The sequence below is a fragment of the Nitrobacter sp. 62-23 genome (genome assembly GCF_001897285.1).
Classification (GTDB): Bacteria; Pseudomonadota; Alphaproteobacteria; order Rhizobiales; family Xanthobacteraceae; genus Nitrobacter.
Genome location: NZ_MKSM01000111.1, coordinates 278 through 56,757 on the forward strand (window position 1 = coordinate 278; position 56,480 = coordinate 56,757).

Sequence of the window (56,480 nt, forward strand, 5' to 3'; positions counted from 1 at the left end):
GATCCTTGAGAGCAGCGAGATTCGGCTTGCCGTTGAGCGGCGCGGGAGCGCCCTTCCGGCTGGCTATCGCCGCCGCCTCGGCCGCGCTCTTCAGATCCTGCTCCATCTTGGCGATCAAGCCCTGCAGACTGTCGACCTGATGCGACAGTTCGACTGCGCGCGCGCCTTCCGCGGCCATATCCTTTTCGAAGCTGCTTTGCTGCCGCTGCCGTTCGTCCACCAGCGTCGACAACCGGGTTTGTTCGGCCTTGAGCTTGTCGCGATCGGCTGCCATCCGGTCGCGTTCGGCGGCGATGGATTTGCGCAGGCTGACGAGTTCATCGAGATCCGCCACGAGCCTTTCAGCGCGCCCGCGCATCTCCGGCACCACGGAGCCTAGCAATATCGCAGTCCGCAGGGATTGCAGCGCATCCTCCGGCCGCACCAGCAGAGCCGGCGGCGCGCGGCGGCCGACACGCTGCAGGGCAGCGAGCACTTCCACGATCTCCGAACGCCGCGAATCGAGCGAACCGCGGATTTCCTGCTCGCGTGCGTCGAGCGGCAGCAGGCGCGCTTCGGCCTCTGTAATCTTGGTTTCGATATCCCGAACCGCGGCGGCAGTCTCGATCAACTGTTGATTGAGCTTGGCGCGGTTCTGGCCGATCGCCGCGATGTCGACCTTCAGCCGCTCCTGGAGTTCGGCGGTGCTCTTCTGCTGTGCCCGCACCGCCTCCAACTCCTGCTCGCGCTGCTTGATATCGTCGGCAGACGGGACGGCGGCGGAGGGCGCGGGCGTTCCCGCTGCCTGCGCCCTCGCAGCGGATAGAGCCGCGGACGAAACGCCGGCGAGCAGACAGGCCGCAAGGACCAGCACGGCAGACGGTTGTCCGTCGCGCGCGGCCACTTGTCTTGAAACGATGCCTCGTGTCACGTGGGTCAATCGCATGTCAGGCAATCGGCGCTCGTCTGCTTGCACCATGTCGATCCAATCAGGCCGGCATATAACGATTCGTCAAACTCGCCGCCGTCGCCATCTGGCTTGGATAGTTAAATCGTTCGTACCGCCTAGCCGCGGTGATAAGGATGGCCGGCCAGGATGGTCGCGGCCCGGTAGATCTGCTCCAGCAACATCACGCGCACGATCTGATGCGGCCAGGTGACCGCGCCGAACGCAACGCTCAGCTTAACCCTGCGCCGCAATTCGGGCGAAAGTCCGTCCGCACCGCCCACAACAAAAACCGTGTTCGCCACCGACTCATCCCGCCAGCGGCCGAGATGAGCCGCAAACGCGGCGCTGTCGATGTTCTTGCCTCTTTCATCCAGCGCCACCAGAAGCGCTTCCTGCGGGATCAAGGCGAGAATCGAAGCAGCCTCTTCGCGAATGCGTTGTTCGGAATCGCGGGCGCGACTTTCCGGAATTTCATGGACGTCGAGGCCGCGAAATCCCAGCCTGCGGCCAATGTCATCGAAGCGTCCGCGGTAGCGGTCGGAAAGCTCCCGCTCCGGACCCTGCTTGAGACGGCCAATGGCAATGACGGCGAGTCGCATCCGCGCAAGTTACAGCGTTCTCAAGCGCTCCTCGGGTTGCCCCGGGAACGGCGTCGTTGGCGTGACGAAAACGCGTCACACCAAAATCATCGAAGGTCACTTCCGATACCGTCAGAAGCGGAAAAAGCACTCGCTCATTGAACGGAGCGACCGACCGTTGGCAGAGCGGCGCCGGCTCAGACCGTCTTCGCCGTCGCCGTGTTTTGTACCCACAACCTCTCCAGATTGTAGAATTCGCGAACCTCGGGCCTAAAGACGTGCAGGATCACATCGCCGGAATCGATGAGCACCCAGTCACAATTGGGCAGGCCCTCGACATGGACCTTCTTGATCCCGGTTTCCTTGAGAGCCTTGGCGACGTTTTCGGCGACCGCACCGACATGCCGGTTGGAGCGACCGGTCGTAACGACCATGTAGTCTGAAAAAGCCGATTTGCCGCGCAGGTCGATGGTGACCGTATCTTCCGCCTTCATATCATCAAGGCGGGAAAGGATCAGCTTGAGGGTCTCCTCGACGTCGGGTCGCGCCTTTGAGGCGACGGCGTCCGGCGAAGCCTTGTCTGCGTCCGACTTGACAGTCTTCGATGCCGCTCTCTTCGAAGACGACCTGGGCGATGAGGACCTGGACGAGGAGGACCTGGGCAATACAGATGCGGTCAGGGACGATTTCCTTTCGCTGTATCGGACACGCCGAATCCCGGCGGCAGCCAATAGACTATATTACGCATGTAGGCGGGAGGGTTTCAATATTCCAGTGGTGCGGCGGCCTCATGTTTCCCGGCCACGCTTTTCCATGTTCCATCTCCGTTCCGCAGCCCGGTCGAGGACAAACTCAACTTCATTCCGGTGAGGAAGACCCAGGCGGGCGGGAGACGGGTCGCCAGCCGGGTGGCCTCGGCCTCAGGCAGACGCCACCTCGCCAAGGCCTGGCCGGCGGGCGCCGCGAGGGCACGGAAACTCTGCGGCGGGCGGTCGATCACTGCGATCGGCACCTCAGCGGCGATCCGCTGCCAGTTCTCCCAGCGATGGAACTGCGCCAGATTGTCAGCGCCCATGATCCAGACAAAATGCACATTGGCGCACCTGCGCCGCAGATAGGTGATGGTATCGACGGTGTAGCGCGTTCCGATGACAGCTTCGAGACAACTGACATCGATCCGCGGATCCCCGGCCGTCGCCCGCGCGGCTGCGGCGCGTTCGGCGAGATCGTACAGCGAGCGCCGGTCCTTGAGCGGGTTGCCGGGCGAAACCAGCCACCAGACCCGATCGAGTTTCAGCCGCTTCAAGGCATACAGGCTGACGGCGCGATGCGCGGCATGAGGCGGATTGAACGAGCCGCCGAACAGACCGATGCGCATGCCGTCGGAATGAAGCGGGAGGGCGCACGACGAAGCGACTGAACGCAGCCCCAAGTCAGTCTCCGCGCAAGCAGGCACGTGATCCGCCGTAGCGCCTGCGGTTTGGCGAAAGCATCATGCGCGCCCAAATGACATTGCGCTCACGGCCGGGTCTGTCCGGCGCCGTGAACGCGATATTTGAAACTGGTGAGTTGCTCGGCGCCGACCGGCCCGCGCGCATGGAATTTGCCGGTCGCGATGCCGATTTCGGCGCCAAAGCCGAATTCGCCGCCGTCGGCGAATTGCGTCGAGGCGTTGTGCAGCACGATCGCCGAATCCACTTCGTCAAGAAACCTCGCGGCAATCTTTGAATCGTCGGTCACGATCGCATCGGTATGGTGCGAGCCGTGGCGCTGGATATGATCGATCGCCTCGCCAACGCCATCGACGACGCGCGCGGCGATGATCGCAGCTTCATATTCGGTATCCCAGTCGTCATCGGTTGCCGGCTTGACCCGCGCATCGACGCCCTGCACGGCGGCGTCGCCGCGCACCTCGCAGCCCGCATCGATCAGCATTTCGACCAGCGGCTTGAGCGCCTTCGCCGCGCCGGCGCGATCGACCAGCAGCGTCTCGGCCGCGCCGCAGATGCCGGGACGGCGCATCTTGGCGTTGAGCACGATCGCCTTCGCCATCGCGAGATCAGCTGCGCCATCGACATAGACGTGATTGACGCCTTCCAGATGCGCGAACACCGGCACGCGCGCCTCGGCCTCGACGCGCGCGACAAGGCTCTTGCCGCCGCGCGGCACGATCACGTCAATGCCGCCGTTCAACCCGCCGAGCAGCAAGCCGACCGCGGCGCGGTCGCGCGTCGGCACCAGCGTGATCGCCGCTTCGGGCAGGCCCGCCTCGCGCAAGCCCTGGACCAGACAATCATGGATCGCACGGCATGAGCGGAAACTGTCGGAGCCGCCGCGCAGGATCACGGCATTGCCGGATTTCAGGCACAGCACGCCGGCATCGGCGCAGACGTTGGGGCGGCTCTCGAAGATCACGGCGATGACGCCGAGCGGTACGCGCACGCGCTCGATCGTCATTCCATTGGGGCGCTGCCAGCTTTCGGTGACGCGCCCGACCGGATCGTCGATCCCGCGCACCACCTTGACGCCATCGGCCATCGCATCGATGCGCGCCTGCGTCAGCGTCAGACGATCGAGGAACGCGGAAGCAGCGCCGCCGGCGCGCGCCTCGGTGACGTCCTCGGCATTGGCCTTGAGAATCGCGGCCGCATGGCTACGGATCGCGCGCTCGATCGCATCGAGCGCCTGATTCTTCTGCGTCGTCGATGCGAGGCCGAGCACGCGCGCGGCGGCGCGCGCCTGCGTTGCAAGCTCGCTCATCAAAGCGGGCAGATCGGCCGAGGCGCCGACCGCCTTCAGGGAGGCCGTCATGTCAGGCAGAATTCCTGGCGGTTCAGTTTTTCTCTTATAGTCATGTCCTAGTGTGGTGGTTCAGAAGTTCGCTTCGGTGCTCAATCAAGTCCGTCAAGCGAACTTCTGAACCTAAACCACACTAGAATCATAAAGTTGCTAGTGTCCCTTTGATTCCGAAGTTCGCATCAGAGGTTGCTGCAAGGGTATACGAACTTCGGAATTGGGACACTAGCACACTTGCGACCGGCCGGCTATTGAGCAGCCAACTCAGCCTGGCCGGTCGGTCTTGCACCAGCCGGCGCGAACGTGCTGAGCGCGAACCATGACCGAAAGGCCGCCACGTCTCGGCGCGCTCCGTCGAGGCGAAGCCGGTCGTCGCGAATGGCGCGGTCGATCGCGATGTGGCCGAGCCAGATCTCGGTCAGCAAGCGCAGGCTGGCGGCCACGAACAGGTTCACCTCGAAGCCCGGATCCTTGTAGCAGAGATCGACGGCGTCGCCCTCGAACACCAGCCAGTAACAGCGCTGGTTGGCCGGCACCCCGGACAGCCGGAACTCGGTGACGTGACGGCGGTCGTGATGGGGAATTCTGGCCGCGACATTGCGCCGGACATCCCACATCAAAAGATTCGGATCGAGATTGCCTGCATCCACCAGATCGCGGCGCAGCCAGCGCTGCGCCCACAGTCCCATGCCTTCGATGACCGGAAACAATTCCTTGCCCGCGGGCGTCAGATGATATTCGGCGCCGCCGTGCAAGCCGGTGCGGCGCTCGATGATGCCTGCGTGCTGCAATTCCTTCAGCCGCCGCGCCAGCAGGGCCGACGACATTCGCGGCACACCGCGTTGCAGATCGTTGAAGCGGACACTGCCACACAGGAGTTCGCGGATCACGAGCGGCGTCCATCGTTCCGCCAGCACCTCGCTGGCAATGGCGACCGGACAGAACTGGCCGTAACTCCGTGCTTCGCGCATGGACAAATCTTATCCCCGGGCCTCACGCCAGGCAACTTCACATATTGAAGTTGAAATTCGACGCCACGGGCGCACGATCCCTCCACGTCCAGCATCAGGAGCCGGTTATGACAGGGTATCTCGACCTTCAGGCGCTCGTGCAGATCATCGGCCCGCGTTTTGCCGAAGGCGCCGCGGAGCGCGATGCGGGGGATATTTTCGTCGCGGACCACTACGATGTGCTGACGCAACACAAGGTGTTCTCCGCGCTGGTGCCCAGGGAGTTCGGCGGTGGCGGCGTTGCGTACAGCGCCATGTGCCGTTTCCTGCGCGAGCTTGCACATTACTGTCCCTCGACGGCGCTTGCGCTGTCGATGCACCAGCATCTCGTCGCCGCGGCTGTCTATAATCACCGCCAGGGCCGGCCGGGGCGGAAGCTTTTGGAACGGGTCGCAGCGTCCGAACTGGTGCTGATCTCAACGGGCGCCGCCGACTGGATGGAATCAAACGGTCTGGCGCAGCGTGCCAATGGCGGCTTCCGGGTCAATGCACGAAAGCCCTTCGGCAGCGGCTCGCCCAAAGGCGGCCTGCTGATGACATCGGCGCCGTTCGAAGATCCTGACGAAGGCTGGCAGGTGCTGCATTTCGCGGTGCCGTTCGATGCGCCGGGCGTGTCACTTGGCGACGACTGGCAGACGCTCGGCATGCGCGCGACGGGATCGCAGACCATCGTTCTGGAGAACGTGTTCGTACCGGATGACGCGGTCGCGCTGCGGCGGCCGCGCGGCCATTTTCATCCCGCTTGGAACGTGATCCTGACGGTCGCGATGCCCCTGATCATGTCGGTCTATGCCGGCATCGCCGAGGCAGCGGCGGCGATCGGCACCGGGCTTGCAAAAAAGCGCATGAACGATCCCACAGTGCCTTATCTTCTGGGCGAACTCGCCAACGAACTGACCAAGGTTCAACTCGCGATCGACGATATGGTCCGCCTGACCAACGACTTCGACGTCACGATGGGCCTGGAGGTGACCGGTCCCATGCTGGTGCGCAAGACCATCGTCGCAGACGGTGTGCTGGCGACCGTGGAGAAGGCGCTGGAAGTGGCCGGCGGCGCCGGCTTCTATCGCAAGGCCGGGCTCGAACGCCTGCTGCGCGACGCGCACGGCGCGCAATTCCACCCGCTCCCGGCGAAACGGCAGCAGCGGTTCACCGGCCGCGTCGCTCTCGGTCTCGATCCGATCGCGGATGCAGCGTAAGCCACGGCCAGACGTCTTTCGGCTGTTATGAATCAGGCTCGGCGGGACGCGTCCGGGCCATCGATCCTTTCAAATGAAGACAGGCCGCGCAAGTCGCGCGCGCCAGCCGGGTTCACGGCATCACGCGCCGTCGCATCCGTCCAATTCTTCGTGAAAGCGAAACCCGCCGAGTTCGACGCCGTTTTATATTCGTACGGCTGGCTAGCTCAATGCAGGTCGCGCCAGTCCCTCTTGACGCGGCGTGGCGTCCCGCCACCTCAACCCGCCAAGCCCGCATTGCGCGCCATCTCAAGAAAGGCATTCTCCATGACTAGAGAAATTGTCGCTCATGATCACCCGGCGAACGAGACGTACACTCAGCTTCACTCCACGATTCCAAAGATCGCCGCAGGCTTCGTCACCTGGTTCGTCCTGATGGCCTGGCTGTTTTTCGACAGGCAGAGCCTCGTCGCACTTCCGCTGGCCTTCATCACCGTTCTGTTTCTGGTGGCTGGCCTGTGTTTCAGTGCGTCGTTCCTGGTGTGGTACAGACATCAGCCCGACTACGACAGACATCCGAACGAGGTCCCGTTCCGGGATTGGATCTCGGGAAAATTTGCGGTCTGGGGCAGTCAGCAGAGCGCCGGGCAGGCAGCCACCGAGATATTGTTGCCGATGGCGGCCGCCGCTTTTGGAATCACCGCGATGGGACTTATCTACACGATCTCCGGCTCTATGATTGGCTCCAGCATGGTTAGCTGAACCGTCTTCCACTTAGCCGGAAAATACTCCAGGACTCGTCATGGCCCGGCATAAAGCCGGGCTTGACGATTCAATCAAACCTGATCCGCTCCCATCTAGCCAGCGTCGCCGCGTTGCCCGCCAACCACGAGATCGTCGCGGTGGATCATTTCGGCCCGGCCGCTGATGCCGAGGATCTGCGCCGCATCGGAGGACGAGCGTCCCTTGATCTTCTCGGCGTCGTCGGCGTCGTAGGCAACGAGACCGCGGCCGATCTCATGCGTATTCGGGCCGCGCACGATGACGGCGTCCCCTCGCGCGAATTGCCCGTCGACCCGGATCACGCCGGCAGGAAGCAGGCTCTTGCCGGCACGCAGCGCCGCGACCGCGCCGGCATCGATGATCAGCGTCCCTTTCGGCTCCAGCGAACCGGCGATCCAGCGTTTACGCGCCGTGACCGGATTCGCCGGCGTCAGAAACCAGGTGCAACGGCCGCCGTCCATGACGGCCTGCAGCGGATGATCGATCTTGCCCGAGGCGATCAGCATGTGGATGCCCGAGGTGGTCGCGATCTTCGCCGCCTCGATCTTGGTCCGCATGCCGCCGCGCGACAATTCGGAGGCGGCGCTCCCCGCCATCGCCTCGATGTCGGCGGTGACGCGCTTCACAAGCGGAATCAGTTTCGCATCCGGATTGAGATGGGGCGGCGCGTCGTAAAGCCCGTCGATGTCCGACAGCAGAATCAGCAGGTCGGCGCTCGCCATGGAGGCGACGCGCGCGGCGAGACGGTCGTTGTCGCCGTAGCGGATTTCGTTGGTGGCGACCGTGTCATTCTCGTTGATGACCGGAACAGCGCGCCATTCGAGCAGTTTCGCGATGGTCGAGCGCGCATTGAGATAGCGGCGGCGTTCTTCCGTGTCCTGCAACGTCACCAGAACCTGCCCGGCGCCGATGCCGTGATCGCCCAGCACCTTCGACCAGATCCGCGCCAGCGCGATCTGCCCGACCGCGGCGGCGGCCTGGCTCTCCTCCAGCTTCAACGTGCCGCGCGGCAGCTTGAGCCGGCTGCGGCCCAGCGCGATCGAGCCCGACGAAACGATCAACACGTCGCGTCCCTCGCCATGAAGACCGGCGATATCAGCGGCCAGCGCCGTCAGCCACGCTGCGCGGACCTCGCCGGCATCGGAATCGATCAAAAGCGACGAGCCGACCTTGACGACGATGCGGCGAAATCTCTTGAGATGCAGGCTGGACATGGTGGTCGGCGATCAATCGAGCGAAGGCGCCGCTTTCATCACATGAAAGCGACGCCTTGGAAAGCGGAATGCCGGTCCGGGTCAGTTTCCTTCGAAGCGCCAGTTCGTGACTTTGCCGGAATGACGGACAACCCGGCCACGGGATCGTCTAAAGCGTTTTTGCGCGAAGCATGTCCTCGGGCTCGACCCGAAAATGGAAACCGGTTCGCGAGAAGAAAAGGCGTCGAATCAAAATCATAGACCCCGCTTCCGATTCCATGAGAATCGGAAGGCTCTATGGCGACCACGGCTTGGCCTGCGCCACCGGCGTTGTTGCGCCAGCCGGCACGGCCGAAACCTCAGTGCCCTTCGCCTTGTCGGACACCGGCGCCTCGCCGATCACGGTGGCAAGCGCCCGCAACGCTTCGCCGACGCCCTTGCCGGTGATGCCCGACAGCAGCAGCGGTGTTTTCTTGGCGGCACGCTTGAGGCGATCGCGCTGCTTCTTCAGGTCCTCGGCCGAGACCGCGTCGATCTTGTTGAGCGCGACGATCTCGGCCTTCTCCGCGAGCGTTCCGGCGTAGGCTTCCAGTTCGCCACGCACGGTCTTGTAAGCGCGGCCTGCATGATCGCAGGTGGCGTCGACCAGATGCAGCAGCACGCGGCAGCGTTCGACATGACCCAGAAACCGGTCGCCGAGACCCGCGCCTTCATGCGCGCCCTCGATCAGGCCCGGAATGTCCGCCAGCACGAATTCGCGGTCATCGACATTCACGACGCCGAGCTGCGGGTGCAGCGTGGTGAACGGATAGTCCGCGATCTTCGGCTTCGCCGCGCTGACCTTGGATAGAAACGTCGACTTGCCGGCATTGGGCAGGCCGACAAGGCCGGCATCGGCGATCAGCTTCAGCCGCAACCAGATCCAGCGCTCCTCGCCGGGCTGGCCGGGATTGGCGTTGCGCGGCGCGCGGTTGGTGGACGACTTGAAGTGGGCGTTGCCGAACCCGCCATTGCCGCCTTCGGCCAGCACGAAGCGTTCGCCGACGCTGGTAAAGTCATGGATCAAGGTTTCGCGGTCCTCGTCGATGATCTGGGTACCGAGCGGCACCTTGAGAACGATATCCTTGCCGTTGGCGCCGTGGCGGTCCGAGCCCATGCCGTTAGCGCCTTTCGGCGCCTTGAAGTGCTGCTGATAGCGATAGTCGATCAGCGTGTTGAGACCGTCGGCGACCTCGACGATGACGTCGCCGCCGCGCCCGCCATTGCCGCCGGAAGGTCCGCCGAACTCGATGAACTTCTCGCGACGGAACGCCACGCAGCCGTTGCCGCCGTCACCGGAGCGGATATAGACCTTGGCTTCATCGAGAAATTTCATGGTGGATTAGGTAAGTTACGCGCGGTCGCGAGGCAACCGCCGCGACGCACCATCAATTCGTCATGCCGGATTGACCCGGCGCTCAATTGCATCGTTCGTGCCCTAACGGGTTCGGCTGTTACCGTTCGCGGCGCGCGGCGCTGCTCCAGTTCTTCAACGACGACCAAACGCCTCGCGACAGGCGGAAGCGATCGACCGGCGTCGACGATCCCAGCGCCCTGGAGCGATGCAGTTCGACACCGGTCCACTGGAAGCCGCACTTCTCCAGCACGTTACGCGACGCCGGATTGACCACGCGCGCACCGGAGCGCAACTGGTCGACCGCGAACGCCTCGAAGGTGTAATCGATCACCGCGCGCGCCGCCTCGGTGGCGAAACCCCGGCCCCAGTAGTCGACGCCGACCCAGTAGCCAAGCTCGGGCGCGTCCGGCTCGCTCCAGTCGACGCCAGCCACCCCGACGGGAACGTGATTGTGCTCGATCAGAAACACGGTCTCGCTGCTGTCGCCGGCGACGGCGTCGACAAAGCGAACCGCCTCCTCCTGCGTGTAGGGGTGCGGCAGGCGGCGCGCCATCTCCGCGATCCGGCGATCGTTGGCGAGAGCGGCAATGACCCTGGCGTCGGCCAGCGTCGGTTTGCGCAGGCTCAGCCGCTCGGTCTCGAGAATGAACGGCCGCGTCTGGCGCAGCGCGAGGGTCGGGGTCGGAATGTCCTGCAGCATGGTCGGCTCCGTGATGCGAACGCAGGTCCATATGCAAACGCAAACTAAAAAGGGAGGCCGGTTTCCCGCCTCCCCATCGAAGCCGTTCATGCTCCGCCGGTTCAACAGGGACCGGCGGACGCAATATCATCCACCGTCTACTCGGCCGCGGCTTCCGTCATCGGGACCACCGATACGAACGTGCGGCCGCCGGCCTTCGCACGAAACGCAACGCGACCTTCAACCTTGGCAAACAGCGTGTGGTCGGTGCCCATGCCAACATTAAGGCCGGGATGCCAGGTGGTGCCGCGCTGGCGGGCGATAATGTTACCGGGAATCACGTGCTCGCCGCCAAACGCCTTGATGCCAAGGCGCTTGCCGTGCGAATCGCGTCCATTCCGCGAAGAACCGCCTGCCTTTTTGTGAGCCATCGCTCGTCTCCAGTCTCGTCCGTATCTCTAGATCATTTCCGTGACAGAAGCATTCACTTTTTCTCACGGAGATTTTTAATCGCTCTTATTCGTCGCTTTTCGCCTTCTTGGCCGCGGTTTTTTTGGCCGCCGGCTTCTTGGCGGCCGCCTTCTTCGCCGGCGCCTTCTTCACGGGCGTCTTGGCCGACGTCTTCGAATCGGCCTTCTTCTCCGCGGCCTTGGGCGCCTCGTCGCCGTCGCTCTCGCCTCCGGCCGGCTCGACGACCTTTTCCTTCTTGGGGCGCGGTCCGATTGTCGGGGCCTTGCCGTCAGCCAAGATCTCGGTGATCCGCAGCACCGTGATCTCGTCGCGATAACCGCGCTTGCGTTTCGAATGCTTGCGGCGGCGCTTCTTGAACGCGATCACCTTCGGACCGCGCTTGTGCTGCAGCACTTCCGCAGCGACCGAAGCGCCGGCCACCGTAGGCGCGCCGAGCACCGGCGTGTCGCCGCCGAGCACCAGAACCTCACCAAGCTGCACGATCGTTCCGACCTCGCCGGTGATCTTGCCAATCTCGAGCACATCATCCGGAACGACGCGATATTGGCGGCCGCCGGTTTTGATGACTGCGAACATCGTTCTATTCCTTCGTGTTCGATCCCGGCCTCGGACAAGTCCGGGCCGGCTTTTTATCAGTCGCTAGGTCAAGAGCATTTTCGAACGACAAACCGGATGCCGCTTTGCCCAGAAATGCCCGATGGGTTTTTCACGTAACCGGGGACATGCCCCTGCGGTCACACAAAAACAAGCGGCGCCAAGGGTACCCCTGCGCCGGCTGCGCGACTTATAGCCGCCAAAGGCGGGGAGTCAAGGCGCGAGGCGCGGGAAGAGCCGATTATCAGCGATTCGGCGCTCATCCTTCCCGCTTCCGGTTCGATCGCCATGAAACAAAAAGGTTCCCTGACCGTTGATCCCCGCCAAAACGACCAGGGAGCGGGGCAACGATGGCAGAAGACACCTTGACGACGGCGGGTATCGGCAAGCATGGGGTTCTGCGGCTGCCATCGGTGGATGTCGACAGCTACAACATCGAATTGAAAGACGACGAGGGCTTTCTCGGCGACCGCGCCTGCAAGGGCGCCTTCCGCAGGATCCTCGACGGCCTGCGCAAACCGCTGAAGAAAAACGGCGACGACCCGCTCGGCAAGACCCCGTCCCAAGCAATCGCCAAGGGCTCGCTGGACGAGGCGCTGATCGGCGACGATATCGAGGCCGCCGCCCTGGTGCATGGCGCCATCGAGGAGTTCGCGCAGGAGCTCGCCTATGTGACGGGACGCTTCCTCAAGACCAAGGCATGGGCCGATACCGAGTGCATCGTGGTCGGCGGCGGCTTCCGCAAGAGCCGGGTCGGCGAGATCGCGATCGCCCGGGCCGACCTGTTGCTGAAAAGCCAGGGTCACAAGGTCCATTTGATCCCGATCCGCTTCGATCCCGACGAGGCCGGGCTGATCGGCTGCCTGCACCTGGCGCCATCGTGGATCTTCGAGGCGTTTGACAGCATCCTGGCGGTCGACATCGGCGGCACTAACATCCGCTGCGGCGTGGTCGAAACCCGCTGGAAAAAGGCCGCCGACCTCTCCAAGGCCGGGGTGTGGAAATCCGAACTGTGGCGTCACGCCGACGATGAGCCGACCCGCGAGGGTGCGGTGAAGAAGCTCGTGAAAATGCTGAAGGACCTCATTTCGCAGGCGGACAAGGAGGGACTGAAGCTCGCGCCATTCATCGGCATTTCCTGCCCGGGCGTGATCGACGAGGATGGATCGATCGAGAAAGGCGCGCAAAATCTTCCCGGCAACTGGGAGAGCAGCCGATTCAACCTGCCGGCGTCGCTGATCGAGGCCATTCCCGAGATCGGCGGCCACGACACCACCGTGCTGATGCACAATGACGGTCTGGCGCAGGGCCTGAGCGAAATGCCCTACATGCAGGACGTCACCCGCTGGGGCGTCCTGACCATCGGCACGGGCCTCGGCAACGCGCGTTTCACCAATCGCAAGAAGGACAACAAGAAAGACAAGAAGTCCGACGACGGCAAGGACAAGAAGGACAAAAAAGCGAAGGACTGACAAACCGCCCGCGCGTGGCCCTTTCGGTGCCTGGCCGCCGCGCTCGGATATGCCACGACGCGGACGGCGCTGTCCCGACAAAGTAACCTTGATTGGTGAGGTTAAAATCAGGATCGCATTGCCGGTTTTGCAAAGACCGCTACGGTCGCATGGTCGCGCAGGTGGTCCGCGAAGCCGCACTTCCGGCCACGATTTTAATGACGCGGCACGGGACCGCCGGTTATTATCGCGTCCGGCGGTCCCACTTTTCCAGAACGCCGGGCGGGCCCCTCCACGGCCCGCCGAACCAGCCCGGTCATGTTTGGGTTTTGCATTTGAACGGGCGGCGATGTATCAAGGCGCGCGTTTCTTCATGCGAGCCGGTGTCCGCTTCCCCGAAACCGCGCTAAAGGCGATCCACCGCCAGCATGCACCTTAGGAGAGGTGGCAGAGTGGTCGAATGCACCGCACTCGAAATGCGGCATAGGTGCAAGCCTATCGGGGGTTCGAATCCCTCCCTCTCCGCCAAAAATAGCACCTAAACGATTGTTTTTCTAGATGCTTTTTGAAGGCCGGTCTGGGTCAACCCTACCGTTTATCCGTCCCTCCCAAGGGCTTAGAATCGGCCGCGTAGCAGGCTTTCAGCCGCGCCGGGCTCGATCCGGCCCGGCTCGCCCACAGGGCCGCTACGCGCCGAGAAAGCGGCGGATGAACTCTTTCGGGCGCATCGGGGGCCGCTCCACGGTCAGACGGCCTTCGCGGCACACCTCAACCCTTACAGGATCGGTCGCGGCGGAATTGACGTGCAAGTCAAAATCGCGATGTTGCCCCCGCACCGACAGCGAAAAGCCCGGCCGATCGTCTCTATTGCGGACGGTCAGGCGGCCAGTTGAATCCCGAAAGCGCGCTGTCATCACGCCGCCGCGAAGGCTGGCGCTCTCGAAACGCCATGCCCCAAACCGGCGACGCCCGAGCCAACTCAGAACCGAATAAGAAGGAACACACCCCGACGCCGTGCGGCGGGAACGGAGCGCGGCGAGCGCGCCAGCGAAATCGCGGAATCGAACTGTCTGATCCATATGGTTAACTCCTGTTTCAGCCCGTCCAAGGCGATCTAGCCACGGGCTGAAACAGGAGTCAAGTATTTGATTTTGCTTACTTATTTTCGAAAACAGGTAACCCAAAATCGAAAACAGGTCGCACGGCCCTTCAGTTCAAGGGCCTAATGTAGTCGGCAAACTCGGCTCGCAACGCGTCATCGCCAAAACGATGCAGCAACGCGCCAGCAGCCTCCCGGCTTACCACGGGCAGAACCTCCAAACCTTGTTCGAGGCCCGCGCGTTTCACGCGCTTAACGGTCAAAAAGCCGATTCCAGATTCTGCTTTCTCATCAGGCCAGAGCGCCAACACGAGGGCGCACGACGCGAAGCTACGCTCGAAAAAACCGGGGTCGCGCTTGGCCAAATGGCTGATGGCCGCAGCCCCATTTGTCAGAGCGCGCATCAACATTGCAAAGCTCAAAACTTCAATGCTCTCGCTCATGATTCACGCTCCCTTCCAAGACGGAGCCCTGCCCGTGCTGATGATTTGAGACCTTGTGGCAAATTTCTGCAATTCAATGACTGCATCGGGCGTCGCCGTAAGGCCTTCTATGATTTTATTACCCGGCAGGTGTATCTGAACGGGATGCCCGCTCGCGCCCGACCCGACCGCCGGGACCGACACGAGACCGCCATTTCGGAAACCGGTCATCGGAGGTGTGAGCGCAGACGCGATGCCGCCGCCGACGCCCGCGAAGCTCGCGAGAAGATCGCGCGGGATTCGCATACTCTGCAAAGCGCGCATGATACCGACACCATAATAAGACACGGCCTTGAAGGGCTGCACAAACTCGCCGTTCGAGAGCCGTGCAGGAATCGAGTCGCTCGTTCCGGTGCCCGCTCCACGGACGTAGCCGCCGCTGGCAAAGCCGGGCGCACCATCGCCGCCGCCGACTACCGAAGCAATCGCGCTTGCCGCGCTCTGCGCTTTCGCGACGACGCTCGCGATAAGATCAATCAGGCCGCTGAAATAGCCCTTCACGGTAGCGACAGCAGAATTGAATTGATCGACGACCCAATCGGCTGCGGCGCTCACGCCGTCTCTTACGGCCTGCCACGCTCCATTTGCAGCGTCCACGAGACCGCTAAACAGTGAGCTAACAAAATCAAGCGCACCACTAAACGCGTCGCTGATGGCCTGCCCGACTGCCGACGCCGCTTCCGATAGCGAGCCCATCCGAATCGCAGACGAGACGATAAAGGCCCCTATCGCGACTCCCAACGCTGCGGCTCCAATCGTCGCAGCCCCGAAGATAGAGATAAGTCCGCCGAACACTGTGACGACGGTTGAGATAGACGACGCTAGCAGCGTAAACGATCCGACGAGTTTCGCGATGACGAGCGCCGCCGCAATCTCAGTCCCGGTCAAATTCGTGCCGAAAATCGTGTTGATGCCTGTAGCGACCGTGTTGAACACTGACATCAAAGCACTGAGCGCCGGGATGATGATATTAGTGACGGCGTTCGAAACAGCGGTGCCGAAAGCCACGACCGACTCTCGCGCGCCGCGAAGCATGTCAGATTTCACATCCGCGTCACGGCCTTCGAGCACCGCGACCAAATCGTCAATGACAGGCTTCACCTTCGCCGTAATGTCCGCCACGAATAGAACAAGCGCCGTGCGATTCTTGGCGATGAATTCCGTGAGGCCGTTCAAACTCTGCGACACCAAGGGCGCGAGCGTCGCGGCGATCGAGTCCTTCGCGGATGTTGCGGCTGCGCCGAGTCGGGCGAACGCTGTTGAGACCGCGAGCAGATTCTTGCGCCCAAGTTGATCCAGCGGCGGCGCGATCCGTTGCGCCTCCAAAGTGAACGCCGCGATGCCGCGCGAACCTTGATTCATAAAGCTAACGAGCGAACTACTCTTCGTCCCAAACAACTCCATGGAAAGCGCGGCCTTCGTCGCGCCGTCCGGCAACTCGCGAAAGGCGTCTGCCAAACCCTCAAATGCTTGCTTCGGATTCTTCAGACTGCCGTCAAAATTGCGCGTGGAAACACCGAGTCGCGTAAATGCGTCCTGCGAATCCGACGCGTTCTGATTCAACTTCTGCATTGACGTGCTAAATTGCTGGAAATTTATCTGTCCGCTGGCAAGCTGACGCTTCAAGTCGCGAACGCTGTTATTATACTGCTCATTTCTTTTCACTGACTCGTCGAGCGCGCGGCTTACGCCGGTTATCGACTTGGCGAAGTCATCACCGGACACGCCCGCTTGTGCTGCCGCATTCTTCAGATTCTCATATTCCTTTGCCGAGAGTCCCGCCGCGTCGGCCGCATCTTGGATATTCTTTTGGTTTTGTGCCGATCCCTTCACGAAAGCCGCGACGCCAACTCCGACAGCCGAAAAGGCGGCGGCCACGGCGGTGACCTTCACGGCCACGTCGCTGAGCGTTGATTTTAAGTTGCTGAACACCTCACGGCCTTTATCGATTTCGGCCCGGACTTGTTGCGCTTTTTCCTGCACGGACTTCAGGGAAACGCCGAGCTTGTCCAGAGTCGAATTCGCACTCGCCGCGCGCTCCAAATCTTCGAACGCCTTCTTCCCGGATGATCCGATGTCTTGAAGCTGCTTCTTAATATCCACTCCACCGGCTAGGGAGATTCGGACTGTAAATGATTTACCAGCCATGATTGCTTGCCTCCAATAAATTTGATTCCCACGGGCCATGACTCACGACAGCCGCGAGCACATCAGGCTCGTCGGGATTCCACCACGCGCGAAATACGATTTGCCCGTCCGCTTCAATCCGCAGCCAGCTTGCTCCAGCGTGATAATCGGGATCGATGCCAGCGGTGATAAGCAACTCGCCACGGCGCGCGGACGGGAGGTCCGCGCATCGTAAGATATAAAGTGCTGCATCGCGGATTTTCGAAGCGGTCATAACACAGCCTCCTCTCGCTCAAGGCCGCGAGCGACGAGGCGGCGAAGAACGATGGCGCGGGGCGTGCCATAAATCGCGAGGGCATCAACGCGGGAAAGCATCGCGCCGGGTAGACGGACGCTCACCTTCTCCGTGAGGGGCGCACGACGTTTCAGATTCCGTTTCAAAGCCGATCTCCATTTTGGATGGAGTATCGGCGGTCAGACGCGCGGCGTCAGCCAACGAATTGTCGGACAACGGCGGACAAATCAAAAGGGCCAGCGGTGTGATGCGCTGACCCTTTCTGAGGAAGTTAATGGCGCGGGACGTTTCGACGCCATCAACCGATCAAATGATAGCACTCTCAGACTCGAGCGCAAACGCACGGAGAAAAATATTTTCAGCCGCTTTACCTACCTCCGTGAAAAATTTTTATCATAGCTGCGAAGAGTCCGACCCCGTGTCTTGCCCGCATTACTTTTTGGCCCGGAAGGACCCGAAAATTTTTGGGAGGACTCAGGCGTGGGCTTCGAAGAGAATGTTCTTCTCTCTTTATCTCAACTCGAAAATTTTCAGCGTCGTGCGGATATCGAGATAGATGCACTTGCATGTAAATAGGTGGCGACACGGGCGCTTGCGGGAAATGGGGGCGCACCAAGGGTGAGGGTAGAGTCGTAGAGGGGTAGACCCCTGCCGCCATATTCCCCCCCCCCCCGGATTGCATGAGCTACACAGCCCTAAATACCCCCCCCCTTTATAGTATATGACTCTACGACTCTACCAATGAAGGAAACAACTGTGCTGCAAGGGTTTCTGCGGTAAAGTCGGCGGTAGAGGCTGACTCTACGCCTCTACCCTTGTGTGCTTTTTACAAACCCCGCTCGATTCTGCCCGAAAATTTTTACCTGACGGCGGTGCTCCCACCCCATCGACTCCATCGTGGTGCGCAATCGCTGCGCCTGCCCCGTTGACCTCTGAGCTTTGGGTATATCGAGAGCATTCATCAAATCATCCGCATGAACCCGATCGGGCGGCGGCGGTTCGTCGTCGTCTTCATCCTCTGATAGGTCGAAGTTGCTATTGTAACGTACGTGGTCGCGCTCTCGCTGCTCAAGAAAATCAGCGATGGTATCTTCCCATGGGTTATCCGCCGTCTCATTCTTTTGAAGCTCAGCGGCTACCGACCACAACGATTCCGGCAACGTAAGAGGCTCGCGGCGCTCTTCTAGCACTGACGCCTCTGCCCACAATTGGTCCCGATCGCGCGCCAGCTTTGACACGTCGATAGCTGTGCGCAGTTCGAGAGGCCAGAAGCGACGGCCGCCGGTCGCGTCCTTAAGATATCCGGACTCGTTGACCGTGGCGGCACACACGCTGCGACGCGGGACTTCACTCAGCATTCGGTCGTACGGGTCGCGCTGACGGTCCACCGCCCGACTCAGGAAGGCTTTCAAGGTATCAGCGTCGGCGCGGGTCAATGATCCGATCTCCGCGAACTCTTGGAGCCAAATACCCCGGAGCTTCATCGCGGCGTCCTTGTCGCGAAGGTTGCCCAAATCAGCGTCCGAAAACCACTCATCCCCAAACAGGACGCGCAATGCCGTCGATTTGTAATAGCCTTGCGGTCCCTTCAGGACGGGCATCGTATCGAACTTGCAGCCCGGCCGCCGTTGGCGACGCACGGCCCCAACCATGAAGCAGCGGGAGACCGCGCGCGTGTATTCGGAATCATCGCATTCGAAATAATTGGAGAACAACCCATCGACGCGCGCCACGCCATCCCACTTCAGCCCGTCAAGGTACTCGATAATGGGATTAAACTTGTTCTGGTAGGCGAGCGTCTTTATCACCTCACCTAGGTGGTGGATATCGGGCGTGTATGCTGCGGCCTTGTATTGCTCATGCATGTACTTCCGTGTGAGCCGCATTACTTTGTCGTCAAGCACGCGGCCGAAATCGTCCGGCCAAGGCAGAGACTCAGTGCGGAACTCATAGTTCTGTTTCAACTCGTTCCATGCAGGCTTGAGGTCCGCCTTCAACACCGCGTATTCCGCGTTAGCATATGTGTCGGGCGCAACGTTCGTCTTCCGGTTCATCTTGAATCCGCGCGCAATGATAAGCTCGGTGGATTCATCGCTGCCTTCCATCCAGTCGTCGGATTCGTCATCGTCCGGCAGTGGTTCGGGCAACGGCGCGCGCGAGTTGCGGCCGGGAACGTTACCTTTATCAGATTTGGAGGCGTAAGCGCGATAGACGATATCGATGACGGCAGTGCGCGAGACCTTTGGTGAGCCGTACTCGCAAATAATATTAGCGGCCGACTCTGGCGTTACGCCCCAATCGAAGAAGTCTTGGGCTGTGTTCCATAGCAGCCGCAACCCTTCTTCGGTCTTCCGATATAGCGACGCGTTCTTGATGCAGCGTTGCTTTGCGTCCTCAAGATCGATTTGATTATCCCATCCTCGGCGCGGTGCTGGTATATTTGTTGGTTGAGCAATACTATTATCAGTCATAATTCCGTTCCGGACGGTTTGCCTCACTGTCCTTTTCTTCGACTGTCTCCTTGAACCCGCCGGGCTTCACTGCTCGGCGGGTTTTTCTTTTGTCGCGTCATCCGAAGTCATCAACCGGCGCTTGTTCATATTCGATGCTGTACATAATGTAGCCGTCGTCGCGTTGCCATATGGTTGCATTAAGAATTGAATCCGGCGGCGTCGGCGGGATGCGCTTACGCTCATCAGCGTCGCTGCATTCGCGGATCACGTTGCGTAGAGCGTTGCGCAACGTGCCGCGATCTTCGTGAATCGGCGTGGGCGCGCGTGGCGGTTGCTCTCTCAACTTTGGGAAATCACCGCCCATAGTCCAACGGCGGATATCGTCGCGATGAAGCCAGAGTGTTTGCCCTGTCCGCAATACTCGAAAACCGAGACCAAATGGTGTGCGACATTGACTGACAAGTTCGTCGTCATCCCACTCTTGGGCGGTAAACGGGTCGTCCGATTCGCCCATTGTGCGACCGAAGTATTCGATGGCGTTGGGCGGAAACTTGATGATTTTCGCGCCATGATCGAAAGAGGCGCACACAGGGCCACCTTGCCCCTTGCGCTTCGGTCGGAAAAGGCAAAAGTCCATGGACGCTGCACGTTTAGTCATGCGCGAGAGCATAGACGGCACGGTGTGCGTTGGTGTCATCTTTATGGGCACGTTTCGTCTCCTTCTAAATTTGCTCCAAGCCGGGAAACTCCCATCCGTCTTCCTCATCAAGCCACGCGCGAAAAGCCGAGCGACGTATTTTGTACTTATCTCCGGATGAGAGGTTGAAGTAGATGGCGTCCACCATGATTTTAACGGAAACATCATCACTCAAAGGCATGGGCAAGGCTTCGGCCCAATCTACAGCCATCGGGTCGCCCTCTTTCAATGTGCTAAACGCGTATCTGTAGAGAAAACCTCTAGCGAGCGTGATTCGAATCTTGCCGTAATTCAGAACTACACAAAAATCGGCATCTTCAGCCCGAAACGTGTATACGTCGAGATTGCGTGCCTTTAGCAAACAACCTTCGACCGTCAGAATCTTGTCTCCGTTGTCTTTACTCATCTGACTCGCCTCGAAAATATCAATTGCCAACTGCCGTCCGGTCGCCGCCAGTACGTTCGGACAACGCCGTAACGATCCTCAACTCGTTTGAATCGTTTCACTTGCCACGGCGGCGCTTCGCTCGCGTTGTGCGGCCGTCCACGCGCGTCCGATAGAAATGCTGAACCGCGCGAGAGTCCCACACAAGGCGGCCGAGAAATTTGCCTAGCGGTTTCGGGAATGTCTTCCAGTGAATGTGCGCGTAAACCGTGGGCAGCGCGACGCCGCCGATAGCAGCGATGTTCTCTGCAATGATTCCGTTTTTGGGAAATTTCATTTTTGACTCCAACGTTTCAATCAATACTCCCAGTATCGGTTTGTTATTTTCGTTTCTAAACCAACGAAACGATCAAGCTCCGCACGCAGCCAGCGCGGCTCCATGCCGATCATTATTGGTTTGGGGAATTTCGGATCGCGGCGCACGGCGCGGATGGAGCGCAGGCCCAAATGCGCGGCGGCCTCATGGGCGTCGGCCGTCTGGCACATGACAGCGTGGAACAAAGCCGCGCGACTGGCGGAATCGACATATGCGGAATCGGCGGTCACGTCGATCGTGCCACCGATTCCGTGATCTATGTTGAAGAGCAACCGCACCGATCAACCCTCGGGCGGCGGCCAATTACGCTCAAACCAGTGCGCTACCGCTTTTTTGTCCCAAATATTATCTCTGTAGATCGGTGCCGGGAAACTCTTACTGTTTACAATTTGGCGAGTCCTTTCGAGCGAAAGGTTCATCCGGAGACTGATCTGGAAAAGGCTAATCGTACTATACGCCATGGCCCCAAACCTTCGCCGCGATGTCATCGAACGAGCGCGGCTTGAAGTCCACCGCCATCTTGCGCAGGGCAAGCGGCGTGTTCAAGAATCTGGAGGTGTTGACGCGCGCCGCCATCTTGCGCGGTTCTTCAACCCGATCCGCGAAGCCCATATCGACCGCTTCTTGAGCGGAGAGCCACGTCTCGCGGGACATCATCGTAAGCACGTCGTCCATCGGTTGACCGGACCGCGCAACATATGTTTCCGCGATTGTGTCACGCATCTTCGCGAGCGCTTCACCGAAGGAAATCAATGTCTCGGAGTCGCCGTTGACCGCCCCCCACGGGTTATGAATCATGAGCATCGAATTCGAAGGCATCACAATCTCGTCGCCCGCCATCGCGATGACCGAAGCCATGGAAGCAGCAAGGCCATCAACCGTCACGATTTTCTTCGCCGGGTGCCGATCCAGCATATTGTATAGGGCGAAGCCTGAAGGGATATCGCCGCCAGCGGATGCGCGCATTGAAAACCACGACTTAGCCATGATGAAAAACCTTTCATGGAGAGAATGGGCCGGTCCCGCTTGGGGCTGAACGGGACCGGCGGCACCGCCGATGACTTCGGTTAGGAGAATCGGCGGCGCAGCACGCGGCGGGCAGAAAGGTCTTTTCGGAAACCCGCCCCACCGCCGCGCGATCTCGGGTTAGGCTGACGGCGCTTCCGCGATCACGCCACGACAAAGCGTCTGCGGACGCAAGCACAGCGGCAGCGGTGCTGATTCCACAAGAATGCTGACGCTTCTGCCGTGGTTGTTGTCATCCTGAACGCTCGCATAACGCGGAAGACCAATCGTGTTGGCTTGCGGTATGAAATCAGCGGGCGCGTAGTATTCCACATAGAGACCCGGAACCCCGCTTAGGAAGAAACGGCATTCGTCCGGTGCGATGATGACGGTCGAATTGTCGTCGGTCCCTTGGTAATTCTCCCAAAAGACGCCCCCGTACTCAAAAATATCAAACGTATAATTTCCGCCGAGCGCGGCTTGCGCTGCCCCGTAACCGTCATACGTGCTGCGGACGGATGGGTGCTCCAGCAACTTGTCGAAAAAGTTGTCACCGCAGAAGGCCCAAATCTTTGCGTTCGCCGGGATGTTGGTTTTCGCCTGACGCTTCATATAGCGCTTGACGGCTTGGCACTGAATCCGGATTGCATTGCCCACGCCGACAGCGCCGTAATTATCGAGCGAGAACTCGAATTCTTCGGCCGCTGCGATGCCATCCGAATTCAGGAATCCGAACTCTGAAAACAAGTCGCAAAGAGTCGAACCGTCCGCATCCTTAATGACGCCGCGAAGTGCACCAAGCCTGTGATGCTCCAACGTCAGGTCAAGACGGAGGTTCATCTTCTCCATCTGCTTGTTGATGACGCTATCCGCGCTTTCCAACTCATTCGAACCGAACGCTCGAACATTCTGAATTGAGTCGGCAAAGATAGAATCTGTCAGTTGGATGAAGGGAATATCCAGCTTCAGCATTGATCGCTTGTCTTTGGTTTCCACCGGTGCGGGTGCACCGCGAAGCGAAGTCGGAATGAGCTTCAGGCCCTCCGGCAGCGACTCGATTGTAACTGAAGTTGTCGCGACGCCTTCGCCCACACCTTCAAAGGCGAGCGTTCCCGCACGGCCTGGAACCCAGTCCAATTCATTGATCGCCGCAGTTGTCTGAACGACATCGAAAACGTCAGATGAGAATGCATCAACCATGTTAGCCATAAGAAAGACTCCAAAATTTTTGGGTTGTGAAAATGTCTAAGCGGTCCGCATCGAGAGAACCGCAAGAACAGAAATATCGGGACGATGAAATGCAGTGCCGCCATCGGCTATGACGGCTTCAACGGCTGCTGCTTCGATGCGCTCGGCCTCGTCGATGTCAGCGGCAAGCGCTGCAATACGCTTGGCGCGTTGACCAATGGAGAGCGTTCCGGCTACATCGGCATAGCTGTCAATGAGCCCATCCAGCTTTTCAATAAGCTCTTTTTTGAACATGAAAGCGAGCAACGCCGCCGCATCTATTTGCAGGTTGTAGTTCGCGCCCACTTTCGCCGGGTTTTGGATTTTAGGCCAGTCAATGCCGCCGCCCGCGAACATCTGCTGGACCATCGGCACGCCCCGCGCCGCAAGGCGATTAATCTGGCGTCGCGCGACTTCCTTCACGTCAATAGCATGAAGCGGCTCGTTTTCCGCTGATCGCTTCGCGGCCTTCGCTAGACGGACATTTTCGCGGAATCTCGGCAACGCGTCAGCGATATCCCGCTCTCCATCGATCAAGATGACTTTCGGCCGTGCGCACTCCTCCAGAATCGAAGACGCTAGGCGGTCCAATTCTGAAAGGATGCGAGATGCGGTCAGACATGCAGGCGGCACTTCGGCTTCCATCTTCGCGATTTGCGAGTCGAAGCGATCGATTTCAGCATTACACCCGTCAACCATCCGCCGAAACTCTTTATCGGCGTCGCGCTCGGGCGCACTGTTGTTCAGCTTCTGCTTGTGGCTGCCTTTCCGCTTAAACACAGCGTTGGCGAGGAGACGGTCACGGAGGCGAACTACGTGCATCCGATCTTGTCGAAGCTCTTGGCTTTCTTTGAGTCGGGAGCGGCTTCGCACAAGCCGTTCCGCATCTTGAATCTGATGGCGAGTAATGATCGCCTGCGCTTCGGCGGGTAGCGATGTAATATCGAACATGCTAAAATCTTCGCTCTGTAAAAATGATGCTGCGAAGATAACGGCCGCACGCGCGAGAAGTCACGTGACCAATTCTTACGGTAAGAATTTCGTTCGATGATACCCGCGTCGCTGATGATGCCCCATTTCTTCAAGGGCTATCGTCACGCCTTGACGATTGCGCTTTTCAAGGTAGCTGGCGACGATGTGTGGACTCACGCCAGCGGCGGCACATGCGGCGGATAGCGTCGCCGTGGAATAGGACATGCCTGCGGGCGTCGCTTTCTCGATATCGCGAACGGCGCGAGCGATGCGTCTGTCATTGTCGGAAGGTCCGCGCTTCGGAATTCTGCGAAGAACAGCGCGAGTCTGCTCGTGGAATTCGAGAGGAACGGATTCGAGAATCAAGGCAAGGAGCAGCGATGCGTCGCCATTCTTTTCCGCCGCAAACGCCGTACGCCAATCACTGTCGGTTGAATCGCCCATTGTATGGTACGAAACAATCAGTGAGAGGCGCGAGCAACGAACGCGGCCAGTTCACCGCCGCTGAACAGGGTGCGAGTGCCGATGTGGAAAGGGATCAGCTTGCCTTGTTTGATAAGCGCGTAAATGGTGACTCGCGACACGCGCAAGTGGGCGGCAGCTTCAGGGACGGTAAACACACGGTCGGAGAATTCAATGTCGGACATAGCGGGCGCTCCAAATAAATGAACGCCCGCTAATGTTCACATGCGTCAGGCCGCCTCAACCAACGAAGCGAGGTTACCGGTCTCACCATTCAAGAATCTGCACCAAGCCTCCAAAAGCTTCCGGCGCTTGGCGAGCGCATCACCACGGCGATAGGCGGCTTCGGCCTTGTCACCCTTGACGTGCGCCAAACAAAACTCGCGAGCTTCTTCCGAGAAGGAAGAGCAATCGCCGCACCAGTCCGAGAACGCGCTACGGAATCCATGAACCGTGATTCCGGGATGTATTCCGCGAAGCGCTTGCAGCATTGCCATGCCCGAAAGTGGTTTTCCTTTGCGAGCGCCGGGAAAGACGAAGTCGCACGGCCTCACTTTTGGCGGTCGCACCAAGTTCAGAATCTCAAGCGCCCGATCCGAGAGCGGTACACGATGTTCGCGAGCCGCCTTCATGCGAAAGGCAGGCAATGTCCAGAGCTTTTGTGCGAAGTCAATCTCTGCCCACGTCGCACCTATGGTTTCGCCAGTGCGAGCCACGTTCAAGATTGTAAATTCGAGCGCGAGCGTAGAGACGCTTTTCAGCTTCCGCAAATCGATCATGAACGCGGGCATCTTAGGATAGGCTAATGCGGCGTGGTGAGCCTTCGGCCCTTTCCGCTTGCCTAGAAGCTCCTTCAAGTGACCTTTCCATCGCGCCGGGTTATCGCCGGTACGCAAACCCTTGGCGCGCGCGGCGTCAAGGATTCGCTCTATACGCCCCTGCGTCCGCTTGCCGGTCTCTGGCGTCTTCTCCCATAGGGGCTCTAGCACCCGAAGCACGTCTTCAGTCGTGATAGTGTCCAGACGCAACGGCCGAAGCGACGCGGCGTGAGTCTCGATCGATAATTTCCACTGGCCCTTGTGGGTTTCGGACTTAAAGCCGCCGGAAACGTTGGTGACGTAGGCGTCCGCGAACGGGCCGAACGTCTCAGTCGTGGCGGCAGCCCGCGCCGTGCGCTTTTCCGTGAGCGGGTCTAGGCCGTTCCAAAGCATCCGGCGCGCTTCTGCCGCCTTTGCCCGAGCGTCTGCAATGCTCACGCCGTGCTTATCTGGACCGGGCGCAGGCCCGAGTCCCATTTCCTTCTTTCGCTGAGTCTGGCGATCACGGTAGATGAAAACCCAATTCCGCATACGGCCGTCGATTGCGAGAAAGAGCCCGCCGCCATCAGCGTGGCGGGCCTTGCGTGTGAGGGTTAATATGCTTTTGGCGGAAAGCCGGTTGATGAGACGAGTCTGCGTCATATGGGGCTCCAAACAATCGGAGATTCGAACCCGGCCGAATCTGCTGTTGAACCCGCTGCGTCGGATTCGCCCTCTCGTAAACCCGACCATCTTTTGGCACAGCAAACGAATTTAGGCGAACTGTCGTGAACAACGTTGAACACTGCGATGCGAGGAAAGCCTTGCGGCGCAGTCGTTTCTTTACGTCAAACCACAACAGAAAACAGCAGCGAAGAGGGCTGCCGTCGCCTCCCTCTCCGCCACTTGCCGGAAAAGCCCTTATTTCCGGAGAGGATAAGGCAAAACAAGGACTTAGTAACGCTCATTCACCAGCCGCCTCACCGCGCACAAGCGGGACGTCGCCGTCTTCGTCCACGGCTTCAACACTAATTTTCAGGAAGCAGTGCTCCGGATTACGCAGATCGCCGCCGATACCCAAACGGACTACACACCAATCTTGTTCGCATGGCCATCCGAGGCTCGCGCGACCGCCTACGCGGCGGACGAGGACGCGGCCACCTTCTCGCGCGACCATCTCGCCGATCTCCTCACCAGCCTCGCTAGCAATCCCCGCATCGGGCGCGTGGCGGTCGTCGCCCATAGCATGGGCGGGTGGCTCACGATGGAATCGCTTCGGCAGTTGCGGCTCGCCGGCAAGAATTCCGTCCTCAACCGGCTCAGGGTCGTGCTGGCGTCACCCGACATCGACGTCGACGTGTTCCGCCAGCAGATTGCGGTGCTGGGCCCGATGGAGCACCCGATGACCATCCTGGTCGCCGACGACCGCGCGCTTGCGATATCAAGCTGCCTCGCAGCGTCAAGGCCGCGTGTCGGCGCGCTGAATGTCAACGACCCACGGGTGGTGGAAGCAGCGCAGAAAGCGCACGTCCGCATCATCGACATCTCAGCGCTGGACACATCGGACGCTTTCAGGCACGACCGTCACGTCCGGCTCACCGCGCTCTATCCTCAGATGGAAAGCGCAAGCGCGACCGCAGATCAGTCCGGAGCCTTCGTTCTGGACGCCATCGGTACAACCTTGAATCCGCTCGGCATAGCGCTCGCGGCACCGGCCGGCCGTTGAAATCGGCCTGTCGCCGATGCCCCTTGCGCGAACGATCTCGCCATGAACTCAGACCGCCGCTCGAATGGATTTTTATCTCTCGTCGAACAGATCGATTAGGCGGCTCGCGAAGGGAGGTTCCGGCTCATCGGGTTAGAGTTTAAGCGGCCTGCAGTCGATGCAGCAAGCGGCGGTTGGCGATATTGGCAAGCTTGATACGTTTGCGTTCGGCGAGGATCGTCTCAGATCTACCGAAGTAAACGTCGGCAGGTGTAACGTTGTCGATGCTCTCGTGGCAGCGGACGTGATAGCAGCGCCCGACGAAGGCGCCGATCTGCGAGGACGCCAGGGCAATTATCGTCGCAACCGTCATTGAGGACCCCCGCGATGTTCGTCGTGACTCTTGCTGCCAAAAGCACAGGCTGATCAAATCACAACTTCATCGACGGGCTGATAACGCCAACAGCGAGGAAACGCTGAGAACAGAGATCTTCACAAGCTTGTTCGCTTACTCATGGAGGCGCTATAGCTGGAATTGATCAAGCGGAGGCGTAAAGAGCTCCGCGAGCATTATCGCTCGTGGACGCTCCCGTCGCGGGCGAGCATTGCGGACGATGCGGCGAGTTTAGCTCTGGAAACGGGGGCAAAAGAATGCGGAGCGATACAGTCATCACGGCTTCAACAGTCATCCTCGTCTCTGTCGCCGTCGGCTTCGTCGCCTACCAGGCAGACGTCGTGTTGGCCCCTCTGACGCTCGGTCTTTTCATCATCGCCATTGTCTGGCCATTGCAGAACGCCTTGCAGAAGCGGGTGCCGGCGCTGCTCGCGCTGGCAATCACTATGGTCGCGACCGTCGCGACCATAGTGACCTTCACATCCCTAGCAGTCTGGGGCTTCGGGCGTGTAGGTCACTCTATCGTCACCGATTCAATGCGCTACCAGGCGATCTATGCTCAGTTCGTGAACTGGTTGGACGAACATGGCATTTCCATTGCGGGCCTGTGGGCGGAGCATTTCAATGTCGGGTGGCTATTGCGACGAGCGCAGGCGATCACGGGCCGTCTCAACGGCACGCTGAGCTTCTGGCTGATCACGCTCCTTTACGTAATTCTCGGGCTGATGGAGGTCGACAGCCTGCAGCGGAACGCGAAAGCTTTCCTCCCGCCTGAAAGCTCGCGGGCACTGCTGTCAGCAAGCGCCGAAACCGCGCGAAAGTTTCGCAAGTACATGGAAGTGCGCACGCTGATGAGCCTCGCTACCGGAGCGCTCGTCGGGATTTTCGCTTGGGGGGTGGGTCTTCCATTTGCACTGGAATGGGGCGTGATCGCCTTTGTGCTCAACTATATCCCTTTCATTGGTCCGTTCGTCGCCACCCTATTTCCGACTTTGCTCGCGATGACCCAGTTCGACAGTTGGCAGGCGGTCGTCGCAATCTTTGCCTCCCTCAACGTCATCCAGTTCGTCATCGGTAGCTACCTGGAGCCGCTCGTCTCGGGCAGAGTATTGGCGATCTCACCCTCCCTCGTGCTGCTCTCCGTTTTCTTCTGGACCTGGATCTGGGGGCTCTATGGAGCCTTCATCGGCGTGCCGATCGCGCTTGCGATTCTGACGTTCTGTGCGCACTATCCTTCAAGCCGTTGGATTGCTGACCTGTTTGGCGGGTCCGCTCCACAGGAGTCAACTGAGGGGTCATGAAATATCCACCCGTTTGGGCTCCGGGATTTGCTACGCAATTCTCCCTTCACTCCGGAGATTGAATCACGCCTTAAATCCAAACGGAATCCACTTTATAGGTTCGTGATCTAGTGGAGTGAATTTGACATTCGCTACCCACTTTGCAGCGAACGTGTCAGGCGAATGTCAAATTCAAAACTCCACTAGAAACCTGATAGTTGCTAGTGGTCCTTTGATTCTAACATTTGCAAGAACTCCCTGCCGCAACGGGATGCAAATGTTAGAATTGGACCACTAGTGCGACATGAAAACAGGAACTGTCATCGCCGACAGTATGCCGAGTGTTGCTCCGCCAAGTATGAATTCGCGCAGACGGGAATGTCCGTAGCCGCCCATCACGAGCATGCTCGCCGAACTGTCGGCAACATGCGATAGAATGATGTTCGGCACATCGATATCAGCGGCAGGCGTCCTTCTCACTTCGATCTTGATATCGTGCCGGGCAAGATGCCTGCCGATTTGAATGCCGCCGCCGACGCTCTCATGAGCGGTCTTCTCATTCTCGACGATAAGCAGTTCGACGACGTTGGCTTTCCTCAACAACGGCAGCGCATCATTGACGGCACGCGCTGCGGCCCGACTTCCATCCCAACAGCACACGACCCGGTCGAGCTTCAACATCTCCTTCTGGATATAGGGAACGACAATGAGCGGCCTGCCAGAATCAAACAGCGTTGCTTCGATCAGGTCGCTGTTATTGACGCCACTATAATCGTCCGATTGCATGATGATGCTGAGATCGAAACACCGCGCCATCTCCGAAAACGCGTTGGGCGGCCCGAATTCGGTCTGCAAGACCAGCCGCGGCTCAGCCGAAAGACCGCCACGCTTCACAGCCGCCTCAAAACGGTTGATTGCGCCACGCGCTGCCGTTTCACTTGCAGCGAAGAGATCGGCAAGCACGCCTGCCGGGAAGTTCGGAACGATATAATTCGGAATGCCTGCCGCAAAGGCAAAGGACACTCCCGTCAGATGAGCGCCAAACAGGTCGGCTGCCGAAGCCGCAAAGTCGCGAACGATATCCCGGGCTGGATCTCGCTCCAGATGGAGAATGATGTCCTTGATCATCTGGCTTCTTTCAATCGGTATATTTTGCGGAAATGATAGGGTGCTGATATCGGATCGATTTGACGTATCTCAAAGCTGGCGGTGGTTTTAGGGCTTCGACGCCTTGACCTTGGTCAACAAGACCAAGGCTACGCTCTGTTAAAATATCCGCCATCGGCAAATTTTAACCTTTCCCGCAGGAACGGTAATGCGCATTTCCAACTCATCTCTGCTTCTGGCGTTGTCCGTAAGCTTCACCTTGGGATCAGCGCAACGCATGGAGGCCGCCAATATCGAGCAAGGCCGGCGGCTGGCGCTGCTTTATTGCGCCAGATGCCACGCCATCGACAAGGTGAGCCCCAGCCCGCTTCGGATTGCGCCGCCATTTCGCAGCCTGCACAAGCGCTATCCCGTCGAAACGCTTGAGGAAGCGCTCGCCGAAGGAATCATGACCGGGCATCCGAGCATGCCACAATTTCAGTTCGAGCCTGACCAGATCAATGATTTCATCGCGTTTCTAAAAACCTTGGAATGATTCGCGCCGCCACCTGCAACGTGACGCATGTTCATCTGTCGATAAATTCACCGCGAGGTTGCGAAACCGGTTAAGCCGTCTACGACATCACCAGCGCGGCAGATAACACTGTCTCATCGGCCAAGACGGCTTGCATAGACGCTGCACCTTCCGATGAAAATTACTAAATCCAAAGAGAGCCTGCCGCGGCGACCTCAAGGTTTCGTGGCAGGCTCGAATGTCTGGTTGCTGAATGGAGAAGACGTCGGCACCTTGATCACGATAAAGCCGCGGCCGATCGCCTGATGACAACCGTTGCATGCCGCCGTCAACTCAACAAAAGCGGCAGAGAACTTTCTGGGATCTTTCGCCTGGATAGCCTCGCCAAGCCGCCGAACCGGCTCCGCTACAATCGTCATGTCCGTAACCGGAATCCCGGGATAGAGCGTGGCCGCATCCTGAAAGCTCTCCTTGATCTGATCCAGTTCATAGGCGGCAAGCTCCCAATTCCGCAGCTTGCCCGCAAACGACAGCTTGATGTGGCGAAGCTGCGTCGCTCCCATGATGTCGCCAAGATGCGGAATATAGTTTGACCTGGAAAATCCGCCCGGTGACTCCGCAGCAGCGAACGACGTCAGGATCGCTCCAGCGCACGAGAGGACGATCAGCATACGAAACCTCATTTCACGCTCCATCCTGCCAACCTGCCGCTGCATGGCTTGCCGCTGCCACGCAGCCTATTCGACCACGAGATTCGTGAAGAATGGTTCGATGATGTCGTCGCTCGTTGTGCTTTCTTCTTCAAAAGCGTTCACAGTGACGAACTCATTCCTGCATTCGAGGCACTTCCAAAGCTGCTGAATCTGATGCGGGTCAAGACGTTCCTCCCACTCAAGATTGATCAAGCGTGAACTACACCGCGTACAGGTTCCACGGTGATCTTTTGTGATCGATGCCATCGTTGCGCTCCCTTTTATCTACCCCCCTTTCAGGTTATGAAGTTACGGGATCGGCTCGCCAGGATGCTGATTTAGGTCAAAGGAAGCACAGCACCAACCCCAATGCATTTTCCGGCGATCCCGGCCGTTGGACGCACGCTCTCAAGCATTTACGGCGAAAATAGAATCCACCTCCACTACCTGGCCTCTTTTTCCTGACTTGTCCTGACGCAATTGCGAACGCACTCCGCTCCATGCGTTTGCCGAAATTGGTGTCTACAACGCCTTGGCGGTCCACGCGATCATATCCCTGGCGATGCGCCCGAACGCATCGTTGAACGCTGCGCTGGCCGCTGCGGGCTCCATTTTATCCAGCTTTTGCTTTTCCTGGAACAGCCGCGCCGCAACCACCTTGCCGTCCTTGTTCAGGATTCGCGCCGACAACCCGATATCGGCAACCGCTTCGGGATCGGTCGAGATCTGGAAGCTCCGGATGTCGATCAGAAGTTGATAATCCGCCTGCACTCCATCCACTGCGCGTAACGGCGCGTGGGCAATGTCGTAATTTTCGAAGCTCTCGAGCAGTTTCGCCTGAATCAGCTTTGGAATGTTGTCGGCCCACATCGCCTCGGCGAATTCCGGATATTCCTTGGCCGGCGAAAACAGGAAGCGCTGCGTATCGAGCTTGATCACCGCGGTCGGTTCCGGAATGACGAGCTTTCCCTTGAGAGTACGGCCGGGCGAGCTTGGAAAGCCGCTCGCCGCGCGGAGGTCATAAGTGATTTTCTGCGCTGCAGAAGTACCCGCTCCTGTCATGCGCTCAAGGCCAGCCACGATGCCATCGAGCTTGCCGGTGTTCCGCGCCAGCCCTTCGGAAAAGACCTGCAAATTTGCGATGGTGGTTTTCAGTGGCCCCGCATTTTCCGCGAGCACCGCATCGACATGCCGCAACGCATCGCGCGCCGCCTGTGTCATGCTTTGGCCTGCACCGGCTTCAGCGATCAATGTCGGAACCGGGCCGGCGGCGCCGAGCAACCGACCTCCTTCCAGCGCAACGACCGGAACGCCGGTCAGGCCCTGAAATTCGAGACCGACTTTGGTGTCGGACCGCACCGGTGTGGTCGACGTCACGGCGATCGCCGCATTGACGCGGCGCGGATCGTCCGGCGCGAGGCTGAGCTCGGTCACCTCGCCAACACGAATGCCATTGAAGAGGACGGCCGCACCGACCAGCAGGCCGGGCACGGAGCCTTCGAACTGCACCTGGTAGGTCGTCCGCGGGCCGAGGCCGCCGGTGTTGTGCAGCCAATAGACGAAGCCGAAAACCGCGGCGATGGCCGCCAGCACGAAGGCGCCGATGATGACAAACGGGGCACGGGTTTCCATCTCTCAAATCGCTTTCGGTTGCAGCATCAACGAACGCTTGCCATGGAAATAGGCTCTCACCCAAGGATGTTCGGATTGCAGCAGCTCACGCATCGGCCCGATGGCGACGATCTTGCCGTCCGCCAATGCCGCGACGCGGTCGCAGACGGTGTTCAGGCTGGCGAGATCGTGCGTCACCATGAACACCGTCAGGCCGAGTGTTCTCTGCAATGTCTTGATCAGCGTATCGAAGTCGCCGGCTGCGATGGGATCGAGACCGGAAGTCGGCTCGTCTAGAAAGACGATCGCCGGATCAAGCGCCAGCGCCCGCGCCAGTGCCACGCGCTTGGTCATGCCGCCCGACAGTTCGGAGGGAAACTTGTCGCCGTCTTCCGGGGTCAGGCCGACCATCTCCAGCTTGGCAGTCGCGATCTCCTCCAGCAGCGCGTCCGACAGGGCAAGATTTTCGCGCAAGGGAAACTGGATATTCTGCCGCGCGGTCAGCGAGGAGAACAGCGCCCCCTGCTGGAACAGGATGCCCCATTTGCCCGCGGCCATCTGCGTTCCGCGATCATGGGTCGAGCCGATCGTGGCGCCCATCACCTCAATCTCGCCGCTCCGTCGCGGAATCAGACCGATGATGGTGCGCATCAGCACCGACTTGCCGCCGCCCGAGGCGCCGACCAGGCCGAGGATCTCGCCACGGCGCACATCGAGCGAAAGATGATCGATGACGATGCGGCGTCCAAAGCCCACGACGAGGTCGCTGACCCGAATGGCGAACTCTCCAGCCGATGCATCCATCGCTACATTCCAATCGATGCAAAGAACACTGCGAACAGTCCATCCAGCACGATCACCAGGAAGATCGACTTCACCACCGAGGTTGTCGTCTGCTTGCCGAGCGATTCGGCGCTGCCCTTGACGCGCAGCCCCTCGCTGCAAGCCACGATGCCGATCACCAGCGCCATGAAGGGCGCCTTGATCATGCCGACCTCAAAATGCGTCACGGAAACGGCGTCGTGCAGCCGCGCGATGAAGATGGCCGGTCCCATTCCGCCGTAGAACCATGCGACCAGGCCGCCGCCGTAGAGGGCAGCCATCGATCCGATGAATGTCAGGATCGGCAGCGCACAAACCAGCGCCAGGACGCGCGGCAGGATCAAAACCACGACGGGGTCAAGACCCATGGTGGAGAGCGCGTCGATCTCCTCGCGCATCTTCATGGATCCGATCTCGGCGGTGTAGGCGCTGCCGGAGCGGCCGGCGACCATGATCGCGACGATCAGCACGCCGAGTTCGCGCAGCACGAGAATGCCGACCATGTCGACAACGTAGGAATCGGCGCCGAACTTGCGAAAATGAAAAAATCCCTGCTGAGCGATGATCGCGCCGATCAGAAACGTGATGAGCAGAATGATGGGAATTGCCTGCCAGCCGACTCGATACAGTTGATAGACCAACGACGTGAGCCGCAGCGAACGCGGCCTGCGAATGATGCCGAGCAATGCGACGCAAAGGGAGCCGAGCATATGCAGGAACACGGCGACGTCTTCGCGGGAATCCCAGGCGGTGCGACCAACCTCCTCCACTTTGGCGATCAAGGGATTGCGCGCCCCGGGTGGCGAAGGGTTATGCCGGTTGACGTGCCTGACCTCCTCGATCAAGCCGGCGTGGTTTTCGGAGACACCGACAACTTCGACCGGACGGCCGGCGATCGCTAGTCGCCGCGACAATTTTTCGAGCAGCCAGGCTCCCAGCGTGTCGAGTTCGCTCACGCCGCTCATATCCATTTTCAACGCCTTCGCCCGCTCGACCTGCGGCGCGGCGGTCTCCGTGAGCGCTTCCAGGGTGGCGACATTCACCGCGATCCAGGAACCGTCCGGGCGAAGCTCGAGAGCATCGCCTCTCGGGGTGGCCGCCAATTGGGGTATCGTCACCAATGCAAAACCTCCGGCTCGCCCATTCTCCATAAAACTGTACTGGGGAAGGACGTTGACTTGCCTCAATCCGCCATCATGGCAGTTCGCCCAACAGGCATTGATGCAAGTCAACGGAACGAGCCGCCGCTTGTGTAGATTTTCGCCTGGTTCAGAAGGGAAGATGACCCTGATCAGTTATGAGGAAGCCAAGCCGGATTGGTCCATCGTCCGAAAGTCCCTCAGACACGAGGATTATGATCATGCCTCTCAAACCGATCCTGAATACGTCCCTGCCGCTGCAATTCCGTCAGATTCGTCTCGAGCTGGCGCGTGAACCCGGTCACCCCGAAGGAGACAGCGGCATCGGCTACATCGTTATCGCCCCGCTCTTCCCTGATGGCCGCATCGATCATGAGTTATGGAAGGAACATCGCGAGGCGTGTCGCGTGACACGCTTGCGGCCGGACGGGGATGACGATGTCGGTCATCTCGTTCACCGTCCCGGCGGCACCTGGGCATTCCGTTACGACGATGCGGCCAAGCTGCCCGACGAAGCCGGCTATCACTTCGCGGACGAGCGCTTCGTGCCGGGTGAATACGTTTCAATCAACGAAGACGGCACCATGCACACCTATCGCGTCAGATCGGTTGCCCATCTGTAACATGCCGAACGATTGAACGCCCCGGCTAAAGCGCAAGCCTGACATGGCAGATATCGCGCTCGACGGGATCGTCCACGATTTCGAAACCGAGATCCCGGCACATCGCCAGCATCACCGTATTCTCCGCCAGCACATCGCCGGTGATGAACTTCAACCCCTCGGACCGGGCATACTCGATGATCAATTGCATCAGTCTCCAGCCCAGTCCCCTGCCCTTCAAATCCGAGCGAACCAGTATCGCATACTCACCGGTCTCATAAATCGAATCCGAATGGATTCGAACGACGCCAACCATCTCGTCGGTGGCCTCGTCGAAAGCCACGAAAGCCATCGCGCGGGCGTAATCGAGTTGCGTCAGCCGCACGATAAATTCATGGCTCAGCGGCTTCGTGGCGGCAAAGAACCGGAGCCTCAAATCCTCCTTGGTGACGTGGCGCAAAAAGCCATAGATCGGCGTTTCATCGTCAGGCCGGATCGGCCGGACCATGATCCGCCAGTTATCCTTCAGCTCAAGGTGCCGCAGCCACTGCGACGGATACGGCCGAACGGCAAAGTTGGCATTACCCGGACCGACGAATTTTCGCACCGGAGGCCCGATCGCGATACGGGCATCGACGGTCAGAACCCCGGTCTCGTCGGCAAGCAGCGGATTAAGGTCCAGTTCACCGATCTCGGGGATATCCGCCGCAAGTTGCGCCAGCTTCACCAACGTCAGAGGTATTTCGTCCTGCTTGACGGGAGGTACGTCGCGATAGGCGCGCAACAGCCGGGAAACGCGGGTGCGCTCGACAAGATCGCGGGAGAGCCTGAGATCGAGCGGCGGCAGGGCCAGCGCCTTGTCGTTGATCACCTCCACGGCCGTGCCGCCGTGGCCAAAAACGATGACGGAGCCGAACGTCGGATCGCTGGCGATTCCCAGAATGAGTTCACGAGCTTTCGGCCGCAGGATCATCGGCTGCACCATGAAGCCATCAATCCTCGCATCCGGGCGCTTCGCCTTGGCGCTCGCCAGAATGCTGCGCGCCGCGGCGCGAACCGCATCGACACTTGTCAGATTGAGAACCACGCCGCCGACGTCAGATTTGTGCGAGATATCACGCGAGAGCACCTTCATAACGATGGTCGCGCCTTGCGCGAACAGGGCTTGCGCATGAGTGGCGGCCTCTTCGACATCGGCAGCCGCCCGCGTCGGCACGCCGGCAATCCCGTAAGCATTCAGCACGCCCATCGCCTCGATCGGGCCAAGCCATCCCCTGCCTTCTGCCACCGCCGACTCGACGATGCGTCGCGCCGCCGCGACATCTGGCACGAACTCATGTGTCAGGCTTGGCGGCACCGCGGCAAGCGATTCAACCACCTCGCGGTGATGAACGAGATGCATGAATCCGCGCACGGCATCATCTTCCGTCGGGAAATCGGAAATGCCTGCATCGGCAAATGTTCTCGAGATATTTTCGTCACCGCCGACCCATACCGCCAGCGCCGGCTTCGCGGAATCAGCGTGCTTGCGCCGACCGGCGTCAACGGCTCGGGTGACCGCCGTGGCGACAGCGCCTGAATCGGCAATCGCCGTTTGCACATTCATGACAAGGACGGCATCGCTATCTCGATCCTCCAGCAGTATCTCGAGCGCGGCGGCGTAACGCGCCGGATCGGCGTCACCGATGATGTCAACCGGATTGGAGCCCGACCATGTCGCCGGCAGAACAGCATCGAGTCGTTGTCTGACGATGGGATCAAGCACCGACGGCATCCCACCCAGTTCGACAAGCCGATCCACCGCAAGAACACCCATGCCGCCTCCATTGGTGAGGATCGCCAACCGCTTTCCGGCCGAAACCTTGACCCGGCTTAGCGTCTGCGCACAATCGAACAACTCCCGAAGGTCGAACACCCGCAATATGCCGGCGCGACGAAATGCTGCGTCATAGACGGCATCCGAGCCCGCCAGCGCGCCGGTGTGGGTTGCCGCCGCCCTGGCTCCTTGCGCCATCCGTCCTGATTTAACAACGACGACCGGCTTGACCCGCGCCGCCGCCCGCGCCGCCGACATGAACTTCCGGGCGTCCTTGATCGCTTCGATGTACATCAGGATCGCCTTGGTCTCGGTGTCGAGCGCAAAGAAGTCCAGCAGGTCTGCGATATCGACATCAAGCTGATCACCGACCGATATGATCCCGGAAAATCCGACGTTGCGATGTGCCGCCCAATCCACCATCCCGGTTGCTATTGCACCGGACTGGGAGATCAGCGCCAGATTCCCTGCGCGCGGCATATGAGCCGCGAAACTCGCGTTCAGATTTATCGTTGGCATCAGGATGCCGAGGCAATTGGGACCGATCAGCCTCATATGAGAGGCACGCGCCGCGCGATCGGCGGCTTCCGCCAATGAGCCCGCACCATGGCCGAGGCCAGCGCTGATAATGATCGCTCCGGCGGAACCAAGCTGTCCGGCTTCGGCAACGATCTCGGGAACCGTCGGCGCCGGCGTGGTGACAACGACCAGTTCCGGGACAAACGGAAGCTCGGATAAACGTCTGACCGTCGGTATGCCGTCGATCTCCCGATAACGCGAATTGACCACACCGAACGGACCTTCAAACCGGGATGCGCGGATGTTGCTTATAATCGCTCGCCCGACCGATCCGCTACGCGGGCTCGCGCCGACCAATGCCACCGAGTTCGGCGCGAGCAGGCTGTTCAATCGATAAGTCGACATGGATCTGTACGACGAAAGACGTTGGCGCTGTTCAGTGCGGCGAACAATTTTCTGACGGATTTTAGAGAGTACGCTTCTCGCCGCGCATGCAGTCTCGTATGGCCTGCATGATATTCTCGCGCGAGATGATGCCGACCAGGCGCTGGTCCGCATCCATGACCGGAATGCTGCGAAGCTGATGCTCGATCATTAACTGCAACACACGCACCAACTTCGTCGTTGCGCCCACATAGATAAATTCGTGGATCATCACATCTGAAGCGGTTCGCTTCATAAGTTCGTCATAGCGCGGAGCCATCGAACCCAGCGCAAGGGCAAAACATTTGAGGACGTCGAACTTTGTCACCAGGCCGACGACCTCCAACTGGTCGACAACCGGATAGGCATTGAAATCATCGCTGGCGAACAGATCGTTGAGTTCGCCCATCGTGGCATCACACGATACCGTCTTGACCTTGCGCGTCATGTAGCGGTCGACGATCTGTTCGGGAAATTGGTGCAAGATACCACCCAATCCGCTACATCTGACTTATGGCGAGCCGCGGCTCCTACGCGCGCAGTCTTCCGCGCCGCGCACGCCCGACTTCTCAATTCAACCGGCCGCCTTGACCTCGATTGTTTTCGCCTGCGCGGGCGGCGGCTTCGGTACCGTGACCTTCAGAACACCCTTCGACATCACCGCTTTGATGCTGTCGAGGTTCACGCCCGGCGGCAGTTCGATCGTCCGCACGAAAGAACCGTAGTTCCGCTCGACGAGATGATAATCCTTTTCTTTTTCCTCCCGCTGGTTCTTCTTCTCGCCGCGTATCGTCAAATGATTGTCCACGACGTTCAACTGTACGTCTTTCTCCTCCATTCCGGGAAGTTCCGCGGTTAATTCGATCTCCTCGTCCGTCTCGGCAAGATCCATGCTCGGCATCAGCGTCCGTGACGACAGACCGGTAAAGCTTTTGCTGAAGCCATCGAACAGCCGGTCCATCTCTTGCTGCAACATCGTCAACGGGTTTGCTTCGGTACGCGCCAGGGAACTATCCCGGCCTATCGGGATGAGCGGCTTCACCATGGTCGATCCTCCAGCAATGAGCCCTGAGTGGAGTATTTCACCATGCGCCAGCCGGAAGATTTTGATCGAGGTCAAACAGCAGCGGCTATTGCACTGCAAGGAATACCCGCGTTACCTTCCAGGCTGATCTGACGTGCTGCACCGCCGGCCTTGTCAGGAGGCATTTCATGCGCGCGATGGTGCTCTCGGCTCCCGCTATGCCGCTCCGAATGCAGGAGCGCCATGATCCAGTTCCCGGCGATGGAGAGATCCGCGTTAAGATCAGTGCGTGCGGGGTTTGCCGCACCGACCTCCATGTCGTTGATTCGGAACTCCCCGGCATTCGCTATCCGATCATTCCCGGCCATGAAATTGTCGGCCACATCGACCTGGTGGGTATCGGCGCAACCGGCCATCAAATTGGTGACCGCGTCGGTATCCCCTGGCTTGGGTACACCTGCGGCGTTTGCCGCTATTGCCGCCTTGGTCAGGAGAACTTGTGCGACCGCCCGCTTTTCACCGGCTATACTCGCGATGGCGGCTTCGCAACCCACACCATCGCCGATGCGCGCTATGCGTTTGCGATCGGCGAAGCCGGCGACGATGTATCGACCGCGCCGCTATTATGCGCCGGCCTGATCGGCTGGCGATCGCTGGTCATGGCGGGTGACGCCGAGCGGCTCGGTATCTACGGATTTGGCGCGGCGGGTCACATCGTCGCTCAAATCGCCGCCTGGCAGGGGCGCTCGGTGTTTGCCTTCACCCGCACCGGTGATATCGCGGCGCAGGACTTCGCCAGGCAACTTGGCGCCGTCTGGGCCGGTGCATCCGATCAGCAACCGCCAGACGAACTGGATTCCGCCATTGTCTATGCGCCGGCCGGTGAATTGATCCCGCTCGCCCTGCGCGCGGTTCGCAAAGGTGGCCGCGTTGTCTGCGCTGGAATCCACATGAGCGATATTCCGTCGTTTCCGTACAGTCTTCTTTGGGAGGAGCGGCAGTTGATGTCTGTTGCCAATCTGACGAGGCAGGACGGCATCGACTTCTTCAGGATTGTTCCTCGGGCCGGAATTCACATCCGTACCACCACCTTTCCCCTCGACAAGGCAAACGACGCCATTGCCATGCTGAGGGCAGGACAATTGCTGGGAGCGGCGGTGCTTCAACCCTAGAACCGTGTCGCCTCTGATGAAACAGAAGCGGGCTCCAGGACTTTGATGTGATGCGTTTTTGTCACGAGAGCCAACATCCTCCCCTGGTCAAGCCCGAGGATATGCTTCGCTCGAAAATGCTATAATCAAAAGGAAAAGCCCTGTCGCGACTGAAACCGGTCTCTCGCCAAGCCACTGGACCCGCCATGACTGGCTCCCGAAAATTTCACCCGCGCAGCCCACGCTTCGAACAGCGACAGGACAGGTATCGCCGCTATAAAACGCCGCGATTGACCGCAACCATGACATGTCAGGAAGCGTTTCGCACGATCGCACGCGGCTGTCTCGACGATCTGGCGGCAAATCACCAGGCCACATGCGGGGAAGACCGGGAAGCGCTGCACCAGATGCGAATTGCCCTGACCCGGCTGCGGGCCGCTCGATCTTTTTTCTCCTCTTGTGTTCCATCCTCAGAATGGCCCCACTTGAAGGGTGAATTGAGATGGTTGAACAAACACCTGAGCCGGGCGCGGGATCTGGACGTCGCGCTTAAGCGGCTTTCCTCAGCCCATGACACGAGCCCGGAACAATCGCCCGATCGCCTCTGGCGAAAAACCTGGAGCGCCAGCCACCGGGAGCTCAGCCGGGCGCTCCGCTCAAGACGATACCGGATCCTGCTACGCGACATGTCGATCTGGATTGACGGAAGCGGGCCGTCCGGCAACGTGAAGCCACCAACCTCGCTCACGACCTATTCCAGCCGCAAGCTTGATCGTTGGTACAAGAAGCTGGTCAAAAAGAGCCGCGCCCTAGAGGATATGAACGCAAGTCAGCGCCATCAGCTCAGGATCAAAAGCAAACGATTCCGTTATGCACTCGAAATGCTCGAGCAGCTTTTTCCAAGCAAGTCTCACGCAGGAGTGAAGGAGTGTCTTAAGTCTCTACGCAGGATTCAGAAACACCTGGGGCAGTTGAACGACGCTGAGCAAGGCCGCGTTATCGCAACAGCTTTGGCAAAATCGACGCGGGACGATGTAACGAGATGGAACTCGCTATTCCCGACAGGCCAAAAGGCCAGGAAACGGATCATCAAGGCCGCCGCACTCACCTTCCGGGAGCTGGCGGAATTGAAGCCGTTCTAGCCAGATTCATCCCTTTTAAGATCAACTCACGAATGGGACGATTGAGAGTTGACGTCCTATCCGCGGGCTGACTTGACGTCCGTCACGACGAAGGCCGTATCTCACCTTGGCCGAAACAGCCGCGATATCAGGTGAAGCTCAGCGCGATAGCAACACGCAGCGCGTCGATTCAGAGGCAAGATACTGCGTCACGCCACCGAGCACCCACTGACGCAATCGCGAATGGCCGTAGGCGCCCGCAATAACCAGGCCGGCTCCGACGCTGGACGCGATCCTGTCCAACGCAGCTGCCGCATCCCGCGTCGAACTCTCTTCTTGAACAAGCGCGTTTGCTGCGATGTCATGATGTGACAGCCACGTAACTACGTCATGAGTACGGTTCAATGCAGCCTCGCGGCTGCCACCGCCCTCGATAATCTCGGCGACCGTCACGTTCTTCGCTCCGGCCAGCAATGGAAGCGAATCGACGATTGCCCGCCGTGCCTCAGGCGTATCCTTCCAGCCGACCAGCACACTCCGCAAATCGAGCCAGCCAACCGCCTCGGGAACGACGAGCATGGGCCTGCCCGCCTGCATCACCAGATCGCTCGGATCGACCCTGGCAAACGGGTCTGTAAATGCCCTGCCTCGACTTTGCCCGATCACGATAATATCGGCGGCACGCGCTTCGCGCGAAACGAACCGAAGAGGGATCTCCATGTCGGAGCGCCATTCGACCCGTTTCGCGTCTCGGTTCATCATCACCTTTCGAAACTCGGTCTCGAGTTCAGACAACCGCGCTTTTATGGCATCCCGACCTAGCTCAATCATTTTGTCGGCCTGCTCGCCCGAGGTGAAATAAAGCGGCGGACTGAACTCCGCGGCCGCGATTCCGACCACTCGTGCGTCAAATCGCTCGACCATTTCGCCGGCAACAGCGAGACACCACTCGTTCGGCTGATCGGATGCAAGGCTCACCATGATCGTCGCGTAGGTCATTTTCTTCTCCTGATGCGGCCCAATCGAAAACCTCAAGCGGCATCCAGTATGCATGGGACCTGGATCGTTGAGCGAAATGATTCAGGTCAAGAAACCTGCAAATGATGCTGTCGTTGGACCGATGAGCAATCCTCCGAACCAGACCGGAACCCGGTCGCGCCCGCCGCGCTTGACCCAGGTCAAGCCATCTCGGTGAATTGGCGATATGATTCAAACAGCTTTATCCACGATCTTGGAACCTCGCCATGCGCGCCCATCAGATCATGACCAGGCAGGTCGTCACGGTCAGCCCTGACACGACCATCGTCGACGCCGCGAACACCATGCTTGAACGACACATCAGCGGTCTCCCGGTAATCGGCGCAGCAGGAAAGCTGGTCGGCATCGTTTCGGAAGGAGATTTCCTTCGCCGCGCCGAAATCGGTACGGGGCGCAGGAGGGCGCGATGGTTGAAATTCCTGCTCGGCGCCGGCAGAGACGCGTCGGACTTCGTTCATGAGCAAGGCCGCAAGGTCGGTGAAATCATGACACCTAATCCCTACACCGTGTCAGAAGATACGTTGCTGGAAGACATTGTGGCAATGATGGAGAAAAACAGCGTCAAGCGGCTGCCCGTGATGCGGAGCGACCGGATTGTCGGAATTGTTACCCGCGCCAATCTGCTGCAGGTTGTCGCAGAGCTTGCCCGCGAGATTCCCGATCCGACCGCCGATGACGACCATATTCGCGATCGCATCGCGACATCCATTGAGACAAGCGACTGGTGTCCATTCGGCCTGAGCGTCATTGTCCGTGGCGGCATCGTTCATCTCAACGGGATCATCACCGACGAACGGGCCCGGCAGGCTGCCATTGTCGCGGCGGAAAATGTCGTCGGCGTGAAGGAAGTCCACGATCACCTTTGCTGGGTCGATCCCATGTCCGGATTGTACTTGAATTCTCCCGAAGATGACAAATTGGCAGCGGCCGGCTGACCGTTTCTTGAAGAGTACGACACAAACACGCAGCCGCCGTCGACGATGAAGGGAAACCATGATGACGTATTATTTTGGCAAGACCCTGACGGTCGGGTTCGACGAGGCCGTTCGGCAAACGATCGACGCTCTCAAAGGTGAAGGATTCGGCATCATTACCGAGATCGACGTCAAGAAAACCTTCAAGGAAAAACTCGGCGTCGAGTTTCGCAACTACCGCATCCTCGGGGCATGCAATCCCAAGCTGGCTTATGATGCACTTCAACTGGAGGACAAGGTCGGCACCATGCTGCCCTGCAACGTCGTCGTCAACGAGATCACTCAAGATCGCACCGAAGTCGCAGCCATCGATCCCGTCGCTTCCATGCAGGCCATCGACAACCCGCAACTCAAGCAGTCGGCGGAACGTGTCCGGGCCTTGCTGCAAAAAGTGATCGAAAACCTCAAAGCCTAAGCAATTCCGGCAAAAGCGCGCCGCGATTTTGCGTCCGGAAATTGCATCAGAATTCAAGGGATGGAGCGGCGATCCATTCGCCGGGAAGTCTCTCGTTTCTCCGATCAGGTCGTTATGAAGGTTTGCGGTGCGCCCGCCGCTGCAAGCGGCGCCACTGAAGCGGAAAGCAAACCAGCCCCCTTTAACGGAAGACCCCGCGCCGGCCGGGACAGGCTGCAACGGATCGTATTTTTTATGGTGTTTTTGGCCGGACAAGGTCTTATTCTTCGATCCTTGAGCCCAGGGGCCCTGCCTTAAGTAGCGGTCGTGATCCCGGATAGCCTCATTAGCCGGGAATACGAGAGGCTCACGAAGCTTTCCTTGCCGTGCGGGACGAACCGTGACGAGTGACGATCTGCCATCCTCAAGCCTGTTCCGTGACGAGGAGTTGCAACGCGTAATTGACAAATCCGGGGTTGGCATCTGGGATCTCGATCTCTCGACGCGAAAACTGTTCTGGTCCAGCCCGACACGCAGGCTTTTCGGCGTCCCGGAAAACGCTCCGGTCAGTTACGATTTTTTCCTCTCCCTGCTCCAGCCGGAAGACCGCGACCGCACGGAATCGGCCATTCAGCGCTCGATCAAGACGGGACGCAGATTCGATATTCAGTACCGGATCCGCGGGATACCGGAAGGGAGCCGTTGGGTTCGGGCGCGAGGCGGCCTCGTCATCGGCGAAAACGGCGTAGCGCAGCGCCTGAGTGGCGTGATGCTCGATATCAACGATCAGAAGCTGATCGAAGAAGCCCTGCTTGCGCGCGAGGACCACTTGCGCTCGATTCTCGATACGATTCCCGACGCGATGATCGTTATTGACGATCACGGCATCATGCAGCATTTCAGTACTGCGGCCGAACGCCTGTTCGGCTATTCAGAACATGAAGCCATTGGCCAGAACGTCAGCATTTTGATGCCTGAACCGGATAGCAGCCGACACGATGGCTATTTGGCCCGTTACCAATCCACCGGCGAACGGCATATCATCGGCATCGGACGGATTGTCACCGGGAAACGCCGGGATGGGGCCACTTTTCCAATGCACCTATCCGTCGGTGAGATGCATTCGGGTGGAAAGCGGCATTTTACCGGATTTGTTCGTGATCTTACGGAGCATCAGCAAACCCAGGCAAAACTTCAGGAACTGCAATCCGAACTGGTTCACATGTCTCGCCTGAGCGCGATGGGTGAAATGGCCTCGACCCTCGCTCACGAATTGAACCAGCCTCTCACCGCGATCAGCAACTACATGAAAGGTTCGCGCCGTCTTCTGGCGGCAAGCACCGACCCCAACATCGCCAAGATCGAAACGGCGCTGGATCGCGCCGCCGATCAGGCCATCCGCGCCGGCCAGATTATTCGGCGGTTGCGCGATTTTGTTTCCCGGCGGGATTCAGAGAAGCGCATCGAAAGCCTGGCAAAGTTGATGGAGGAAGCCGGCGCTCTCGGTCTCGCCGGCGCCCGCGAACAAAACGTCACGCTGCGGCTTGAGCTGGATGCCGACTGCGACCGCATCCTGGTCGACCGCGTGCAGATCCAGCAGGTTCTGGTCAATCTCTTTCGAAACGCACTGGAGGCGATGACCGCGTCGCCAAAACGGGAACTTACCGCCTCAAGCAAGAAAACTTCAGACAATATGGTCGAACTGTCCATATCGGATACAGGCCACGGCTTCAGCGAGATCGCCGCTGCAAACCTGTTCGAGACCTTCTTCACGACCAAGGAAACCGGCATGGGCGTGGGGCTCTCGATCAGCCGGTCGATCGTGGAAGCCCACGGCGGCCGAATGTGGGCCGAAACGAACGATTCCGGCGGCGCCACCTTCCGACTGACGCTACCCATCGTGTCGACCTGGGATTTACCAGATGTCGCATAAGGGAAATGTCTACGTCATCGACGACGATCCCGCGATGCGGGACTCGCTCGATTTCCTGCTTGGCTCCGCAGGCTTCAACGTCACGCTGTTCGACACGGCCGCCGACTTCCTCGACGCTCAAGCCGGTCTTCGTTTCGGCTGTGTCGTGTCCGACGTTCGCATGCCCGGTATCAATGGAATGGACCTGCTTCAACGTCTCAAAGCCAACGCCTCGCCCCTGCCCGTCATCATCATGACCGGACACGGGGATATTCCTCTCGCTGTTGAAGCGATAAAATTGGGAGCACTCGATTTTGTCGAAAAGCCGTTTGAGGATGAACGGCTGATCGGAATAATCGAGGCCGCGCTCCAGCAAAGCCCCGATCATGCGAAAAGCGACGCCCTCTCGGCCGAGATCGCATCGAGGATCGCAAGTCTCAGCCAGCGCGAACGCCAGGTCATGGAAGGACTCGTCGCAGGGCTTTCCAACAAGCTCATCGCCCGCGAACACAATATCAGTCCCAGGACGATCGAGGTTTACCGGGCCAACGTCATGACCAAAATGCAGGCGCACAACCTGTCCGAACTGATACGGCTTGCGCTGCGCGCCGGCATCTTGAACGATTGAGCTAGATCAAATCGCCGCGTTCCCACCATTGTATAGTGCGGAGACAGCTATTGGAATTCGCGACGCCAGATGACAGACCCAGCCACGACAAAGCACAAAATCTGCGTTCTCGATGACGATCCTGCCGTGCGTCAGTCGCTGCGATTTCTTCTCGAAACCCATGGATTCAAGGTTCGCACATTCAACGCCGCCGTGACGCTATTGACTTCCATCGAGCGGGACGACGTCGATTGCCTGGTGATCGATTACAGATTGCCCCACATGGATGGACTGGATGTGGCGGCTCGCCTGCGTCAACAACAAGTCGCAGCGCCGATTGTCCTTATGACCGGCTATCCCAACCAGCATATGGCGGAGAAGGCCGCGGCCGCCGGTATAGACTATATTTTGTTCAAGCCTGATCTGGAAAACAGCCTCGTGATGCGCGTTCGGGAGGCCATTTCCCGCCAGCATCCGGCCCCTTAAGCTCCATAGCGTTTTCAAGCGAAGTGGATACCGGTTCGCGTCAAGAAAACGCATCAGACCAAGACGCTAGAGTCTTTCATCGTTTCCATGAAACGGTGAAAGACTCTAGGCAGCCACAACGAGACCTCCGGCAAGCGCGGCGGCGCTAATCCCCCCCACCAGAAGCCCGACCCTCCGGTTTCCCACCCAACCCGCCATAACGGTCTTGGAGACGGTGTTGACTGCGATCGCGATCATGATCGCACGCGCTGCCGTATTGAAATCCACATCGGCTCCCGCCATGCGAGCGATCGAGATCGTCAGGGCGTCGACATCCGCAACTCCGGAAAGCGCGGCGACAACAAGGATGCCGACCCCGCCGAACATTTGACGCACCAGTTCTGCGGCCAGCATCACGGCTGCGAGCAACGCTACCAGCTTGACCGCAGTTCCAACAGCAAGAGGATTGCTGATCCGAAGTTCAGGCGACTCCTGCTCGACATTTCTGAACCACAGGATGGCGGCCCCGATGCCAAGCACCGCGGCGGTGGTCAGCAGCGCGGGCAAAAGCGACGTCAGCAGGGCGCGGTTGAGCGCCACTGCGATGATGCCCGCGCGCAGCATCATGACGACACCCGCCACCAGAATACCTGCGCTCAACAACCCCGACGATGACGGATGCTCACGAGCAAGCCTTGCCAGCGCGAGCGTGGTGGCCGTGGACGAAGCCAGCCCTCCCGCGACAGCCGCCATGAAAACCCCGAGCCGGTTTCCGAATGCCTTCACCGCCACGTAGCCGGCGAATGAAATTACCGCGATCATGATGGCGAGAAGCCATATCTGATAGGGATTGATCGCTTTCCACGGATCGATCGGTCGATCAGGCAGCAACGGCAACAGCAGGAACGACATCGCGAGCAAAGTCAGGACGGCACGAATTTCCTGCAGGTTCAGCGAGTCGATCCATCGATGCAGCGGCTCGCGCAGCGCCAGCAGAACCGTCATGCCGACGGCGCAGGCGATGGCAAGTTGCAGATCTCCGACGACGGCCATCGTTCCGAGCAGGAAGGTGAGCATCCCCGCGACAACGGACGTCACGCTGGCACGGCCCTCGTTCCTGGCTTCCAGCCAGTGAAAGGCCGTGAATGCTGTAATATATCCCAGGAAGACCCACCCGATGACCGAAGCGGTCGTTCGAAGCGCGATGAGGCCGGTGACCCCACCCAACAGCCCGGAAAGCGCGAACGTACGAAAGCCGGCGGCTCGCCGATTGTCCTCCGCATCGCGCGTTTGCCACCCGCGCTGAAGGCCGACAAGAAGCCCGATGGCCAGGGACACCGTAAGGCGGCTCAGCGATTCACTGTCCATGCCGGTCAACTTTCGAGGCCGCCTAAAAACCGCCGCGGGAGATGGCGTTTTTGAGCCAGATCAAAAACCTCTGCCATGAATTCCATATCCTTGGTTTGTCGAAATCAAAAAGGGGATCGACATGCCAACCGATACAATCGTTGTCACTTTATTCGTTACCGCAGTTATAGCCGTATTTGCGCTGGCCATAGCCTGGGGCGAGCGTCAGACCGAAGGCCACCGGCACGGAACCCCGAGGTAGCTCGCTGAATTGCATCAAACGCGATTGTGCTGCTGCGACCATCGGGACCGTCGCATCAGGCCGGCATGAAGACGCAGGGCGACGGACAGCGCTTCGCTGTCCTCGCCGAGGGGCCGCCTGATCTTCAAGGGCGCGGCGCTGCTGGGATCGAATCATCCCAACCGGTATCGAGATGGGATACCCAAGCTGAAAAATCAGTGATTTCAAACTCGATGATTTCAAACTCGGTCTTGGCAAATGGCGTCCCGGAAGGGGCTGAGACGAGCGAATAATATCAACATGTTAGCTTGAGACTCGGAGGCGTTCCACGGGGTCATTATGCTTTCCAATCCGTGTGGCTCACCTCTTGGCTCTCCTATGACAAATTCTTTTCGGCCTCCGCAAGGAAGAGCACCGTCGCCGCTGTCATGTGGAGCACATAAGATACTAATTCATTTGGTATGTCAGGTGACGGACCTGGACCTGCACCGTGACCCGCCTGTCTGTTGCGGGGCGTCGAAATTGCCGATTCCAGAACACTCCGTAGTCCGCCAAAATGAGTCTGCCAGTACGGCGGGATTAGACCGTTTGTGAGACATGACTCCACGAGGTCCCTGGCGCTAGCTCTCGGATCAAAGTGCCATCCCCGTTTGGTGCAGATCACCTTCATTGTACTTTCAAAGCACTTGTAACAATCAACTAGTGCTTCCTGCATATTACCATGTCTGTAGTGTTCGTAGGCACTCAAAAACTCCTCGTGAGCGTTCGAGTATTCGGCACCACGCAACACGGTTAGCGCTGGCACCACCGCTTCCTGATGAATGAGTTGTGAGTCAACCCGAACAATCTCTCCATCCAAAAACTGATAACCAACGCCGTGCTCTTTGAATCGGACGTTGATCTCAGAGAGAGCCTCATTCGCCACTTGCTCAGCATTCCGCCTGTTAAGATAGTAGGATCGGCTACAGCGATTTTTGATGCATCGGGCCGACAATTCAATCGCATCAAGCGCACGATCGGTATTCGAGTCATTCATGAACCATAGTGTGAGGTCTCGGTATGCATCCCCCTTGTCATGCATGTTGATGCCACGAGCACCGCTTAAGGTAAAAACGCTGTATTCTCGCCGCAAAACGCTAGCGATCGCAAAATATACTCCGTCCGATGTCTCACGTTCATTATGGTCGTAAAGAGTCTCAGGTACGCCTATCGCCTCATTCCAAATTTGTACGATTTGATTTCGTAAGCCTCCGGGAATTTCGTCGTAGGTGTAAACATCAGAGACAGTGCCGAGCGCGCGTTGCCTACGCTTTGAGAATATGTCGATTACAGCCATACCGAGTTTTTCCTTTGATTCGAGGCTGAATCTACACCGGATGATCTAGGGGCTCCGGCATTTTCAAGGGTCACAAATTCGAAGGGTAGGACGTGACGGCTGCGAACGGAGTTTCCCCCGTGCCCCGTCCGCGAGGCCCCGCCTTGAGCGGGACCCTGCGAGGTGCTGTGTGGAAAAACCCTGCCGCTAGGCCGCTGTCTGTTCCTGCCGCTTGGCCACCTTGGCAATCGTCGCGCGGCTGCATCCGGTGGCTTTCTGGATGGCGCTCCATGTCTGGCCAAAGGCGAGCATGCAGGCGATGCCTTCATTGCGCTCCGTGTCCTCAGGCAGTCCCTTTGTAGCGTCCCTCGGCCTTCGCCTTGGCTTGCGCTTGCCGCCGCCGCCTATCGTCATAGTCCTTGCGGGCGACAGCCGTGAGCATGTCTGGGCGAATGAGGCGGAGGAGACGACGGTCAGCCCGACCCTTGGCGTCAAGCGCATCAAGCATGTTACCGATGGCCACCACACATGGACCGACGCGGAGATAGCGCAATACCATTAAGTGCCACGCCATAGGCACCAAGGCCCGCCCCGTGTTTGACCTCTTGCGCTACCTCGCGTTCCGCCGTGAGGACGTACCGTGTGGGACAATTCGAGGAGAAAGACTAAAGAAAACAAGAGGCGAATTGGCGGTGGCGTCCCGGAAGGGAGTCGAACCCCTGACCCCAGGTTTAGGAAACCTGTGCTCTATCCAGCTGAGCTACCGGGACTGAGCGCCACATAACCTCGGTACTTATCCGGTACTCAGGCGCATCGGGCAAGCCCCCGGCGCATGATCTGAAAATGATCCGAATCGCGTTTTGAGCTTCGAGGGCATCCGATCGGACATCGCTCGGCCGCGACATGACTCCGGCTTCGCGAAAACCCGCGCCCCTTACTTGGGCACCGCCATTCATCCCGCAGTCATTTTTGTTTCGATAGCAATAACGGCAATATGAAACGGCGGCGCCGGCACGCTCGCGGGATGTTTGCCTTGTGACCGTCATGTGGCGACATTATCTTCGGCGACGGGGCTGGAGCGTAACAGGAGACGATCATGGGTTTGCTCGACGTCCTCAACGGAATGCAGAACGGCCCGCGCGGTCCAAGCGAGCCCAGCGCGCCTAGCGCGCCAAGCGAAAGCGGCGGCGGGATGTCGCCAATGACATTGGCGATTCTCGCCTTGCTGGGCTACAAGGCACTGAAGCATTTCACCGGAAGCCATTCTGAAGCCAGCCCGTCCGCGCCGCCGGCTCCCGCGCCGAGAAGCACGGTCAATGCCGGCCTGCCCGGCAGCGGCGGCGGCGGCCTCGGTGACCTGCTTAAGGGCGGGCTTGGCGGCCTGCTGGCGGGTGGCGCCGCCGGAAGCATTCTGAGCGGCGGTCTTGGCGACCTGCTGAACCAGCTTCAGCAGAAAGGCCATGGCGAGACCGCGAGTTCCTGGGTCAGTCCGGGTCCCAACAAGCAGATCGCGCCACGCGACCTCGCCGACGCGCTGGGCGCCGACCAGATCAACGGCCTGATGGCACAGACCGGCCTGTCGCGGGAGGAGTTGCTCACCGGACTGAGCCAGCACCTGCCCGAGGTCGTCCACCACCTGACGCCCGACGGGCGCCTGCCAACCGAGAACGAACTGTCACGAATGCTTTGATGGACTCGCTAGCCGTCGCGGAACCGGCCGCCTGGCCGGTCCCTGCGGAGGCTTCAAAGCCACGGTTATTCTGAGGAAGGACTTTCATCATGAGCGGCATTCTCTGGATTATTCTCGTCGGTTTCGTCGCGGGGATCATTGCACGGTTTCTGTCTCCCGGTCCGAACAAGCCGAGCGGATTCATCCTCACGACGGTGCTCGGGATTGCAGGCGCATTTCTCGCGACTTTCATTGGACAATCGATTGGTCACTACGGTCCCAATCAGGGCGCCGGGTTCATCACATCGACCATCGGCGCGATCGTCGTGCTGTTCATCTGGAACCGGCTGGTCGCGGCCCGCGTCATCACCGATCCCGGATCAAGGTGACGAAAGCATCCCTCGAGCAATGTTCGAGGGCAAAAAGCAATCCGCGTGTCATCGCCGCGCGCAATGCGGCCGCTAAAGGTTGACGATGACGACGCGGTTGTTTTGCACGTGCAATAATCTGCTCGCAGCAATGCTCTGCGGAATATGGTTCGGTGCCGCCGCGCCATCGCTCGCGGCCGGATGCCAGTTCGACATCCAGGGTGAAGGCGTCGTAAGCGCCGTCGTCGACGCGCGGACGCTCCGCCTCGAAGATGACCGCGAGATCCGCCTCGCCGGCATTGAAGTCGTTGCGGGTAAGCCGGAGGATCGCGAATCCGCGCTGGCGGCGCTGATCGGCCGGCATGTGGTCCTGCGCGGCGAACGCGACGATCCGGATCGCTACGGCCGGCAATCCCTCTTCTTGTACCTCGAACCGTCCGCGAGTTCGGTCCAGAGCGATCTGCTGACCCGGGGCGAAGCGCTTATATCCGCCGATATCGTCGATAAAGCCTGCGCAACGGAACTGGCAACTGCCGAGGCCGCGGCGCGACAGGCCCGGCGCGGAGCCTGGGCGACTGACTCTATTGTCGAGACCGTTGAAGACCCGGCCGATATTTTGACCCGCGCCGGTCAATTCGCCGTCGTCGAGGGGAAAGTCGTGTCTGTCAGACAGGCGGGCGGAACAGTCTATGTCAACTTCGGCCGGCGCTGGACACGAGACTTTGCTGCGACTATCCCAAAGCGCATGGTACCGGATCTGGAGGCAGCGGGCGTTACTCCGGCCTCTCTGAAAAATCGCCGCGTGCGTGTCCGCGGCTGGGTCGAACGCCGTGGCGGACCACGGATTAATGTGGTCCGGACCGGGCAGATCGAAGTGATCGGCGACTAGAGTCTTTCACCGTTTCACGGAAACGGTGAAAGACTCTAGGTTCTTGATCTGGCGCGTTTTCTCCACGCGAACCGGATTCCACTTCGCTGGAAAACGCTATAGTGTGATGCTTCAGAAGTTCGCTTCATTTCCCGGCAAGTCCGTAGCGAACTTCGGAATTGGGGCACTGGAGCAGGATTCCGAAGGGCCTGCCTCGGATGTGATCCGGGGTCGAAACCGGTTTCGGATAAGATCGTGCTCGATCCAAAAGACTAAGACTAGAGTCTGATTCAACGCAGTTGAACCAGCCTTTAGAGCGGGATGAGGAAAGCGTGGTACGGTTTTCGCCCGCATCCTGCTCCAGATATTGGAATTCGATCATGTTCATGATTTTTGATCGAACCGATCAAAAATCATCGTGGTCCGGTATTTGCTGTGTGGAAAACTCGCCTCGAGCGAACTTCTGAAACCTTGGCCGCGCGGAATGGTAGGATGCTGGCGGTTTTCGGATTCCGTCATTCGCAAAACGAGCCGACCGGGAAGACTTGCGAATGAAGACTTGCGAATGTTGAATCCCGACGGTCGGGCGGAGATATGACGACGATGGCGTGGAGCGCGGAACGGCGCGGGACGGGAACAGGCCGCCGCCTTTTGGCTGCGACTGCCGTACTGCTGTGCGCGGCGCTCGCGCTTGCCGGCTGCGGCGACGTGAGCCGGTTCCAGACCGCAGCCCCTCATCCCGCCAAGCCTGCAAAACCGGCGCGGATGGCAGCTCCGACTCCGGCAGCCGAACACGAGCATGAGCGCATCCTCGCCTCTTACGGCGGCGCCTACGACGATCCTCGGCTCGAAGCACTGATCAACAAGACGGTCGAGCGGCTGGTCGCGGCGTCCGAGCGCCCCGATCTCACCTACAAGGTCACGATCCTCAATTCGGGCGCGGTGAACGCCTTCGCGCTGCCGACCGGCCAGCTTTACGTCACGCGCGGCCTGGTCGCGCTCGCCAACGACACCTCGGAACTGTCCTCGGTGCTGTCGCATGAAATGGCGCACGTTCTGGCCAAGCACGCGGCGATCCGCGAGGATCAGGCGCGGCAGGCCGCTCTCGTCAGCCACGTCGTCACCGAGATGGGCACCGACCCCGATCTGACGGCGCTGGCGCTCGCCAAGTCCAAGCTGACGCTGGCGAGCTTCTCGCGCGCCCAGGAATTCGAGGCCGACGGCATCGGCGTCGGGATTTCCGCGCGGGCCCATTTCGATCCCTATGGCGCCGCGCGCTTCCTGGCGGCGATGGAACGCAATGCGGCGCTCAAGGCCGGCAAGCCGTCGCTGGACCCGCGCTCGCAGGACTTCCTGTCATCGCACCCCGCAACGCCGGAGCGGGTCGAGAACGCAAAGGCCAATGCGCGGCAATACAGCGCGCCCGCGCAAGGCGAGCGCGACAGCGAAACCTATCTCGACGCGATCGACAACATCGTCTACGGCGAGGATCCGAGCGAGGGATTCGTTCGCGGCCGGCGCTTCCTGCACCCCAAGCTCGGCTTTACCTTCCAGGCCCCGGAGGGTTTTTCGCTCGACAATACGGCCCAGGCAGTGATCGGGGTGCGCGAGGGCGGAAGCCAGGCGATGCGCTTCGACGTCGTCCGCGTGCCTGCCGAGCAAAAGCTCACCGAGTATCTCAACTCCGGCTGGATGGAAAACGTCGATAAAGGCTCGACCGAGGAACTGACCATCAACGGTTTTCCGGCCGCCTCGGCGGTCGCCAACGGCGAGCAGTGGCAGTTCCGGGTCTACGCCTTGCGCTTCGGCAGCGACGTCTACCGCTTTATCTTCGCAACCCGCCACAAGACCACGGAGAGCGAGCGCAACGCCCGCGAGACAGTCGCCTCGTTCCGCCGCCTGACGCTGGATGAGATTCAGGCGGCGCGGCCGCTGCGGATCAAGGTCATCACCGTGCAACCCGGCGATACCGTGGAATCGCTGTCGCATCGCATGGCGGACGTCGATCATCCCGCGGAGCGTTTCCGCGTGCTCAACGGTCTCGATCCGCATGCGCAGGTCAAGGTGCGCAGCCGGGTCAAGATCGTGGTGGATTGATCCGCGCCGTCACGCATTCAAGGACAGTCCCCGGACGAAATCGCAAGGAAACGCCGCTTCACCTCTCCGCATGCGGTGGGTCGAAGTCGCGCGGGTGGGGACTCATTTGTCGACCTGTAGCGTTTTCGAGCGAGATGGAGACCGGCTCGCGTCAAGAAAACGCGTCAAAATAAAACTATGGGAGCCTCGCTTCTGATTCCGTCAGAAACGAATGGGCTCTGTTCCTCCCACCTCTTTCCGACAAGGGAGAAGGAACTCGCATCGCTTCGACGAAGAACCTTCCAAACAAAAACCCGGCCACTCGGCCGGGTTTTCTTGTCCTTTGCAGTCGAAAGCCGGTTATGCAGCTTCGTCGGCGACCGCCGCGTCATCACCATCGGCGTCGGCGTCAATGTCGCCATCGGTCTCGGCGTCGGCCTCCGCCTTGGCGCCGCGGCGCGGGCTCCTGGCGAGTTGTCCCTCGATTTCCTTGACCGCCTCGGTTTCCGTCACATGCTGGACGACGGCGATCTCGCGCGACAGGCGATCGAGCGCGGCCTCATAGAGCTGACGTTCGCTGTAGGATTGCTCGGGCTGCGATTCCGAACGATAGAGATCGCGCACCACCTCGGCGATGGCGACGATGTCTCCCGAATTGATCTTGGCTTCATATTCCTGCGCGCGGCGCGACCACATGGTGCGCTTGATCCGCGCGCGGCCCTTCAGCGTTTCAAGCGCCCGCTTGACCAGAGCAGGCTCCGACAGCTTGCGCATCCCGACATTGGCGATCTTCGCGGTCGGGACCCGCAACGTCATCTTGTCCTTCATGAAATTGATGACGAACAGTTCGAGCCTGGCGCCCGCGATCTCCTGCTCCTCAATCGCCAGAATCTGACCGACGCCATGGGCCGGATAGACCACGAACTCGTTGGTCTTGAATCCCTGACGCTGGGTCAGAACCTTCTTCGGCTCCTCGACCCGGAGTACGCCGGCCTTGGCGGGAGATTTCGCGGCGGTCTTGCCGGTCACCGCCGTTTTCGCAGCGGACTTTGCAACCGGCTTGACGGTTCTGGACGCGACCTTGGAGGACGATGCAGCCTTCAATGCGGCCGTCTTCATGCCGGCAGTTTTCGAAGCAGCGGTTTTCGAAGCAACAGTTTTGGCGGCCACTTTGGCGGTCTTGCTTGGCATCTCATCTCTTTTATGTCTTGAGGGTTTTCCGGCCGAGCCCTTGGCTGCCGTTCGGGTAGCAGCCGTCCGGGCGCTCGTGCCAGCGGTCCGGGCACGAACCCGTGTCGCTCCGCGACGAGCCGCGGATGTCCTGGAAGTCTTCTTTTTAGGCGGTTTCTGTGACACAGCCTGCCGCGTGGAAACGCCACGCCCTGTTCGATGTTTTCACGGAAGCCCGTCAGGGCCGTAAGCAGGTAAAACGCAGTCCAGCTCCGAAAACACCATTAGTATAGCGCATTTTCCGCGAAAATCAATGATTTAAACCCAAGGAGACGGATCAGGACCGCTTTCGGTGATCCCGCCCGCAAACAAGGTTAAAGCCGGCACGCCCCCAGCCCCGAGTTGCAGTAAAAACTGCCGTCCCTAAACCAAGTTCAGTCTCCGGAACCCGGAGCAGGAGAAAAATACTTCTCGAATTTACCTTCCACACCCTCGAACTCCTTGGCGTCCGGCGGGGCGTCCTTCTTTTGCGTGATGTTGGGCCAGCTTCTGGCGTACTCCGCGTTCAACTCAAGCCACTTCTCCAGTCCCGGCTCGGAGTCAGGCTTGATGGCCTCAGCCGGACATTCCGGTTCGCAGACACCGCAATCGATGCACTCATCGGGATGAATGACGAGCATGT

Annotated in this window: 56 protein-coding genes, 2 tRNA genes and 4 pseudogenes (1 of these 62 cut by a window edge); 19 read left to right on the forward strand and 43 right to left on the reverse strand. The window is 59.6% G+C overall.

The annotated features are described in order from the left end of the window. The 6 genes and pseudogenes from BGO16_RS11865 to BGO16_RS11890 form a co-directional block, all read right to left on the reverse strand. Window positions 1-925 (reverse strand): annotated as a pseudogene (locus tag BGO16_RS11865) (hypothetical protein); the annotation flags it as partial. A 119-nt stretch (window positions 926-1,044) separates the two neighbouring features. Beyond that, window positions 1,045-1,527: a 23S rRNA (pseudouridine(1915)-N(3))-methyltransferase RlmH gene (gene rlmH, locus BGO16_RS11870; protein WP_292618947.1), complete on the reverse strand. Its 483-nt coding sequence runs from the start codon at window positions 1,525-1,527 to the stop codon at window positions 1,045-1,047. Window positions 1,528-1,703: 176 nt separating this feature from the next. Next, window positions 1,704-2,024, reverse strand: a complete 321-nt coding sequence (rsfS, locus tag BGO16_RS11875; RefSeq protein WP_292619028.1) for a ribosome silencing factor — start codon at window positions 2,022-2,024, stop codon at window positions 1,704-1,706. 245 nt (window positions 2,025-2,269) lie between these two features. Next, the gene (locus tag BGO16_RS11880) at window positions 2,270-2,938 is read right to left on the reverse strand and encodes a nicotinate-nucleotide adenylyltransferase (protein ID WP_292618949.1); all 669 of its coding nucleotides are present in this window, start codon (window positions 2,936-2,938) and stop codon (window positions 2,270-2,272) included. Window positions 2,939-3,024: 86 nt separating this feature from the next. Beyond that, window positions 3,025-4,317 carry a glutamate-5-semialdehyde dehydrogenase gene (locus tag BGO16_RS11885; RefSeq protein WP_292618950.1) on the reverse strand — a complete coding sequence of 431 codons (1,293 nt, stop codon included), beginning with the start codon at window positions 4,315-4,317 and terminating at the stop codon, window positions 3,025-3,027. A gap of 233 nt (window positions 4,318-4,550) precedes the next feature. Further along, complete coding sequence (locus tag BGO16_RS11890; protein WP_292618951.1) at window positions 4,551-5,273, reverse strand: helix-turn-helix domain-containing protein; 723 nt, start codon at window positions 5,271-5,273, stop codon at window positions 4,551-4,553. A gap of 107 nt (window positions 5,274-5,380) precedes the next feature. Here BGO16_RS11890 and BGO16_RS11895 point away from each other — a divergent pair, with 107 nt between their 5' ends. Together BGO16_RS11895 and BGO16_RS11900 are read left to right on the forward strand one after the other, a co-directional pair. Next, window positions 5,381-6,511 carry an acyl-CoA dehydrogenase family protein gene (locus BGO16_RS11895; RefSeq protein WP_292618952.1) on the forward strand — a complete coding sequence of 377 codons (1,131 nt, stop codon included), beginning with the start codon at window positions 5,381-5,383 and terminating at the stop codon, window positions 6,509-6,511. 306 nt (window positions 6,512-6,817) lie between these two features. Continuing rightward, a complete protein-coding gene (locus tag BGO16_RS11900) occupies window positions 6,818-7,252 on the forward strand; it encodes a hypothetical protein (protein WP_292618953.1) in 435 nt (144 codons plus the stop codon). 95 nt (window positions 7,253-7,347) lie between these two features. Here the strand turns inward: BGO16_RS11900 and proB are convergent, their stop codons facing one another. The 5 genes from proB to rplU form a co-directional block, all read right to left on the reverse strand. Beyond that, window positions 7,348-8,487: a glutamate 5-kinase gene (gene proB / locus BGO16_RS11905; RefSeq protein WP_292618954.1), complete on the reverse strand. Its 1,140-nt coding sequence runs from the start codon at window positions 8,485-8,487 to the stop codon at window positions 7,348-7,350. Between the two features lie 274 nt (window positions 8,488-8,761). Further along, window positions 8,762-9,841 carry a GTPase ObgE gene (obgE, locus tag BGO16_RS11910; protein WP_292618955.1) on the reverse strand — a complete coding sequence of 360 codons (1,080 nt, stop codon included), beginning with the start codon at window positions 9,839-9,841 and terminating at the stop codon, window positions 8,762-8,764. Between the two features lie 118 nt (window positions 9,842-9,959). Beyond that, a complete protein-coding gene (locus BGO16_RS11915) occupies window positions 9,960-10,562 on the reverse strand; it encodes a GNAT family N-acetyltransferase (protein WP_292618956.1) in 603 nt (200 codons plus the stop codon). 137 nt (window positions 10,563-10,699) lie between these two features. Next, a complete protein-coding gene (gene rpmA, locus BGO16_RS11920; RefSeq protein WP_292618957.1) occupies window positions 10,700-10,972 on the reverse strand; it encodes a 50S ribosomal protein L27 in 273 nt (90 codons plus the stop codon). A gap of 85 nt (window positions 10,973-11,057) precedes the next feature. After that, a complete protein-coding gene (rplU, locus tag BGO16_RS11925; protein WP_292618958.1) occupies window positions 11,058-11,588 on the reverse strand; it encodes a 50S ribosomal protein L21 in 531 nt (176 codons plus the stop codon). A gap of 368 nt (window positions 11,589-11,956) precedes the next feature. Here rplU and BGO16_RS11930 point away from each other — a divergent pair, with 368 nt between their 5' ends. Both BGO16_RS11930 and BGO16_RS11935 read left to right on the forward strand, forming a co-directional pair. Then, window positions 11,957-13,078, forward strand: coding sequence for an ROK family protein (locus BGO16_RS11930; RefSeq protein ID WP_292618959.1), 1,122 nt, complete (start codon window positions 11,957-11,959; stop codon window positions 13,076-13,078). A gap of 417 nt (window positions 13,079-13,495) precedes the next feature. Further along, window positions 13,496-13,585, forward strand: a tRNA-Ser gene (locus tag BGO16_RS11935). A 158-nt stretch (window positions 13,586-13,743) separates the two neighbouring features. Here BGO16_RS11935 and BGO16_RS11940 read toward each other — a convergent pair. The 15 genes from BGO16_RS11940 to BGO16_RS12010 form a co-directional block, all read right to left on the reverse strand. Then, window positions 13,744-14,136, reverse strand: coding sequence for a hypothetical protein (locus BGO16_RS11940; protein ID WP_292618960.1), 393 nt, complete (start codon window positions 14,134-14,136; stop codon window positions 13,744-13,746). A 130-nt stretch (window positions 14,137-14,266) separates the two neighbouring features. Beyond that, window positions 14,267-14,599, reverse strand: a complete 333-nt coding sequence (locus tag BGO16_RS11945; protein WP_292618962.1) for a hypothetical protein — start codon at window positions 14,597-14,599, stop codon at window positions 14,267-14,269. Between the two features lie 3 nt (window positions 14,600-14,602). Next, a complete protein-coding gene (locus tag BGO16_RS11950; RefSeq protein WP_292618963.1) occupies window positions 14,603-16,786 on the reverse strand; it encodes a hypothetical protein in 2,184 nt (727 codons plus the stop codon). Further along, entirely contained in the window at window positions 16,776-17,039 is a 264-nt protein-coding gene (locus BGO16_RS11955; RefSeq protein ID WP_292618964.1) for a hypothetical protein, read from the reverse strand. The genes BGO16_RS11950 and BGO16_RS11955 overlap by 11 nt, the downstream gene beginning before the upstream one ends. Window positions 17,040-17,869: 830 nt before the next feature. Then, window positions 17,870-19,531 (reverse strand): virulence-associated E family protein, encoded by a 1,662-nt coding sequence (locus tag BGO16_RS11960; protein ID WP_292618965.1) that lies wholly within the window; start codon window positions 19,529-19,531, stop codon window positions 17,870-17,872. Between the two features lie 97 nt (window positions 19,532-19,628). Beyond that, on the reverse strand, window positions 19,629-20,222 hold the full coding sequence (locus tag BGO16_RS11965; protein WP_292618966.1) for a hypothetical protein: 594 nt from the start codon (window positions 20,220-20,222) through the stop codon (window positions 19,629-19,631). Window positions 20,223-20,235: 13 nt separating this feature from the next. Continuing rightward, window positions 20,236-20,616, reverse strand: a complete 381-nt coding sequence (locus BGO16_RS11970; RefSeq protein WP_292618967.1) for a hypothetical protein — start codon at window positions 20,614-20,616, stop codon at window positions 20,236-20,238. Window positions 20,617-20,713: 97 nt separating this feature from the next. Continuing rightward, a complete protein-coding gene (locus BGO16_RS11975) occupies window positions 20,714-20,932 on the reverse strand; it encodes a hypothetical protein (RefSeq protein WP_292618968.1) in 219 nt (72 codons plus the stop codon). Window positions 20,933-20,952: 20 nt separating this feature from the next. Next, window positions 20,953-21,249 carry a hypothetical protein gene (locus BGO16_RS11980; protein ID WP_292618969.1) on the reverse strand — a complete coding sequence of 99 codons (297 nt, stop codon included), beginning with the start codon at window positions 21,247-21,249 and terminating at the stop codon, window positions 20,953-20,955. A 172-nt stretch (window positions 21,250-21,421) separates the two neighbouring features. Then, window positions 21,422-21,958 carry a head maturation protease, ClpP-related gene (locus BGO16_RS11985; RefSeq protein ID WP_363091949.1) on the reverse strand — a complete coding sequence of 179 codons (537 nt, stop codon included), beginning with the start codon at window positions 21,956-21,958 and terminating at the stop codon, window positions 21,422-21,424. 159 nt (window positions 21,959-22,117) lie between these two features. After that, window positions 22,118-23,185 (reverse strand): major capsid protein, encoded by a 1,068-nt coding sequence (locus tag BGO16_RS11990; RefSeq protein WP_292618971.1) that lies wholly within the window; start codon window positions 23,183-23,185, stop codon window positions 22,118-22,120. Between the two features lie 36 nt (window positions 23,186-23,221). Continuing rightward, window positions 23,222-24,154: a hypothetical protein gene (locus BGO16_RS11995; RefSeq protein WP_292618972.1), complete on the reverse strand. Its 933-nt coding sequence runs from the start codon at window positions 24,152-24,154 to the stop codon at window positions 23,222-23,224. A 75-nt stretch (window positions 24,155-24,229) separates the two neighbouring features. Next, window positions 24,230-24,619 (reverse strand): hypothetical protein, encoded by a 390-nt coding sequence (locus BGO16_RS12000; RefSeq protein WP_292618973.1) that lies wholly within the window; start codon window positions 24,617-24,619, stop codon window positions 24,230-24,232. A 17-nt stretch (window positions 24,620-24,636) separates the two neighbouring features. Then, on the reverse strand, window positions 24,637-24,822 hold the full coding sequence (locus tag BGO16_RS12005; protein ID WP_292618974.1) for a helix-turn-helix domain-containing protein: 186 nt from the start codon (window positions 24,820-24,822) through the stop codon (window positions 24,637-24,639). 45 nt (window positions 24,823-24,867) lie between these two features. Next, the gene (locus BGO16_RS12010) at window positions 24,868-26,097 is read right to left on the reverse strand and encodes a site-specific integrase (protein ID WP_292618976.1); all 1,230 of its coding nucleotides are present in this window, start codon (window positions 26,095-26,097) and stop codon (window positions 24,868-24,870) included. A 328-nt stretch (window positions 26,098-26,425) separates the two neighbouring features. Between BGO16_RS12010 and BGO16_RS12015 the strand changes: the two are divergent. Further along, window positions 26,426-27,160, forward strand: a pseudogene (locus tag BGO16_RS12015) (alpha/beta fold hydrolase); the annotation flags it as partial. A gap of 139 nt (window positions 27,161-27,299) precedes the next feature. On the opposite strand, the pseudogene BGO16_RS12020 reads toward BGO16_RS12015, so the two are convergent. After that, window positions 27,300-27,446: pseudogene (locus BGO16_RS12020) on the reverse strand (IS3 family transposase); the annotation flags it as partial. 344 nt (window positions 27,447-27,790) lie between these two features. Here BGO16_RS12020 and BGO16_RS12025 point away from each other — a divergent pair. After that, window positions 27,791-28,834 carry an AI-2E family transporter gene (locus BGO16_RS12025; protein ID WP_292618977.1) on the forward strand — a complete coding sequence of 348 codons (1,044 nt, stop codon included), beginning with the start codon at window positions 27,791-27,793 and terminating at the stop codon, window positions 28,832-28,834. Window positions 28,835-29,107: 273 nt separating this feature from the next. On the opposite strand, the gene BGO16_RS12030 is transcribed toward BGO16_RS12025, so the two are convergent. Continuing rightward, complete coding sequence (locus BGO16_RS12030; protein WP_292618978.1) at window positions 29,108-29,941, reverse strand: universal stress protein; 834 nt, start codon at window positions 29,939-29,941, stop codon at window positions 29,108-29,110. 256 nt (window positions 29,942-30,197) lie between these two features. Here BGO16_RS12030 and BGO16_RS12035 point away from each other — a divergent pair, with 256 nt between their 5' ends. Continuing rightward, window positions 30,198-30,455, forward strand: coding sequence for a cytochrome c (locus BGO16_RS12035; protein WP_292619029.1), 258 nt, complete (start codon window positions 30,198-30,200; stop codon window positions 30,453-30,455). 194 nt (window positions 30,456-30,649) lie between these two features. Here the strand turns inward: BGO16_RS12035 and BGO16_RS12040 are convergent, their stop codons facing one another. From BGO16_RS12040 to BGO16_RS12060, 5 genes are all read right to left on the reverse strand, one after another. After that, complete coding sequence (locus BGO16_RS12040) at window positions 30,650-31,117, reverse strand: hypothetical protein (protein ID WP_292618979.1); 468 nt, start codon at window positions 31,115-31,117, stop codon at window positions 30,650-30,652. Between the two features lie 54 nt (window positions 31,118-31,171). Then, on the reverse strand, window positions 31,172-31,393 hold the full coding sequence (locus BGO16_RS12045; protein WP_292618980.1) for a hypothetical protein: 222 nt from the start codon (window positions 31,391-31,393) through the stop codon (window positions 31,172-31,174). A 255-nt stretch (window positions 31,394-31,648) separates the two neighbouring features. Then, window positions 31,649-32,758, reverse strand: coding sequence for an MlaD family protein (locus tag BGO16_RS12050; RefSeq protein ID WP_292618982.1), 1,110 nt, complete (start codon window positions 32,756-32,758; stop codon window positions 31,649-31,651). A gap of 3 nt (window positions 32,759-32,761) precedes the next feature. Further along, window positions 32,762-33,541: an ATP-binding cassette domain-containing protein gene (locus BGO16_RS12055; protein WP_292618983.1), complete on the reverse strand. Its 780-nt coding sequence runs from the start codon at window positions 33,539-33,541 to the stop codon at window positions 32,762-32,764. Window positions 33,542-33,543: 2 nt separating this feature from the next. Beyond that, window positions 33,544-34,680, reverse strand: coding sequence for an ABC transporter permease (locus BGO16_RS12060; protein ID WP_292618985.1), 1,137 nt, complete (start codon window positions 34,678-34,680; stop codon window positions 33,544-33,546). 239 nt (window positions 34,681-34,919) lie between these two features. Between BGO16_RS12060 and BGO16_RS12065 the strand changes: the two genes are divergently transcribed. After that, window positions 34,920-35,321 (forward strand): hypothetical protein, encoded by a 402-nt coding sequence (locus tag BGO16_RS12065; RefSeq protein ID WP_292618987.1) that lies wholly within the window; start codon window positions 34,920-34,922, stop codon window positions 35,319-35,321. Window positions 35,322-35,346: 25 nt separating this feature from the next. On the opposite strand, the gene BGO16_RS12070 is transcribed toward BGO16_RS12065, so the two are convergent. From BGO16_RS12070 to BGO16_RS12080, 3 genes are all read right to left on the reverse strand, one after another. Continuing rightward, on the reverse strand, window positions 35,347-38,040 hold the full coding sequence (locus tag BGO16_RS12070) for a bifunctional acetate--CoA ligase family protein/GNAT family N-acetyltransferase (protein WP_292618988.1): 2,694 nt from the start codon (window positions 38,038-38,040) through the stop codon (window positions 35,347-35,349). Window positions 38,041-38,101: 61 nt separating this feature from the next. Further along, window positions 38,102-38,542 (reverse strand): CBS domain-containing protein, encoded by a 441-nt coding sequence (locus BGO16_RS12075; protein ID WP_292618989.1) that lies wholly within the window; start codon window positions 38,540-38,542, stop codon window positions 38,102-38,104. A 90-nt stretch (window positions 38,543-38,632) separates the two neighbouring features. Next, window positions 38,633-39,103 carry an Hsp20/alpha crystallin family protein gene (locus tag BGO16_RS12080; RefSeq protein ID WP_292618990.1) on the reverse strand — a complete coding sequence of 157 codons (471 nt, stop codon included), beginning with the start codon at window positions 39,101-39,103 and terminating at the stop codon, window positions 38,633-38,635. 167 nt (window positions 39,104-39,270) lie between these two features. Here BGO16_RS12080 and BGO16_RS12085 point away from each other — a divergent pair, with 167 nt between their 5' ends. Together BGO16_RS12085 and BGO16_RS12090 are read left to right on the forward strand one after the other, a co-directional pair. Continuing rightward, window positions 39,271-40,254, forward strand: a complete 984-nt coding sequence (locus tag BGO16_RS12085) for a zinc-dependent alcohol dehydrogenase family protein (protein ID WP_292618991.1) — start codon at window positions 39,271-39,273, stop codon at window positions 40,252-40,254. Between the two features lie 185 nt (window positions 40,255-40,439). Then, window positions 40,440-41,375 (forward strand): CHAD domain-containing protein, encoded by a 936-nt coding sequence (locus BGO16_RS12090; protein WP_292618993.1) that lies wholly within the window; start codon window positions 40,440-40,442, stop codon window positions 41,373-41,375. A 138-nt stretch (window positions 41,376-41,513) separates the two neighbouring features. Here the strand turns inward: BGO16_RS12090 and BGO16_RS12095 are convergent, their stop codons facing one another. Beyond that, window positions 41,514-42,353: a universal stress protein gene (locus tag BGO16_RS12095; protein WP_292618994.1), complete on the reverse strand. Its 840-nt coding sequence runs from the start codon at window positions 42,351-42,353 to the stop codon at window positions 41,514-41,516. Window positions 42,354-42,598: 245 nt separating this feature from the next. Between BGO16_RS12095 and BGO16_RS12100 the strand changes: the two genes are divergently transcribed. The 5 genes from BGO16_RS12100 (at window position 42,599) to BGO16_RS12120 (ending at window position 46,765) form a co-directional block, all read left to right on the forward strand. Beyond that, a complete protein-coding gene (locus BGO16_RS12100) occupies window positions 42,599-43,327 on the forward strand; it encodes a CBS domain-containing protein (RefSeq protein WP_292618995.1) in 729 nt (242 codons plus the stop codon). 61 nt (window positions 43,328-43,388) lie between these two features. Beyond that, window positions 43,389-43,781 carry a DUF302 domain-containing protein gene (locus BGO16_RS12105; protein ID WP_292618997.1) on the forward strand — a complete coding sequence of 131 codons (393 nt, stop codon included), beginning with the start codon at window positions 43,389-43,391 and terminating at the stop codon, window positions 43,779-43,781. A 379-nt stretch (window positions 43,782-44,160) separates the two neighbouring features. Continuing rightward, window positions 44,161-45,693, forward strand: coding sequence for a sensor protein FixL (gene fixL, locus BGO16_RS12110; protein WP_292618998.1), 1,533 nt, complete (start codon window positions 44,161-44,163; stop codon window positions 45,691-45,693). Beyond that, on the forward strand, window positions 45,683-46,300 hold the full coding sequence (gene fixJ, locus BGO16_RS12115) for a response regulator FixJ (protein WP_292618999.1): 618 nt from the start codon (window positions 45,683-45,685) through the stop codon (window positions 46,298-46,300). Before fixL ends, fixJ begins: the two co-directional genes overlap by 11 nt. A gap of 69 nt (window positions 46,301-46,369) precedes the next feature. Continuing rightward, window positions 46,370-46,765, forward strand: coding sequence for a response regulator (locus BGO16_RS12120; protein ID WP_292619000.1), 396 nt, complete (start codon window positions 46,370-46,372; stop codon window positions 46,763-46,765). A gap of 105 nt (window positions 46,766-46,870) precedes the next feature. On the opposite strand, the gene BGO16_RS12125 is transcribed toward BGO16_RS12120, so the two are convergent. The 4 genes and pseudogenes from BGO16_RS12125 to BGO16_RS12140 form a co-directional block, all read right to left on the reverse strand. Next, window positions 46,871-48,112 (reverse strand): DUF4010 domain-containing protein, encoded by a 1,242-nt coding sequence (locus tag BGO16_RS12125; RefSeq protein WP_292619001.1) that lies wholly within the window; start codon window positions 48,110-48,112, stop codon window positions 46,871-46,873. A 596-nt stretch (window positions 48,113-48,708) separates the two neighbouring features. Next, window positions 48,709-49,668 (reverse strand): STM4504/CBY_0614 family protein, encoded by a 960-nt coding sequence (locus tag BGO16_RS12130; protein WP_292619002.1) that lies wholly within the window; start codon window positions 49,666-49,668, stop codon window positions 48,709-48,711. Between the two features lie 186 nt (window positions 49,669-49,854). After that, window positions 49,855-50,092 (reverse strand): annotated as a pseudogene (locus BGO16_RS12135) (resolvase); the annotation flags it as partial. 248 nt (window positions 50,093-50,340) lie between these two features. Further along, window positions 50,341-50,417: transfer RNA gene (locus tag BGO16_RS12140), tRNA-Arg, on the reverse strand. 326 nt (window positions 50,418-50,743) lie between these two features. Here BGO16_RS12140 and BGO16_RS12145 point away from each other — a divergent pair. From BGO16_RS12145 to BGO16_RS12160, 4 genes are all read left to right on the forward strand, one after another. Beyond that, window positions 50,744-51,337: a YidB family protein gene (locus BGO16_RS12145; RefSeq protein WP_292619003.1), complete on the forward strand. Its 594-nt coding sequence runs from the start codon at window positions 50,744-50,746 to the stop codon at window positions 51,335-51,337. An 89-nt stretch (window positions 51,338-51,426) separates the two neighbouring features. Continuing rightward, entirely contained in the window at window positions 51,427-51,705 is a 279-nt protein-coding gene (locus tag BGO16_RS12150; protein ID WP_292619004.1) for a GlsB/YeaQ/YmgE family stress response membrane protein, read from the forward strand. 130 nt (window positions 51,706-51,835) lie between these two features. After that, entirely contained in the window at window positions 51,836-52,573 is a 738-nt protein-coding gene (locus BGO16_RS12155; RefSeq protein ID WP_292619031.1) for a thermonuclease family protein, read from the forward strand. Between the two features lie 582 nt (window positions 52,574-53,155). Beyond that, the gene (locus BGO16_RS12160; protein ID WP_292619032.1) at window positions 53,156-54,649 is read left to right on the forward strand and encodes a M48 family metalloprotease; all 1,494 of its coding nucleotides are present in this window, start codon (window positions 53,156-53,158) and stop codon (window positions 54,647-54,649) included. Window positions 54,650-54,988: 339 nt separating this feature from the next. Here the strand turns inward: BGO16_RS12160 and BGO16_RS12165 are convergent, their stop codons facing one another. Then, window positions 54,989-55,984, reverse strand: coding sequence for a CarD family transcriptional regulator (locus BGO16_RS12165; RefSeq protein WP_292619005.1), 996 nt, complete (start codon window positions 55,982-55,984; stop codon window positions 54,989-54,991). A gap of 248 nt (window positions 55,985-56,232) precedes the next feature. Continuing rightward, window positions 56,233-56,480, reverse strand: partial view of a ferredoxin FdxA gene (fdxA, locus tag BGO16_RS12170; RefSeq protein WP_292619006.1) — the 3' portion only. Its footprint extends 91 nt past the window's final position; the window shows 248 of its 339 coding nt (coding positions 92-339); its start codon lies off the right edge, out of view; it ends in the stop codon at window positions 56,233-56,235.

Coding starts and splice junctions, on each gene's coding strand:
- BGO16_RS12040 (WP_292618979.1), bottom strand. CDS start 31,117: ATGAGGTTTCGTATGCTGATCGTCCTCTCGTGCGCTGGAGCGATCCTG.
- rplU (WP_292618958.1), bottom strand. CDS start 11,588: ATGTTCGCAGTCATCAAAACCGGCGGCCGCCAATATCGCGTCGTTCCG.
- BGO16_RS11975 (WP_292618968.1), bottom strand. CDS start 20,932: ATGAAATTTCCCAAAAACGGAATCATTGCAGAGAACATCGCTGCTATC.
- BGO16_RS12150 (WP_292619004.1), top strand. CDS start 51,427: ATGAGCGGCATTCTCTGGATTATTCTCGTCGGTTTCGTCGCGGGGATC.
- BGO16_RS11955 (WP_292618964.1), bottom strand. CDS start 17,039: ATGACCGCTTCGAAAATCCGCGATGCAGCACTTTATATCTTACGATGC.
- BGO16_RS11930 (WP_292618959.1), top strand. CDS start 11,957: ATGGCAGAAGACACCTTGACGACGGCGGGTATCGGCAAGCATGGGGTT.
- BGO16_RS12035 (WP_292619029.1), top strand. CDS start 30,198: ATGGAGGCCGCCAATATCGAGCAAGGCCGGCGGCTGGCGCTGCTTTAT.
- BGO16_RS12055 (WP_292618983.1), bottom strand. CDS start 33,541: ATGGATGCATCGGCTGGAGAGTTCGCCATTCGGGTCAGCGACCTCGTC.
- BGO16_RS12030 (WP_292618978.1), bottom strand. CDS start 29,941: ATGATCAAGGACATCATTCTCCATCTGGAGCGAGATCCAGCCCGGGAT.
- BGO16_RS12160 (WP_292619032.1), top strand. CDS start 53,156: ATGGCGTGGAGCGCGGAACGGCGCGGGACGGGAACAGGCCGCCGCCTT.
- rpmA (WP_292618957.1), bottom strand. CDS start 10,972: ATGGCTCACAAAAAGGCAGGCGGTTCTTCGCGGAATGGACGCGATTCG.
- BGO16_RS12025 (WP_292618977.1), top strand. CDS start 27,791: ATGCGGAGCGATACAGTCATCACGGCTTCAACAGTCATCCTCGTCTCT.
- BGO16_RS12120 (WP_292619000.1), top strand. CDS start 46,370: ATGACAGACCCAGCCACGACAAAGCACAAAATCTGCGTTCTCGATGAC.
- BGO16_RS11945 (WP_292618962.1), bottom strand. CDS start 14,599: ATGAGCGAGAGCATTGAAGTTTTGAGCTTTGCAATGTTGATGCGCGCT.
- fixJ (WP_292618999.1), top strand. CDS start 45,683: ATGTCGCATAAGGGAAATGTCTACGTCATCGACGACGATCCCGCGATG.
- proB (WP_292618954.1), bottom strand. CDS start 8,487: ATGTCCAGCCTGCATCTCAAGAGATTTCGCCGCATCGTCGTCAAGGTC.
- BGO16_RS11995 (WP_292618972.1), bottom strand. CDS start 24,154: ATGTTCGATATTACATCGCTACCCGCCGAAGCGCAGGCGATCATTACT.
- BGO16_RS12045 (WP_292618980.1), bottom strand. CDS start 31,393: ATGGCATCGATCACAAAAGATCACCGTGGAACCTGTACGCGGTGTAGT.
- BGO16_RS12000 (WP_292618973.1), bottom strand. CDS start 24,619: ATGGGCGATTCAACCGACAGTGATTGGCGTACGGCGTTTGCGGCGGAA.
- BGO16_RS12130 (WP_292619002.1), bottom strand. CDS start 49,668: ATGGCTGTAATCGACATATTCTCAAAGCGTAGGCAACGCGCGCTCGGC.
- rlmH (WP_292618947.1), bottom strand. CDS start 1,527: ATGCGACTCGCCGTCATTGCCATTGGCCGTCTCAAGCAGGGTCCGGAG.
- BGO16_RS12090 (WP_292618993.1), top strand. CDS start 40,440: ATGACTGGCTCCCGAAAATTTCACCCGCGCAGCCCACGCTTCGAACAG.
- BGO16_RS11990 (WP_292618971.1), bottom strand. CDS start 23,185: ATGGCTAACATGGTTGATGCATTCTCATCTGACGTTTTCGATGTCGTT.
- BGO16_RS11960 (WP_292618965.1), bottom strand. CDS start 19,531: ATGACTGATAATAGTATTGCTCAACCAACAAATATACCAGCACCGCGC.
- BGO16_RS12050 (WP_292618982.1), bottom strand. CDS start 32,758: ATGGAAACCCGTGCCCCGTTTGTCATCATCGGCGCCTTCGTGCTGGCG.
- BGO16_RS11985 (WP_363091949.1), bottom strand. CDS start 21,958: ATGGCTAAGTCGTGGTTTTCAATGCGCGCATCCGCTGGCGGCGATATC.
- BGO16_RS12065 (WP_292618987.1), top strand. CDS start 34,920: ATGCCTCTCAAACCGATCCTGAATACGTCCCTGCCGCTGCAATTCCGT.
- BGO16_RS12070 (WP_292618988.1), bottom strand. CDS start 38,040: ATGTCGACTTATCGATTGAACAGCCTGCTCGCGCCGAACTCGGTGGCA.
- BGO16_RS11915 (WP_292618956.1), bottom strand. CDS start 10,562: ATGCTGCAGGACATTCCGACCCCGACCCTCGCGCTGCGCCAGACGCGG.
- BGO16_RS11970 (WP_292618967.1), bottom strand. CDS start 20,616: ATGAGTAAAGACAACGGAGACAAGATTCTGACGGTCGAAGGTTGTTTG.
- BGO16_RS11895 (WP_292618952.1), top strand. CDS start 5,381: ATGACAGGGTATCTCGACCTTCAGGCGCTCGTGCAGATCATCGGCCCG.
- BGO16_RS11890 (WP_292618951.1), bottom strand. CDS start 5,273: ATGCGCGAAGCACGGAGTTACGGCCAGTTCTGTCCGGTCGCCATTGCC.
- BGO16_RS12145 (WP_292619003.1), top strand. CDS start 50,744: ATGGGTTTGCTCGACGTCCTCAACGGAATGCAGAACGGCCCGCGCGGT.
- BGO16_RS11950 (WP_292618963.1), bottom strand. CDS start 16,786: ATGGCTGGTAAATCATTTACAGTCCGAATCTCCCTAGCCGGTGGAGTG.
- BGO16_RS12085 (WP_292618991.1), top strand. CDS start 39,271: ATGCGCGCGATGGTGCTCTCGGCTCCCGCTATGCCGCTCCGAATGCAG.
- BGO16_RS12005 (WP_292618974.1), bottom strand. CDS start 24,822: ATGTCCGACATTGAATTCTCCGACCGTGTGTTTACCGTCCCTGAAGCT.
- BGO16_RS12155 (WP_292619031.1), top strand. CDS start 51,836: ATGCTCTGCGGAATATGGTTCGGTGCCGCCGCGCCATCGCTCGCGGCC.
- BGO16_RS12010 (WP_292618976.1), bottom strand. CDS start 26,097: ATGACGCAGACTCGTCTCATCAACCGGCTTTCCGCCAAAAGCATATTA.
- BGO16_RS11940 (WP_292618960.1), bottom strand. CDS start 14,136: ATGGATCAGACAGTTCGATTCCGCGATTTCGCTGGCGCGCTCGCCGCG.
- BGO16_RS12095 (WP_292618994.1), bottom strand. CDS start 42,353: ATGACCTACGCGACGATCATGGTGAGCCTTGCATCCGATCAGCCGAAC.
- BGO16_RS12105 (WP_292618997.1), top strand. CDS start 43,389: ATGACGTATTATTTTGGCAAGACCCTGACGGTCGGGTTCGACGAGGCC.
- BGO16_RS11885 (WP_292618950.1), bottom strand. CDS start 4,317: ATGACGGCCTCCCTGAAGGCGGTCGGCGCCTCGGCCGATCTGCCCGCT.
- BGO16_RS12080 (WP_292618990.1), bottom strand. CDS start 39,103: ATGGTGAAGCCGCTCATCCCGATAGGCCGGGATAGTTCCCTGGCGCGT.
- BGO16_RS12125 (WP_292619001.1), bottom strand. CDS start 48,112: ATGGACAGTGAATCGCTGAGCCGCCTTACGGTGTCCCTGGCCATCGGG.
- obgE (WP_292618955.1), bottom strand. CDS start 9,841: ATGAAATTTCTCGATGAAGCCAAGGTCTATATCCGCTCCGGTGACGGC.
- BGO16_RS11900 (WP_292618953.1), top strand. CDS start 6,818: ATGACTAGAGAAATTGTCGCTCATGATCACCCGGCGAACGAGACGTAC.
- BGO16_RS12100 (WP_292618995.1), top strand. CDS start 42,599: ATGCGCGCCCATCAGATCATGACCAGGCAGGTCGTCACGGTCAGCCCT.